Below are 53,604 nucleotides of genomic sequence, written 5' to 3' on the forward strand. Positions count from 1 at the left end.
CGGCATCGCCTGCTATCCCGATCATGGCGACACGCTCGCCGGGCTGCTGCGTTCGGCGGACATCGCCATGTATAATGCCAAGCGGAGCGGACGCGGCCGCGCGGAGGTCTATACCGACGCGCTGGCGCTGGAGGCGCAGGACCGGGCCGAGCTGGAGCGCGACCTGCTGATCGGTCTGCAACGCGACGAATTCCTGCTGGAATTCCAGCCTCAGGTCGACGTCGCCAGCGGCCGCGCCGTGGCGGCCGAAGCGCTGGTGCGCTGGGCGCATCCAGAACGCGATCTCGTCATGCCAGGCGCGTTCGTGCCGATGGCGGAGGAAAGCGGGGCGATCGTCGCGCTGGGCGACTGGGTGATGGGCAAGGTGTGCGAAACGGCGGCGCGCTGGTCGCGATCCGGAATCGATCAGCGCATCGCGATCAACATCTCGACCCGCGAACTGGGCCAGCCCGACTTCTTCCTGCGCCTGCGCCACGCGATGAGCGGCCATGGCGCGCCGCCCGCCATGCTGGAACTGGAGATCACCGAATCGCTGGCGATGGAGATGGAGCCGCGCGTGCTGGAGCAGCTGCGCGCCTTGCGAAAGGACGGCGCATTCGTCGCCATCGACGATTTCGGCACCGGCTATTCCAACCTGTCGCGGCTGAAGGAATTGCCCGTCGACCGGGTGAAGATCGACCGCAGCCTCGTGCGCGACATCGCCATATCGGCGGAGGCGCGGACCATCTGTTCCGCCGTCGTCGGCCTGATCCAGGGCCTGGGCATGGAAGTGGTGGTGGAAGGGATCGAAAGCCAGGCGCAGATGGACGTGCTGCGCGTCATCGGCTGCACCCTGTTTCAGGGCTATCATCTCGCCCGGCCCACCGACGAACAGGATTATCTGGCGCGCTACGCCTTGGTCCCCATGATCACGCGCAACGCCGGCTGATCGCTTGGCGCGCGCCGGTTCAGCGCAGCGCCCGCTCCACGATCCGCGCGTAGATCTCCGTCAGCGCGCGCAGGTCCGCCACCGCCACCGCCTCGTCCAGCTTGTGCATCGTTGCGTTGCAGAGGCCAAACTCCACCACCGGGCACAGCCGCGACAGGAACCGCGCGTCGGACGTGCCTCCGGTCGTCGACAATTCCGTCTCCACCCCCGTCACGTCGCGGATCGCCCCGCGCACCAGGTCGGACAGCGCGCCCGGCTCCGTCAGGAAGGCTTCGCCGCTGATCTTCGCCTCCACCGTGCCGCCTTCGGGAGCGGCGATGGCCCTCACTCGCTCGATCAGCGACGCGCCGCTGTGCCGGTCGTTGAAGCGGATGGAAATGCGCGCCGTCGCGCCCGCCGGGATCACATTATGCGCGGGATTGCCGACCTCCAGATCGGTGATCTCGATATTGCTGGGCTGGAACCAGTCGGTCCCCTCGTCCAGCACTTCCGCCTCGATCGCCGTCAGGATGCGCACCAGCCTGGGGATCGGATTGTCGGCCAGATGCGGGTAGGCGACATGCCCCTGCACGCCGGCCACGCTGATCCACATATTGACCGACCCGCGCCGGCCGATCTTGACTACATCGCCCAGCCGCGCCGACGATGTCGGCTCGCCCACCAGGCACAGGTCCGGGCGCAGCTCGCGCGCCGCCATCCGGTCCATCAGCGCCAGCGTGCCATGGGTGGCCGGCCCTTCCTCGTCGCCGGTGATGATCAGGCTGATCGTCCCGGGCAGGTCGTCGGGCAGCGCGCCGAGCGCCGCGACGAAGGCCGCGATCGCGCCCTTCATGTCCACCGCGCCGCGTCCGTAGAGCAGATCGCCACGGATTTCCGGCGCGAAGGGGTCGCTGGTCCATCCCGCGCCCGGCGGGACCACGTCCAGATGCCCGGCAAAGGCGAAATGCGGCCCCGGCCCGGTCGTCCGCCACGCCAGCAGGTTCTCGACCGGGCCGTCCGGCGATTCGCCCGCCAGAAAGCGATCGACCGTGAAGCCCAGCGGCGTCAGCATCGCTTCCAGCGCGTCGAACACGGCCCCGGTCGCGGGCGTGACGGATGGACAGGCCAGCAGGTGCTGCGCCAGGGCCAGGACGTCGTCATTGGTGCTGGTCATGCTCATCGCGTCGGGTTAGCGAAAGCATCGGCCTTTGGCCAGCGGCAGGAGGAGGCCCCCATGCCCCGTATCGAACTGGACGGCATCGCGCAGACCAACAGCACCAACTATCCGGCGGAACATGCCGCGATGGTTGCGCAGCGATGGGTGCGGCGGCTTGGGCCTGCCAGCGGCCTGTCGGATTTCGGCGTCAGCCATGTGGTACTGAAACCCGGTGGCGGGTCGTCGCACCGCCACTGGCATGAGGATGAGGATGAATTCGTCGTGCTGCTGTCGGGGGAGGCCGTGCTGGTGGAGGATGGCGGCCGCACGCCGATGCGCGCGGGCGACATGGCCGCCTTCCCGAAGGGCGAGCCCGACGGCCATCATCTGCTCAACGAAGGGCAGGAGGACTGCGTCTTCCTCGCCTTTGGCCGCCCGCCCCGGGGCGATTGCCATTATCCCGATATCGACATGTGCTTCTCGCAGGGGCGCTATCGGCGGCGGGACGGGAGCTTCTATTGATGCGTCCTGTCGACCGGAGGACATGGCTGGCGGGCATGGGCGCGATGCTCGCAACACCGGCATGGGGCAGCGCGGCGGAGGCAGCGTCCGCTCCGGTCAAGCCGCCCCGGCTGCGGCCCGGCGACACGGTGGGCCTGATCGAACCGGCGGGCTTCGTCGACGATGCGTTCGACCTCGATCTCGTCCGCGAAACGATCCGCGCCATGGGGCTGAAGCCCAAGGACGCGCCGCACCTTGCGGGCCGCTACGGCTATCTGGCGGGGTCGGACAGGGATCGCGCGGCCGATATCAACGCCCTCTATGCCGATCCCGACGTCCGCGCCGTCTTCGCGGTGCGCGGCGGCTGGGGCTGCGCGCGCATTCTGCCGCTGCTCGATTTCGCGACGATCCGCCGCCATCCCAAGCTGCTGGTCGGTTTTTCCGACATAACTGCGCTGCATCTGGCTTTCGCGGCAAAGGCGGGCTTCACCACGGTCCACGGCCCCAACGCGTCGAGCAGCTGGGGCCAGTTCAGCTGGGACGCGTTCCGCGCCATCGCCTTCGACGGCGCGACCCCGACGCTCAGCACGCCTGCGGGGCATGAGGACCGCCTCGTGCAGCGCGCCGGACGCATCCGCACCTTCCGACCCGGCGTGGCGCGCGGGCGGCTCTTGGGCGGCAATCTCTCCGTCCTCGCCGCGCTGATGGGCACGCCCTGGCTGCCCGATTTCACGGGCGCGATCCTCTTCATCGAGGATGTGAGCGAACAGCCCTATCGCATCGACCGGATGCTCACCCAACTGGCGCTCGCCGGCCTGCTCGGCCGGGTGAAGGGCGTCATCTTCGGCCAGTGCAGCGACTGCGGCCCGGCGGGCGGCAGCTATGGCGGCTTCACCCTGTCCGAAGTGCTCCAGCAACATTTGGAGCCGCTCGGCATCCCCGCCTTTCAGGGCGGCCAGTTCGGTCATGTCGCCAACCAGTATAGCCTGCCGCTCGGCATAGAGGCGGAAATGGACGCGAGCGCGGGCACGATCCGGCTGCTGGAACCCGCCGTCGCCTGACGGCCCTTGCGCCTGCGACCTGAGCGCCTATCCTGCCCCGACATGATGATCGACCCGCTCGTCCTGTTGCAGGCCTATTCCATCGGCGTTTTCCCCATGGCGGACGATCGCGACGCGGAGGAGGTCTATTGGGTCGAGCCCAAGCGCCGCGCGATCCTCCCGCTGAACGGCTTCCATCTGTCCCACTCACTGGCGAAGGTCGTCCGCCGCGATCGCTTCCGTGTCACCGCCAACCGCGCCTTCGCGCAGATCCTCGCGCTCTGCGCCGAAAGCGCGGAGGACCGCCCCGCCACCTGGATCAACCACGCGATCGAGAGCGCCTACCGCCACCTGCACGAACGCGGCTACGCCCATTCTATCGAGGTCTGGGAGGGCGAGGCGCTGGTCGGCGGCCTCTACGGCGTCGCGCTCGGCCGTGCCTTCTTCGGCGAATCGATGGTGTCGCGCCGCACCGACGCGTCGAAGGTCGCGCTCGCCTGGCTGGTCGCGCGGATGCGCTTCGCCGGCTTCACCCTGCTCGACTGCCAGTTCATGACCGACCATCTGCGCTCATTGGGCGCGGTGGAGATCGCCCAGCGCGACTATCTTCAGTTGCTGGGCGCGGCGGTGGAGGGCGTGGCGCTCGGCGCGGGGGTCGCGCTGTCCGGCTCGGGCGCGGCCGCCTCGCTCGCATTCGATCCGCTTGCTCTCGAACCTGCCGAAACCGGCTCGCCCTTGCCGCCCAGCTTCACCGTGTCCGGCCCGCTTTCGGGCCATTCCATCGCACAGCTTCTGACCCACACGTCATAGACCGGGTGCTGCACCACATTGCGGTCCGGCCGGTCGCGGAACAGCCAGCCCGAAAAGGCGCGCCGCCACTTGCCGTCGCTGCTCGACCGCACGTCCAGCTGCACGAAAGCGCCGGTTTCCTGGATATTCTCCCACGGCGCGGTCGTCTCGCACGCCTGCAACCGCACGATCGCATCGCCCACGCGCAGCGCTTCGCCCGGCTTCATCGTCAGGTCGCGGGTCAGCCCGTTGCGCTTGTTGAGCAGGCCGATGACAGCGCTCCGCTGCGCCATGGGCGTACCCGATTCCGCCTGCGCGGCCACGCTGCGGATCGGGCTGCCCTCCACCTTGACCGGGCCGGACTGGTTCGCGCTCGGCATATTGTCGCCGCCGCATGCCGTGATCGCCAGCGTGCAGCAGAGCAGGGGGACCATGTGCAGGATCGGCGGAACCAGCCCCGCCGGACGCCGGATCATGCCGCGTCGGGGCTCCACGCTTCATAATCGCCGGTCGCCTTCTGGCGCAGGCCGCCCTTCTCCAGGGCGCCCGACGGGCGATAGGCGTTGGGCGTGCCCGTGGCGTTGGGCGTATAGTCCTTTTCCCAGATGCGCGGCGGCGGCAGGAAGCTCTCGGGCGCACCCTCGATCGTGTTGTGCAGCCAGCCATGCCATTCGGCGGGCACCCGGCTGGCGTCGTTCGCGCCGTTGTAGATCACCCAGCGGCGGGGATTGCCGTCGATGCCGACGCCGCCTTCATAATAGATATTGCCCTGATGGTCCTCGCCCACCTTCTTGCCCTTGCGGGCGGTGAAGAGCGATGTGCCGATGGTGGCGCCGTTCCACCAGGTGAAGATGCTAGCCAGGATTCCCATGGGGGAAGCGCTTAGCCGCTGCGATCCGCGCGGGCAAGGGGGGTGTCGGACGGACAGAAATTGAGGTCGGTGGCGCGCTTGTCCTGCGGCACGGCGCAACCGCCCCAGGCGACCCGGTCGCCTTCCGCGATGCCCAGCTCCGCCGCGCGCCCGCCGCGCAGTTCCAGCACCGCCGCCACCGGCACTCCCGCCGATACGGGCGTGCGGTCATAGGGCTGGGCCTGCGCCTTGATGAACGCGATTGTGCCGTCGGTGTGGACGAACAGCAGGTCAAGCGGGATCAGCGTGTCCTTCATCCAGAAACTCGCCGTGCGCGGCGGCTCCATCGGAAACAGCATCCCGCCATCCGCCGCCAGTTCCTTGCGGAACATCAGCCCCGTCTGCTGCTCCTGCGGGGTACGCGCCACCTCCACGTCGAACCGGTGGACCCCCTTGGCGCCGCGGATCAGCACCGGCAGCAAGGCAGGCGCGGCCCGCGCTGCCGCCGCATCGTCGGCCACCGGCTTGGATTGTGAACAGGCGGCCAGCAGGCCAAGGGCAAGAAAGGCGGCAAAACGCATCATGCCCGACGCTTAGCGGGATTTGGGGGCGATGGGGAGGGGATCGGAAAGGGGGATTGCAAACGCGCAGCAATCAACGTCGCCCCGGACTTGATCCGGGGCCCCGCTGCCTGTCTGTCGGACGCCTGCTCGCCAAGGAAGCGGGGCCCCGGGCCAAGCCCGGGGCGACGAGAAGGAAATCGCCCGTCCGCAAATCCCCTTTCCTAATAGGATTTCCTCTGCTCCACCCTGTTGGATGGAACCGCAACCCACCAATCCGCCCGCGCCCGGCGCGACCGATCCCACCCGCCGTGCGCGCTGGACGCCGGAGCGGCAGCGCCGCTTCCTCACCGTCCTGCTCGCCACCGGTAATGTCACGCGCGCCGCGCGCTCGGCCGGCATGTCGCCGGCCAGCGCCCATCGCCTGCGCCGCCGCCTTGCCGGCACGCCCTTCGACCGGACCTGGGCCAATGCGCTGGCGCTCCATGCGCAGAGCATGGCCGATCCCTTCGCCGACGCCTCCCGGCCAGCCCGAAAAGCCGTGACCCAACCGGCGCGCGGGTGACGCGCGACCGGTGCAAGGCAATGACCTTTCCGGCGCATCGGCGTGACGAAGGGGAAGCGTCGCGGACGCCTCCCAGCCGCGTCACGCGGAATTTCGGCGGAAACGCGTTGCCTGTAACGGTGTGAACTTCGGGGGCGTGACCCGGCTATGACCTTGAGTCCGGCTCCTCCTCGTCCCCCATCTCCTCGCCCGGCGCGGCATCGACCCAGCGCCTTGCTATGGCATAGTCATGGCCCGCGCGCAGGAAGGCGGCGATGGCCTTCTCCCGCTGCTTCGGGTCCAGCGGGGCAGGGGCGTATGGGCCGATCCGCTTGCGCCGCGCGAAGCGGTCGGCCGCCGCCCAGCGGTCCGCCGCCACCTGCGCGTCCGCCTGTTGCCGGTCGTCCTCCGCGATGCCGGCGGCGCGCAGTTCCTCCGCCACCCGTCGCGCTCCATAGCCGCGCCGGCCGAGCGCCGCGCTCTTCATCGCGGCATAGCCCGCATCGTCGATATAGCGCAGATCGACGAAGCGCTCGACCAGCGCCTGCGGGTCGGCGGGCCGCTCGCCGCCCCATCCGCGCTCGCGCAACTTGCGGTGCAGATAGGCCAGCAGCTTGCCCCGGCTGGTCGCGAAACGCGCGACATGGCGCAGCGCAAGCTCGCGCAGCGCGTCCTCGTCCAGCGGGGCGGGCGGGCGTTTGCCGGTCATGGGACGGGACCATGGCCCAAGCGCCATCTTTATGCCACAGTCGGGCCGGAATTTTACCGCGCCTTGTCGGCTAAAGGTCGATGCTGGAGTGGAATAGGCGGTGCAAGCGGCGGCCAAAGCTGCTAGCGGCCGACTTTTCACCAAACTGCAGAGACATTGGGTCAACCAATATGACGGGTTCGCAAGACATGATGGCTCAGACGCCGACCACCGACGATCTGCCGCGCCGCTTCTCCGATTTCGGGACGCTGGGCGAAGCGCTGGATTATGCGGCGCGTGGGCGGAGGGGCCTGAATTTCCACGACGCCCGCGGCAATCTGGCGCGGCCCTACCCGTTTTCCGAACTGCGCGCCGACGCCGTCGCCTGCGCCCATCGCCTGATCGCCCATGGCGTCAAGCCGCAGGACCGGGTGGCGCTCGTCGCCGAAACCGGCGCGGACTTCGCGCAGCTCTTCTTCGGCATCGTCTATGCCGGCGCCTGGCCGGTGCCGCTGCCGCTGCCGACCAGCTTCGGCGGCAAGGAAAGCTATATCGACCAGTTGAATGTCCAGCTGACGAGCTGCGACCCGATGCTCTTCCTCTTCCCGCAGGAACTGGCGGAAATGGCAGGAGAAGCCGGCCGCCAGCGCGGCGTCGAAAGCATCGCGTTCGAGGATTTCATCGCCCTGAACGCCCCCGCCGCCGACCTGCCCCAGGCGCAGCCGGACGAGATCGCCTATCTCCAATATAGCAGTGGCTCCACCCGCTTCCCGCACGGCGTCGCGGTCACCCACCATGCGCTGCTCAGCAACCTGTCGGCGCACAGCCATGGGATGCAGGTGCAGGACAGCGACCGCTGCATCAGCTGGCTGCCCTGGTATCATGACATGGGCCTGGTCGGCTGCTTCTTGTCGGTCGTCGCGAACCAGGTGTCGACCGATTATATGAAGACGGAGGATTTCGCTCGCCGTCCGCTCGCCTGGCTCGACCTCATCAGCCGGAACGAAGGCACCTCGATCAGCTATTCGCCGACCTTCGGCTACGACATCTGCGCCCGCCGCATGTCCAGCCAGACCAAGGCGGCCGACCGCTTCGACCTGTCGCGCTGGCGGCTCGCGGGCAACGGCGCGGACATGATCCGTCCCGACGTCATGCAGAGCTTCGTCGACGCCTTCGCCGACGCGGGTTTCTCGCCCAAGGCGTTCCTGCCCAGCTACGGCCTGGCCGAAGCGACGCTCGCCGTCACCATCATGCCGCCGGGCGAAGGGATCATCGTCGAACTGGTCGAGGAAACCGACCTGTCGGGCGGCGACGCGCCTGAAGGGCGGCCGCAGCGCTTCCGCTCGATCGTCAATTGCGGCAAGCCCGCCAAGGACATGGTCGTGGAAATCCGGGACGAGGATGGCGCGCCGCTGGGCGAACGGCAGATCGGCAAGGTGTGGACCACCGGCCCGTCCTTGATGGTGGGCTATTTCCGCGACGATGCCGCGACGGCGGCCTGCATGGTCGACGGCTGGCTCGACACGGGCGATATGGGCTACCTGTCCGACGGCTATCTCTACATCGTCGGCCGCGCCAAGGACATGATCATCATCAACGGCAAGAATCACTGGCCGCAGGACATCGAATGGGCGGTGGAACAGCTGCCCGGCTTCAAGCAGGGCGACATCGCCGCCTTCGCGATCACCACGCCGGGCGGCGAGGAAGCGCCCGCCGTCCTCGTCCATTGCCGCACCTCGGACAATGAGGAACGCTCCCGCCTGCGCGACCAGATCCGCGAACGGGTGCGCGCGATCACCGGCATGAACTGCGTCGTGGAACTGGTGCCGCCGCGCACCCTGCCGCGCACCAGTTCGGGCAAGCTGAGCCGGTCGAAGGCGCGCAACCTCTATCTCACTGGCGAGATCCGGCCCTACGATATCGCCGCCTGACGCCGGGGATATTCAGCGCGCGAGGAGGAGCCGCTCCACCTCGGTCCACAGCGCCCCGAACGCCTGCGCGGGCGGGGAGGCAGGAGCGAAGGCGCCCAGCGGCTTGCGCCGCACGGTCATCTGCTCGATCGTGCTCGCCATCGGGATCGCGTGCCAGTCCGGCTGCGCCTCCAGCGCCGACCGATGCAGCGCGCGCCGGCGATCGACCATGGAGTAAACCGGCAGGATCGGCGCATGGCTCCCCCCGCGCTGCACCAGGTAGCGGGCCACTTCGCCCATCGCCCGCTGCGACAAGGGCGAAGGGATGACAGGGATGACGATCAGGTCGGCGGCGCGCAGCACCTGCTCGCTGGTCTCCGTAAGGCCCGGCGGGCAGTCGAGAATGATCCGATCATAATCCTTGCCCAGGCTGTCGATCAGCCTGGCGAGGCGCTTCTTCTTGTCCATTTCGCGGAACAGATGGTCGAGGCCACGAAGCGACGTATCGGCCGCGATCAGGTCGAGCCCCGGCACGGCGGAGGGCTGGATCAGCTTCCTGACCTCCACATCCTTGCTGAAGATCGCCTGCGCGGCGTCCCGCCCCTTGCTGTCGCTGGACAGCAGCCAGCTGGACGCCGCCTGCGGATCGAGATCCCACAGCAGGGTGCGGCGCTTCGATATGGCCGCGGATGCCCAGGCGAGGTTGACGGAGAAGGTCGTCTTTCCGACGCCGCCCTTCAGGCTGTAGACGGCGATGGTCGCCAATGCCGGATCCTTTGCCATGGACGAAAGGCTAGGCCTTCCGCCGATCAAAGCAAGGCTGAAATCACGGCACTGTTACAGAGGTGTGACGACGGGCGAGGCGCACCTGACAACGCTAGAGAATTTCCTGAACCTTGTCCTGCGGGCGGCAGAAGCGGACGCCCTTGTCGGTTTCGACGAAGGGGCGGTTCACATAGGCCGGGTTGGCGGCCATGGCGTCGAGAATGGCGTCGTCGCTCATCTGCGGCAGGCCCTTTTCCTCCGCGTCGGTCCCCATCTTGCGGATCGCCTCCGCCGGGGTCAGCCCCGCGTCGTGGATCAACTGCGCGATTTTTCCGCGAGTGTAGGGCGTCTTCAGATACTCGATCACCTCGACATCGACGCCCGGTGTTTCCTGAAGGATGGCGAGCGTCTTGCGAGAGGTGCCGCAGGCGGGATTATGCCAGATCGTGGCTTTCATGCCTCAGCCTTCCTGCTTGGCCAGTTGGCTTGCGCGTTCGGGGAAAAACATCCCCCGGATGCTTTTCTTACCCCTCACGTTCAAGCCAATCCTCCAGCCATTTGATCGTGTAGTTGCCATCCAGGAAATCGGGATCGGTCAGCAACGCCTGGTGCAAAGGGATGGTGGTCTTCATCCCTTCGATCACATATTCCTCCAGCGCGCGGCGCAGGCGCATGATCGCGCCTTCGCGGGTGCGGCCATAGACGATCAGCTTGCCGATCATGGAGTCGTAATAGGGCGGCACCTTATAGCCCTGATAAAGGCCGCTATCGACGCGCACGTGCATCCCGCCTGGTACATGATAGCTGGTGACGGTGCCCGGCGAAGGCGCGAAGGTGCGCGGGTCTTCGGCGTTGATGCGGCATTCGATAGCGTGGCCGGTGAAGCGTATGTCTTCTTGAATCACGGAAAGCGGCCGCCCTTCGGCGACGCGGATCTGTTCGCGTACCAGGTCGAGCCCGGTGATCATCTCCGTCACCGGATGCTCGACCTGAAGCCGAGTGTTCATTTCGATGAAGTAGAATTCGCCATTTTCCCAAAGGAACTCGATCGTGCCCGCGCCGCGATAGCCCATGTCGGCCATCGCTTTGGCACAGACGCCGCCGATCCGCTCCCGCTCGGCCTGGGAGAGGACAGGCGAGGGCGCTTCCTCCAGCACTTTCTGATGCCGGCGCTGGAGCGAGCAGTCGCGTTCGCCAAGGTGAATCGCGTTGCCGTTGCCGTCGCCGAATACCTGAATTTCGATGTGACGCGGGTTGCCGAGATATTTTTCGATATAGACGGTCGCGTCGCCGAAGGCGGCCTTCGCCTCGCTGCCGGCTTGGCTCATCAGCGTTTCAAGTTGGTCGGGCGAATTGCAGACCTTCATGCCGCGCCCGCCGCCGCCCGATGCGGCCTTGATGATGACGGGGTAGCCGGCCTTCTCCGCGATGGCGCGCGCTTCCTCGACATCGCTGACCGCGCCGTCCGATCCCGGGACCAGCGGCAAGCCGAGCGCGCCAGCCGTGCGCTTCGCCTCGATCTTGTCACCCATGGTGCGGATATGTTCGGGCTTGGGGCCGACGAACTTGATGCCATGCGCTTCGACGATCTCGGCAAACTTGGCGTTTTCGCTGAGGAAGCCATAGCCCGGATGAATCGCATCCGCCCCGCTGATCTCCGCCGCGGAGATGATGGCGGCGACGTTGAGATAGCTGTCGCGAGCGGCGGGCGGGCCAATGCAGATGGCTTCGTCGGCAAGGCGGACGTGCATAGCGTCGGCGTCGGCGGTGGAGTGCACCGCGACGGTCTTGATGCCCATTTCGTGGCAGGCGCGGTGGATGCGGAGCGCGATCTCGCCGCGATTGGCGATCAGCAGCTTTTCGATGGCCATGGGTGCAGCGGCCTTATTCGATGACGATCAGCGGCTGGTCATATTCGACCGGCTGGCCGTTATCGACCAGGATGGCCTTGATCGTGCCGGCGCTCGGGGCGGGAATGGCGTTCATGACCTTCATGGCTTCGACGATCAGGATCGTGTCGCCCGCATTCACCTGCGCGCCGACCCGCGCGAACGGGGCAGCGCCGGGTTCGGCGGCGAGATAGGCGGTGCCGACGATCGGCGACTTGACGACGTTGCCCGAAGGCAGGGCCGGCTCAGCCGCAGGCGCGGCCGGAGCAGCGCTCGTGACCGGGGCAGGCGCGGCGACGGGCGCGGGCGCATAGACGGCGGCAGGGGCAGCGCCGGCCTTGCGCGCGACGCGAATCTTCCTGTCGCCATCCTCTACTTCGATCTCGGTCAGGTTGGTGTCGTCGAGCAGCGCGGCCAGATCCCGCACCAGCTGAACATCCACCTGCATCGCGCCCTTGTCATGCTTTTCGTTCATATGAAGTCCCTGAACGGTGAAACTCGTTTCCGATCGCCGCGCCTATGCGCATTTGCGCCAAAGCGCAACTTTCGTGCGCCGGGCCGACCCAGGCTAAAGTTCCAGCGCCGCTTCCAGCGCCAGCATATAGGACAGGGCGCCAAACCCCGCGATCGTCCCCTTTGCTGCCATGCCGACATAGCTTTTGTGGCGGAATTCGTCGCGCTTGTGCGGGTTGGAGAGATGGACTTCGATCACGGGCACCGCGATGCCCTTGATCGCGTCGTGTATCGCGACGGAGGTGTGGGTGAAGGCGGCGGCGTTCAGGATCACCGCATGCACGCTCTCCGCCTGCGCTTCCTGCAGCCAGTCCACCAGATGCCCTTCATGATTGGATTGGCGGAAGTCCAGTTCCACATGCGCGCGGGCCGCGGCATCCTCCATCCGTTCGGCAATGTCGTCCAGCGTGTCATAGCCGTAAATCTCCGGCTCGCGGGTGCCCAGCATGTTGATGTTGGGACCGTTCAGCACATAGATTTTGCGTGCGTCGGTCAAAGGCTGTCCCCTTCTGCGGTTGCGACCGGGACGGACCCGCCCCTATATGCGCGACGATCCTTAGCCTTTCCTGTCTCGGCTCGTCGAGACTCCTTCGTCATCGGGACACGTATCGTGAGCATAGACGGCACCCTTTCCATCCGCATCAATGGCGAGCATCGCCGCGTCCGCGACGGGCTGACCTTGGCCGATCTGGCGAGCGAACTAGGTTTCGTGCCGGAAAAGGTGGCGGTGGAGCGCAATCTGGAGGTCGTGCCGCGATCGACCCTGGCCCAGGTGAAGGTCGAGGATGGCGACGAGCTGGAGATCGTGCATTTCGTTGGCGGCGGCGACGTTGCGCCCGCTGAAGACGATAGCTGGACCGTGGCGGGCAAGACTTTCCGTTCGCGCCTGATCGTGGGGACGGGCAAGTATAAGAGCTTCGAGCAGAATGCAGCGGCGCTGGCCGCGTCCGGCGCGGAGATCGTCACCGTGGCGGTGCGGCGCGTGAATGTGAGCGACCCCAAGGCACCGATGCTGACCGACTATATCGACCCGAAGAAAGTCACTTACCTCCCCAACACGGCCGGCTGCTTTACCGGAGAGGATGCGATCAGGACGCTGCGACTGGCGCGCGAGGCGGGCGGGTGGGATCTCGTCAAGCTGGAGGTGTTGGGCGAGGCGCGCACCCTCTATCCCGACATGGTCGAGACGCTGCGCGCGACGGAAATACTCGCCAAGGAAGGCTTCAAGCCGATGGTCTATTGCGTCGACGATCCGATCGCCGCGAAGCGGCTGGAGGATGCGGGCGCGGTTGCGATCATGCCGCTGGGCGCGCCGATCGGATCGGGTCTTGGCATCCAGAACCGGGTCACCATCCGCCTGATCGTGGAGGGGACGAAGCTGCCGGTGCTGGTCGATGCAGGCGTGGGCACCGCGTCGGAGGCGGCGCAGGCAATGGAGCTTGGCTGCACCGGCGTCCTCATGAACACGGCGATTGCCGAAGCGAAAGACCCGGTGCTGATGGCCGCGGCGATGAAGGCGGGGGTGGAAGCGGGCCGCATGGCCTATCGCGCGGGGCGGATGAGCAAGCGGATGTATGCCGATCCGTCCAGTCCGCTCGCTGGCCTGATCTAGGCGGTAGCGCGCAGGTCCAAGCGGCTGGCGCGGTCGAAGACGGTCAGGATTAGTGGATCGGCCTCGGCCGCGCGGATCGCGGCATGGAACTCGATCTGCGGCATGGCGGGCGCGTCCGGCAGCGGCGCGAGCCTGCCTTCCGCCACATGATGGCGCACCATCGGCTCCGGGAAGATGCCGATACCGCCGCCCGCCAGCACGATGTCGATCATCGCGCGGACATTGTTGCAGAGGTTGACCGGCCATTCGGCCAGCCGTGACGCGGCAATGGCCTCCTTCATGATGCGGTAGAGCGGCGACAGGTTGGAGAGCGACCAGATCGGCGTGTCGCCGCCGATCCGGTCGAGGATCATGGGCGACGTCAGCCATAGGAGGTCGACACCGCCGATCGCCGCCGTCTGCAGCATCGGATGGGAGACCCTGCCCGCGGCGAAGGCGATGTCCGCATGACCGGACGCAAGCTGCTGGATGAGGTCGGCGGTGAGCGCGACGTCGATCTCCAGCGACACGCGCGGAAGGTCGCGCCCCAGCGCCGCGACGAAGCCCGGCAGGCAACTCGCTGCCGCGATCTCTCCCGCGCCGATGCGCACCACGCCGGTCGCCCCGGAAATGTCGCTGCATCCCATCAAGACGCCCTGGAAGCGCGCCCACAGCGGTTCGCTTTCCCGCACCAGTTCGCGACCCGCCGGGGTGAGCGCCATGGTGCGTCCCTCGCGCCGGAACAGGGCGGTGCCCAGATGTCCTTCCAGTTCGCGGACGCGGGCGGAGATGGCCGGTTGCGTCGTGTTGAGGCGCGCGGCGGCGGCGGCAAAGGTGCCCAGCCGTGCGATCCACAGCAATGTTTCCAGATGGTAGAAGGCGATGCGATTGATAGCCATTGCTTGTGCTTAACTGAAAAAACAAATCATTGGTATTGATCGGTTCGGGGGCATAAACCCTCGCCAGATTGAGGAGGATGTAGGCCGATGGTGAACAAGCTCTACCCCGATGCCGCCGCTGCTCTGGACGGGCTGCTGTTCGACGGCATGCATCTGTGTGCGGGCGGTTTCGGGCTATGCGGCATCCCCGAGCGGCTGATCGACGCGATCCGCGATTCGGGCGTGAAGGATTTGACCATTGCCTCCAACAATGCCGGGATAGACGGCGAGGGATTGGGCAAGCTGCTCCGCACCCGACAGGTGAAGAAGATGATTTCTTCCTACGTCGGCGAGAATAAGGAGTTTGAGCGCCAGTTCCTCGCAGGCGAACTGGAGGTGGAATTCTGCCCCCAGGGGACATTGGCCGAACGCTGCCGCGCTGGCGGGGCCGGCATCCCTGGCTTCTACACCAAGACCGGCGTCGGCACGCAGGTGGCCGAGGGCAAGGAAGTCAAGACTTTCGACGGGCAGGATTACATCCTGGAGCGCGGCATCTTCGCCGACGTGGCGGTCATCAAGGGGTGGAAGGCGGACGAGAGCGGCAACCTCATCTTTCGCAAGACGGCGCGCAACTTCAACCAGCCGATGGCGACCGCCGCGAAAATCTGCGTCGCGGAAGTCGAGGAAGTGGTGCCGACCGGCACCCTCGATCCCGACGCGATCCATCTGCCCGGCATCTATGTGAAGCGCATGATCGTGGGCGCGCCGTACGAGAAGAAGATCGAATTCCGCACGACCCGTCCGCGCGAGGCTGCGTGATGCGCTTTGCAGGCGTGGCGGTGATGGCGCTGGCGAGCCTGTCGGCCTGCGCGCCCACGGCGAACCTGGCGACCTCCGCGCCCGCGCCCGCGAGCGCAGACCCGCCGGCCGGGATGCAATATCTCTATGGATCGGGTGAAGCGGCGGCGATCTCGGCGCAGGCGTGGCAGGCGTTGGCGGCCTATGTCGCGGACAGGATGAAGGTGCGCCCGACAGACAGCGTGGTGCTGGCGGACGGGGCCAGCCTCACCGCACCGCGCTTCGTTGCCTGTGGGGCCAAGCCCTATGCGGCCGTGTTCGATGTGGACGAGACGGTGGTGCTCAATATCGGCTTCGAATATCATGACGCGCGCACCGGCAAGGGCTGGAACGCGGCCGATTGGGACGCATGGGAGAAGACGGGCGAGGGTGCGGTGGCGGCTGTCCCGGGCGCGGCCGAGGGCGTCGCAAAGCTCCGCGCCATGGGCGTGGCGGTCATCTTCAACACCAACCGGGCGGCCGCCAATGCGGACGCCACGGCGCGCGCGATCAAGGCGGCCGGTTTGGGTGATGCCGTGCATGGCGAGACGCTCTACCTTGCCGGTGACGACGCAATGGGCAGCCGCAAGGATGGACGACGCGCAACGATAGCGGCGAAATATTGCGTACTGGCTCTTGGCGGCGACCAGCTGGGCGATTTTTCCGATCTGTTCAACGTAGCCGGGCAGGGCGTGGCGGCGCGGCGCGCGCTGACGACCGAAACACCTGTTTCGACGCTATGGGGTCGCGGCTGGTTCGTGCTGCCCAACCCCGTTTACGGCACAGCCTTGAAGGGCGGCTATGACGATGTGTTTCCAATGGACAAAAGGTGGGAACTGCCCGCTGGTGGAGGGAAGAACTGATGCCCTGGACTCGTGACGAGATGGCCGCGCGGGCGGCGAAGGAACTCAAGGACGGCTTCTACGTGAACCTTGGCATCGGCATTCCGACGCTGGTGGCGAACCATATTCCAGCTGGCGTGGAAGTAACACTCCAGTCGGAAAACGGCATGTTGGGGATCGGTCCCTTTCCGTATGAGGGCGAGGAAGATCCGGACCTTATCAACGCGGGCAAGCAGACGATCAGCGAACTGCCGCAGTCCGCCTATTTTTCCAGCGCCGACAGCTTCGCGATGATCCGGGGCGGGCATATCGACCTCACCGTGCTGGGCGCGATGGAGGTCGCGGAAAATGGCGACATCGCCAACTGGATGATCCCCGGCAAGATGATCAAGGGCATGGGCGGGGCGATGGACCTGGTCGCAGGCGTCAAGAAGATCATCGTCGTAATGGAGCACACGTCCAAAGATGGCAGCCCCAAGTTCATCCCGGCCTGCACCCTGCCGCTGACGGGCAAGAACGTCGTGGACATGATCGTGACGGATCTTTGCGTCTTCCAGCGTCCTGACCATGACAGCCCGTTCAAGCTGGTCGAGCTTGCCCCCGGCGTGACGGCGGAGGAAGTCGCTGCTAAGACGAGCGCCCATTATCTCAGCTAGGTCGCGCACATGAGCCTCGACGGCACTTATGACGAGGGCAATGTGTTTGCCCTCATTCTTGAAAGCAAGATTCCCTGCACCCGGCTATATGAGGACGAACACACTCTGTCTTTCCTCGACATCATGCCGCAGACGAAGGGGCATGCGCTGGTCATTTCCAAATGGTCCAGGGCGCGCAACCTGCTCGACATGGAAGACGAGGCGCTGGCGCAGGTGATGGCGACGGCGAAGAAGGTCGCTACCGCGATCCGCGACGCGCTGAAGCCCGACGGCATCCAGATCGCGCAGTTCAACGGCGCGCCAGCCGGCCAAACCATCTTCCACATGCATGTGCATATCCTGCCCCGCTGGTCCGGCGAGCCGATCGGCTTCGTGCCGCATGGGCAAGGGGCGCAGGCGGATGGCGAGCAGTTGCAGGCGCTGGCGCAAGAGATTCGCGCATATCTCTGATGCGGGATTGCTTCGTGGCAAGTCTGTGCCAAAGCCGCTGACATGGTATTACGCCCTTTCAATGCGCCCGGTGCGCGTCTGGCCCTAAAGAGCAAGCGCCCCGCCACGCTTCCGGCAGCGCAGGCAGGCGAGAGCGAGGTCATCCTGGATGTTTCGCGCCTGCTGTCGCGCGCCTTCCATCCTTCGCCCACGGGCATCGACCGCGTCGAATATGTCTATGCCCGCGAATTGCTGGAAAGGATGCCCGACCGGCTGTCTTTCGCCGCGGTACACCCGGCCGGCGGCTATTATGGCCGCCTGAGCACCGCCGCCGTCCGCCAGTTCCTGGCCTTCACTGCAGCGAAATGGCGCAATGCAGGCGTCGAGGACGATGGAGAGGGCCGGGCGGCTGTGATCCGCCATATGTTCGCCACCCGCCCGCGACCGGTTCCCCGCCCGACGCGTCCGCGCATCTACCTGCAGGTATCGCCGCACCACTTGGACGACCATGATCAGGTCGGCGCGATCCTCCGGGCCGAAGGGGCGAGGCTGGTGACGCTAGTCCATGACGTCATCCCGCTCAGCCACCCGGAATTTGCGCGGCCGCAGGGGGCAACCGAACATCGCAAGCGGGTGCGGACGATCGACAGCTTCGCGGCGGGCATCATCGGCAACAGCCAGGCCACGATCGATGCGCTTGCCCCGCACATGGTGCGCGGAATGGAAGGGCGCGTGGTGCGCGTCGCCCATTTCGGCGCGGATGCACCCGACATTTTCGGTGCGAAGGGCGAGGAACTGCCGGACCGGCCTTATTTCGTCTACATTTCTACCATCGAGCCGCGGAAGAACCATCTGCTGCTGCTCAATGTTTGGCGGCGGCTGATCGAACAGCATGGGGATGCCGCGCCGATGCTGGTGTTGATCGGCCGGCGCGGCTGGGAAAATGAGAATGTCATCGACATATTGGAGCGGGGCGAGGCGCTGCGCGGACATGTGATCGAGGCGGGCGAGGTGTCGGACAACCGCATGCACGCGCTGATGGCCGGCGCGCGGGCGATGTTGATGCCGTCCTTCGTCGAAGGGTTCGGCATGCCGGTGGTGGAAGCGCTGGCTGCGGGCGTTCCCGTGATATGCAGCGACATCTCCGCCCACCGCGAGGTGGGAGGGGACGCGCCCGACTATCTCGATCCGCTCGACGGGCTCGGGTGGCTGCGCGCCGTTAGTGCCTATGCGCAGGCGGTTTCACCCGAGCGCGACGCACAACTGGAGCGGCTCCAGGAGTGGCGCGCCCCGACCTGGCGCCTCTATTTCGACATAGTGGAAGAATTGCTTGAGCAGTTGGACCTTTCCGCGGGTTGACCTTCTTTGATGCCTGGATCATGCAATTAATCATGGAAGTGACGATGCAAAATGGGGCGCTGGCGTCGTCGGTCTCGGTTCGCAGATTCGGACTGCAGCATCCTTCGATGCGAAGCATCTTGCGACGGCCATGAGCCTGCTGCCCTTCTTACGCTCTCCGCCATTTCCGGATGTTGCTGCCTCCGCTGCTGCGATCAGTGAGCCTCTAGCCGGGGGAGCTGAGCTTGAGATCGCGACCAACGCCGTTCTGGCGGCTATCGCAGATGCGCGGGTGGGCGGGGCGTTCTGGGGAGAGCAGCCACGTGCCGTCGCTGTCGTGATAGGGTCCGGCATCCTTGTGCAGGCCGACAGGCTAGAGGGGATCGATCCTGACGATATCGGACTGATGCCCGGCGCGTTATGCGACCGGTCCGGCACTCGCCATCTCTCCGGGACGATCGATCCATGGAGCCTGGTGTCACGATGCGAGCGGGTGCATGCCGATCCCGAGGACGAACTGGCGCTGATCGCCGGCCTTTGCAATGTGCCGGTGTTCGGCCCGGATGGCGCGTTGGTTCCGCCTGACCGCCTTCGTGACGGGTTGCGAACCCGTATCGCCGCAGTGCGCTATCGCGACTGTTTCAGCGGGGAACCCGTTGGCGTGATGCAGGCGATGACCATCCTTGCGGACTGGCGGCGACATATCGACCGGAACAGGGGCATTGCCGCCGCCAGCGGCATGGCCTTCTGGAAACGTAAGGCGATCCGACAGTTCCTGTGGGACGGCGTGCGATCTCCCCCCACTCTGTCTCCCGCGCAGGGCCTTCGCCGTGCCGTGAAGGAGCGGGGGGCACTGGCGGTGTGGCCTTCGCGCATACCCGCCGACCTCCCGGAACAAGCGGCGCGTGCCCATGTTCCGCTGGCGCAGGTGGAGGACGGCTTCATCCGGTCACGCGGCCTTGGCGCTGGCCTGCACCCACCCGGATCGATCGTGATCGACCGGTCGGGCATCTATTATGACGGAGGACGCCCCTCCGATCTGGAGAGCTTGCTGGCGACACACGCCTTCCCGGGGTCGCTGACGGACCGCGCCCGCCGCCTTCGCACGCGACTCTGCGCGACCGGCGTAACCAAATATGGCGCAAGCGGTGGCTCCATGATCGCGCTGCCAACGGGCAGGCGGACGATATTGGCGGTGGGGCAGGTCGATGACGACATGTCGGTCAAGCTGGGCGGCGCAGGGGTGAGCGGCAATCTTGATTTTCTGGAGCGGGTCCGCCGGGCGGAGCCGGACGCCTGGATCATCTATCGGCCGCACCCGGATGTGCAGGCGGGCCATCGCAAGGGGCATTTGCCGGATGCGACCGTGCTGACGCTGGCCGACACGATCGACACCGGCGCGCCCCTGATGGAACTGGTGCAGGCGGTGGACGATGTGCATGTCCTCTCGTCCCTGACCGGGTTCGAAGCGCTGATGCGCGGCTGCGCCGTCACGGTTCACGGTATGCCTTTCTATGCGGGATGGGGGCTGACGCGCGATCTGGCGCCGGTGCCCGCCCGGCGCGGGCGGCGCTTGACCCTGGACCAACTTGTCGCGGGCGCCTTGATTCTCTACCCCAGCTATCTCGACCCGGTGACAAACCTGCCATGTGGACCGGAATTGATGGTCGATCGTTTGGCTGACGGGTTCATGCCACCTGCGACGTCACTTATCAGGTTGCGCGCACTGCAAGGGAAATTAAGAAGATTCATGACCTTGTCCGCCGAGTTTCTCCATGGCTGAGCCAGCACGCAAGACGTTTCTGTTCCTGCAGGGCCCCCACGGACCCTATTTCGCCATGCTGGCGCAGGCGCTGCGCGCGAGGGGCCATGGAGCGCTGCGGATCAACATCAACGGCGGCGACAAGGTCGACTGGCCGGCCGAGGGCGCTACGGATTATCGCGGGACATTCCGCAACTGGCCCATCTTCTTCGATGATTTCATCGTCCGGGAAAATGTCACCGACCTGATCCTCTATGGCGATTGTCGTCCCTATCACACAACCGCGCACAGCATGGCGCGGCTGCGTGGGCTGCGGGTCCATGTTTTCGAAGAAGGCTATATCCGTCCCGACTTTCTGACGCTCCAGAAGGACGGGGTGAACGGCAATTCCACGCTGCCCCTCGATCCCGACTGGTATCGGGAGCAGGCGAGGGGATTGCCCGACATCGACCCGGCGGCACCCGCGATCCCCTCCACCTTCCGCACACGCGCGCGCAACACGATGCGCAACGGCCTGGCGTCCACGATCATGCGGCTGCGCTTCCCCTTTTACCGCACCCATCGGCCGCACAGTTTCCTGCTGGAGTCCGTGTCCTGGTTCATCAAGCTGGTGATGCGGTCGCGCGACAAGCAGGCATCGGCCACTGCGTGGGAAGGCGTCAAGGACAAGCGCTTCTTCACCTTGCCCCTGCAGCTGAATTCCGATTATCAGATCCGCGTCCATTCGCCCTTCGGCAATATGCGCGCGGCGCTACGTTTCGTGATCAAGAGCTTCGCGCAATATGCCCCGGCTGACACCTATCTGCTGGTCAAGCGTCATCCGCTCGATCCCGGCCTCGTCAGCTGGAAACGGTTGACCGGGCGACTGGCGCGGCAATATGGCGTCGGCGACCGGGTGGTCTATCTGGCCGATTGGGACATCGGCGCACTGGTGGAGCGCTCGCTGGGCGTGGTGACCGTCAACAGCACCGTCGGCACCTTGTCGCTGAACGCGGGCAAGCCGGTGATGGTGCTGGGTGACGCGGTATATAAGGTGCCCGGCATCGTCCAATCCACCAATCTCGACGAATTCTGGAGTGCGCCGCAATCGCCGGACATGACGCTCTATTCGGCCTTTCGCAGGGTGCTCATCAATCAGTGCCTGATACGCGGCGGCCTGTTGAGCGAGGAGGGCTTGGCCATGCTGGTCAACAATGCGGTCAAGCGGCTGGCAGGAGAGCCGGTGCGCTCGGTCGTGCCGACGGTCCATCGGCTCGCTTCCTGAAAAGTGGCACGGCCGGTCGGTGCTTGGCCGACATCTCGTCGTGGCAGTCTCAGCCGCTCGACGTCGCGTCCATCCGGACTATCGTGTCGGCAAGCTGATCGACGTCGCCATTGTCATGGCTGACCAACAGGACGGGAAGCGCAAATTCTTGCGCGACCCGGCGAATGATCGCGCGGATCGGGGCGCGACGGGCCTCGTCCAGGGAGGCGAGCGGTTCGTCCAGAAGTAGGAACTGCGGCGAGGACATAAGAGCGCGGCCGATCGCCACGCGCTGCGCTTCTCCACCCGACAAGGTGGCGGGCCATCGATCGAGAAGGGCGGCAATGCCCAGCATGTCGACCATCAGGTCGAAATCCATCAGGCCGTATCCACGCCGCCCATAGCGCAGATTGGCGCCGACGCGCATGTGGGGGAACAGGCGCCGATCCTGAAAGACATAGCCCGACCGGCGATCCGCCGCGGGCAGGTCGATCCGCTGGTCGCTGTCGAACAGCAACGTGCGTCCAACCTCGACATGGCCATGGTCGGGGCGGAGAAGGCCCGCGATCATGTTGAGCACGGACGTCTTCCCGATGCCCGAGGGGCCGACAAGCGCCGTGATACCCGATGGTGCCGAGAAACGAAGGCTGATCCGCTTTGCACCGAGCTTGCGAGTCACATCGATATCAAAGGACATGGTCGATCCGACGCCCGCCGACCCGGCGTGCCAGCAGCCCCGACAGAAGCAGCGCCCCCAGCGACAGGAGGATGGACATAAGTGCGAACCAGGCAGCGCCTCGTTCGCCACCCGGCATCTGAAGCGAGGAATAGATGGCGATCGGCAAGGTTCGGGTTTCGCCCGGAATGTCCGACACGAAGGTGATGGTCGCGCCGAATTCCCCCAGCGATCGTGCAAAGCCAAGGATGAACGCCACAAGGACGCCGGGCGCGGCCAGCGGCAGCGATATCGTCGCGAATATGCGCAACCGGCTAGCGCCCAATGTCTCGGCCGCCTGCTCAAGCCGCCGATCGACTGCCTCGATCGACAGGCGCATGGCGCGGACCATCAGCGGCAGGGCCATGATGGCGGCCGCCAGCGCCGCTCCGGTCCAGCGGAACAGCAAAGTAATTCCGAACTGCGCCGCCAGGAACCGCCCGACAGGGCCGTTCGCGCCGAAGAGGATGAGGAGCAGCCATCCGGTCACTACCGGGGGCACGACCAGCGGCAGGTGCACCAGCGCGTCCAGCAGGATCTTGAGCGGAAAGCGCCATCGCGCCAATATCCATGCCAGCAGGAACGCGACGGGGGTTGTCGCAGTCACTGCGGCCAGGCCCACCTTCAGCGACAGGCCGACCACCGCCCAACTTTCGCTCGGCCAATCGGCTGGCAGCAAGATCATGGCCGGCTCACCGTAGCCGGTGTTGAAAGGCCGTGTTACGGCGCAAGAAGGGCGAGGCTTCGTTCATTGCCCTAGCGGCTTGCAAAGCCGAAGCGCGCGAAAATGGCCCTGCCGGGTGCTGACAGCAGGAAGCGGCGAAAGTCCTCCGCATCCTTGTGCCGCCCGGCTTTGACGCGCGCGACAGGATAGCGGATCGGCGCATGGGTGGAGGGTGGGAAGACGCCCACGACGGTCACGTCGCGGCTCGCTCGCGCGTCCGTCGCATAGACGATGCCAAGCGGCGCTTCGTTCCGTTCGACGAAGACAAGCGCGGCGCGGACGTTGGCGGCGCGGACCAGCCTGTCCGCGACCTGAGGCCAGACGCCGAGCGCGGTCAGCGCCGCCTTTCCATATTTGCCGGCGGGCACGGCATCCGGGTCGGCAAGGGCAAGCCGCCCCGCGCCCAGCGCCTTGCCGATCGGCATGTCGCGCCCGATCCGCAGTCGCGCGGGCCTTGCCCGGGGCGCGATGAGTACCAGCCGATTGGCCGCGAGGTCCGCCCGGCTGCCCGACACCAGCCGACCGTCCTTGTCGACCTCGTCCATCCAGTCTTCATCGGCGCTCACGAAGAGATCGGCCGGCGCACCCGCCCTGATCTGGCGCGCCAGCGCGGAGGAGGCAGCGAAGGACAGAACGGGGCGCGCATGTCCCCGCGCGGCCCAGGCATCGGCTGCGCTGGTCATCGCTTCCTGCATGCTCGCCGCCGCCAGCACGACCGGGCCACGCGCCTGCGCAGCGGCGTGAGACAGCGACATGGACAGCAGCAGCCAGGTTGCGAGCAGGCGGAAATGGGCGATCATGCCGCTTGTGTGCCGGGACACCCAAGGGGTGACAAGGGGATTGTGGCGCTTTCGCCTTCCATCTTGCTGCGATAGGGGATGGGCATGAGCCAGCCGCGACCTGCTTCTTCCTGAAATGGCGATCATCAGGAGCCAGTGTGGCGGGTGCAGTGTCGGGTGTGGCGTCCGCTGCGTGACGGGCGGCGGGCGTTCGTTGATCGTCGAAGGCGACAAGACGCACCCTGCCAATGGCGGGCAATTATGCGCCCGCGCCGAACGGCTACAAGACGATGCCGATCCGCCGGGCCGGCTGCTTTATCCGATCGTCGATGGGCGGCGGCAGAAATGGGAGCGGGCAGTGGCGCAAGTGGCGCAGCGGCTTTCGGCTACGATCGCGCGGTATGGGGCAGGGGCGGTGGCGTTGCATGTCGGCGGGGAACTGCTGACCGAAGATATCTACGTCGCCAACAAGTTGATGAAGGGCTTTTTGGGGTCCGCTCACATCCATGCGCCGGGGGCGGAGACGCCTGCCGCCATGCACACCGCGGCCTATGGCGAAGATGTGTCGCCGGCTGCGGCCGAGGATATCGACCAGGCCCGTTTGATCCTAATCATCGGGGACCATCTTGCGGATCGCCACCCGATCCTGATCAAGCGCATGCTGGCTGCGCGTGAGCGGGGCGCAATTCTGGCTATCGTCGCTGATGAGGAGGGTACGGACGGCCTGCCCTGTGACATCCGGCTCACGGTCGCTCCGGGGAGCGAGCATCGCCTCGTCGCGGGATTGCTGCTGCACTGCCATGACGCAGGCGTTCGGGGTTCCGCCACCGTGGTGGCGGAAGACTATTGGACCAAGCTGCGCGCGGGCCATGATCTCTGGTCGGTGGCGCGGGCGTGCGGGCTTGCCGCAGCCCAGCTGCGCAGCTTCTACGAGACTTGGGTCGGGCAGTCCGAAACCGTGACGATATACGGCGACGATGATGTAGAACTGGCTGCGGCAGTCATCGACCTTCATTTGGCCACAGGGCGGATCGGGAGGCCGGGGGCAGTACCCTATCCGTGCGCCGCGCGGCCGGGCGGGATGAGCATACGCGAAACCGGTTGTCTTCCCGCTCAACTGGCGGCGCATCTTCCCTTTTCCGCGGCGGCGGTTGTGGCCCGCTTCTGGGGCGCGCGCTCCATGGCGCAGCAACCCGGCCTGTCAGGTGCGGCGCTGCTGGCTGCCGCCCAAGAGGGGCAGATAAAGGCGCTGTGGAGCATCGGCAGTGACGCGGCGGATCAGGCCTGGCTGCATGCCATGCGCCGGGTTGTTCCGCTCACCATTCGTTCGACGACCAGGATCGCGGAAGCGCAAGAGATCGGCTGGTCCGTCCTCCTGCCGTCCCCCGTCTGGGCGGAGAAGGACGGGACGCTGACCAGCGCCGATCGGTTGATCAGCCGGCATCGCCGGCTGCTCGACCTGCCGGGTGAGGCGAAGCCGGATTGGTGGGGGCTGACAAAGGTCGCGCAAGCGATGGGGTGGGGTGATGCGTTTCATTATGAACGACCGGCGGACATCTATCGCGAACATGCGCGGCTGACCGCCTATGGCAATGACGGCGGCCGGCTGTTGAACCTGCGGCGGCATGCGTCGATCTCCAACCCGGCCTATGACGAACTGACGCCATGGCGCTGGGGCGAGGCGCCGTTTCGCGACGGTCGTTTTCCGACGCCGGACGGACGCGCGCGCCTGCTGCCGCTTCCGTTTCAGCGGGATGCCACGATGCCCTGAAGATGGGCGACCAGCGCGTCGCCATTTGCGGACCAGGTGAAGCGAAGCGCGGTTTCTCGCACCGCCTGCCGATCCGGCGGGTCGGCAAGCGTGGCGTGTATGGCATCCGCAATGGCCTCAGGCGTGCGCTCCACGATCCTGCCCGCTTCTGGCCGGTCGAGCAGTTCCCGCGCACCCCCCACGTCGGTGATGACGAGAGGCGTTCCGCAGGCAAGCGCTTCGACCCAGGCGTTCGCGAGGCCCTCCGATTCGGACGGCAATGCCATGATGTCGGCGGCCGCGAAGATGCGCGGCAGCTTGTGATGGGGGACAGAGCCGAGAAAGCCGATCCTGCGTTCGACACCCAGTTCCTGCGCCAGATTTTCGAGCGTCCGCCGATAGCTCCCTTGTCCCGCCAGCAGCAGCGTGACGTCGGGAAGGTCGGGCAACGCCCGCACCAGCAGATCCTGCCCCTTGCGCGGGATGAGCGCGCCCACGCACAGGACGACCGGGCCAGAAAAGCCAAGCGCCGCCTTGGCTGCTTCGCGATCGGTCAGTTCGAATGTGTCGAGATCGACTCCGGTATAGTGGACGCGGATCTTTTCAGGATCGATGCCCAAGCGCGCCATGGACCGGCGCATCGCGTCCGACACGGCCAGCAGGCCCGCCGCGTCTTCGGCCGCGCGCCGCACCAGCTTTCGGGTGGATTTGCGCGTACCCCAGTAATGGATGTCCGCGCCGCGCGCCTTGACCGAATAGGGGATGCCGAGCGCCCGGGACAGGCGCTGCGCGACGGGACCATCGGGAAAGAAGAAACTGGCGTCGATGACATCGAACGGCTTTTCCACATGCAGGCGCCTCACCAGAGGAAGGATCGCCCGAGTCATGGCGGCGACATTGGTGCGGCCACCGAATTTGGGGATGATCGGGAAGGTGGGGCGATAGACCGTCAGTTCGCGCCAGCGTTCCTTGGCCGGCAGGGCGCGGAGCCGGGCGTAGCGGCCCGCTAGCGACAGGGGCCAAGGCGGCAGGCCGACAGGCGCGATCACCGTCACGTCCGCCTCGGGCCGGCTGGCCAGTTCGCGCGCTTGCCGTTCCACGAACACGCCGAAATTGGGGCGGCTCATGTCCGGAAAGAGGGTCGAGAGGGTGAGGACGTTGATCGTCATTGCGTCTCTTTTGACCGTGCAGGTCTAAAAGATGGTTAAGGTGCATCAACCGTCTTGGCTAGAGGCGTCGGACGAGTTGCACCGCCACAGCGGCCCAAGGTGGATCGGTAAGCACGAGCTGGCGCGTGCCTGGTCCGAGCGGGAGGATTTGAAGCCGGTCGCCTTCCCGCCCGATCAGGCGGCCGAAGAGGAAGCGTCCGGCCGGACGCGGCACCAGCAGATCGCGGTTGAGAGCGGCCGAAAATTCCGGCGGCGCGATGCGGCGACACCAGATGGCGTCGCCGCTCCGATAGTCGCCGATGCTGGCGCTGACATGCACGCCGACCATGCCTTCCGATCCCACCGGAGCAGGAAAGGCTAGCTGGCGCGTGGGTGCGCGGACGCCTTCAGGACCGAGCAGGGCGGCGATGGGCACGTCCGCCTGGCCCGGCAGCGCGACCAGTTCCGCCGTGGTGACGTCCAGCGCCTGCGCGATGCGGTTCAGCCATTTGATCGATACCGTACGCGTTCCAGTTTCGAGCCGGCCGATCGTCTGCGCCGTAGTGGACGGATCGCAGAGCGCGCCTACCTGCTCCAATGTCAGCCCCTTGGCCTTTCGCACGTCACGGATGCGGGTTATCACACTCTTTCACCTATAACCTATTTGGTTTAGTCTTTCCTACAATTTAGCCGTCATGGCAAGGGGGTAGGCCATAGCGACGAAAGGTGGACAATGCCGGCAAGCCATATCGAGCAAATGATCGAAGATCCCGATGGGCGGTGGCAGAGGATTTTGGTGAACATAGGAGAATCGTCGCTCGGCTGGCTGCATGCGCGGGGTTTGCTCAGCGATCGCCATTATGCCGCGGGCGACATGCTGCGGCAGGATTGGGAACGGGCGGGCCTGGGCATTCGGGTGACAATGCGTTGGGACGCCGCGCCACGCGACGGCGGGCGACGCGGGCCGGGTCGTCGCCCCGATCCTACGTTGGCGCAGATGGCCGCGCGCGAGCGATTCGACGGAGCGATCGCGGCCGCTGGCCCCGGCCTATCCGACATATTGTGGCGTGTCGCCTGCGCTGGAGAGGGGCTGGCGGCGGCCGAAAAGGCGCTTGGCTGGCCCAGTCGGGCGGGCAAGCTGGTGCTGACGCTGGCGCTGGATCGGGTGGCGGGCTGGTATCGGGTGGCCTGACGGGTCAGGCGGGCGCCATCATGCCAGCGCCCAGCAACAGCAGCAGCTTTACGTCCATCGCATATCCTTCCGCGCGCCAGGCGGCGATCCGGTCGGGCAAATCCGCCAGCGGCACACGATGGACGCGGATATCCTCATTGTCGACGCCGCCGCCCTCGCCCCTCTTCTCAAGGCCGTGCGCGCGGAACAGGGAGAAGCTCTCAGACACCATGCCGGGCGAGCTCCAAAATTGTCCGAGCGGTTCAAGACGGGCCGGGCGATAGCCCGTTTCTTCTTCCAGTTCACGGGCGGCGGCGAGGGTCGCATCCTCCCCTTCCTGCTCGTCCCCGACCAGGCCGGCCGGCAATTCGATGCAGCGCCGGCCCAGCGGCACGCGATATTGATCGACCAGCAAGATGTGGCGACCGTCTGCAGCCTCGTCGATCGCGAGGATGACGGCGGCCTGGATGCCCCGCGCGCGGGAGACATATTCCCATTTGCCGCGCGTCTTCGCGGTAATGAAGCGGCCCGTCCACATCACCTGCTCGGGGGCGTCATGATCGGGGTCGTTCATAGCTCGATCAGCCTGTCGGGCAGTTCGTTGATATCGTCGTTTGCCCGCGGGAAGTGCTGCGCTAGAACCGTGCCGATCCGGCGGACCGCCTCAGCCAGGCCGGCGCCCGGCTGACCGGCGCGGATCGCCTGGATCAAGGCTGCCATGGCGTCGCCCCACACTTCCGGAGCGACTTTCTCATTGATGGCGCGGTCGGCGACGATTTCGGCGCGATGTTCGTCCAGCGAGAGATAGAGGAGGACGCCGGTGCGGCCGCGCGTCCGCGCCTCGGCTGCGGTGCGGAACAGCAGGATGGCGCGCCGCCGCACCCGACGGGCCTTGGTGGCGCGGGGTGTCATCAGCATGCGCAGCGGCATGATGGCGAGCAGATAGCGCACCACCAGGAATTTGAGGATGAGAAGGCCCAGCAGTCCCAGGAGCAACTTCCAGTCGGCAAGCTCATGTTCCCAATCGAGCAGCAGCATGGAGAGGAAGGCGCGCAGATGCGCCGGGAAGGCGGCCATCAGCGCCAGCGCGACGAACACAGCCGCCGCCGCCCAGCTGAGGCCCACATCATGATAGCTGTCGGACCGGCGGGCGACGATGGTGACGATTTCGCCCGAAGTCGTCGCTTCGGCCTGCGTCACGGCGGACGTTACGAGTTCGCGGTCGGCTGGGGTCAGGCGCAAGTCCATCACCAATCCCCCGACGCGCCGCCGCCGCCGAAGCTGCCGCCGCCCGAAAAGCCACCGCCGCTATCGCCGCTGCCCCAGCCGAAGCCGCCACCCCATCCGCTGCCACCCGAACCCCAGCCCGAGCCCGTGCCCGGCCCCCAGATGATGATCGGTGGTACGCCCCCGCCGCTGCGATAGCGGCGTCCCCCGCGTGCCCGGGAAAGGAGCGGGAGCGCGACGAAGAAGACGACGAAGAGGATGATCCAGAAAGCGAGAATGCCGCCCCCGCCGTCATTCCCATGTCGCACCTCCTGCTCCGCCTGCGCGGCGCGCTGACGCGCCTCATCCGGCGGCAGGGCAAGGAGGCTGGTGATCGCGTCAACGCCGGCATTAATGCCGCCCGCCATGTCGCCGGCCTTGAAGCGGGGCGCTATGTCGTTACGCACGATTTTGGAAGACAGGGCGTCAGTCAATATGCCTTCGAGCCCGTAGCCGACCTCGATGCGGATCTTGCGTTCGGTGGGCGCGACGATCAGCAAAGCGCCTTGATCCTGTTTGTCGCCGACGCCCCAGGCACGACCCAGCCGATAGCCATAATCGGCAATGTCATAGCCCTGGAGGTCGGGAATGGTGGCCACCACCAGCGACCGGCCGCTCGCCTTCTTCTGCGCGATCAGCTTCTGGCTGAGCGCCTGTTCCTGTGCGGGATCGAGCAGGTTCGCCGCATCCACGACCCCGCTGTCGTCGAACTTGGGGAAGCTCTGCGCCCCGGCTGCTGGCGTCATCGCCAGCAGCAGGAAGGCAAGAAGAAAGCGGCGGAGCACCTAGGTCAGTTGCCGAAGTCGACCTTCGGCGCTTCCTCCGCGCCCGGCGTGGTCGCCTGGAAGGGCGTCATCGGCTTTGCGCCGTGGATCAGCTTCGCGCCGATGGCGTCCGGGAAGGTGCGGATGCGGGTATTATAGGCCTGAACCGCGCCATTATAGTCGCGGATGGCGACCGCGATGCGGTTCTCCGTGCCCTCAAGCTGGGACTGGAGTTGGAGGAAATTTTCGTTGGTCTTGAGGTCGGGATAGGCTTCGACCGAGGCGAGCAGGCGCCCGAGCCCCTGGCTCAGCTGCGCCTGCGCCGCCTGATACTGGGCGACCTTGGCCGGATCGGACAGGTCTTCAGCGTTGATCTGAATGGACGTTGCCTTCGCCCGGGCTTCGGTGACGCGGGTCAGGGTCTCCTGCTCCTGCTTGCCGGCGGCCTTCACCGTCGCAACCAAGTTGCCGGTCAGGTTGGCGCGGCGCTGATATTGCGCCTGAACGTCCGCCCACTTGGCCTTCGCTTCTTCCTCGGCGGTCGGCACACTGTTGATGCCGCAGGCAGACAGGGATAGCGCGCCCATGATGGGCAGAAGCAGGGCGTAAAAGCGGCGCATGCGCGTCATGGAACATCCTCGGCTTTGTTTCGCCATGGAAATAGGACGTTGCTCCTCACGGCGCAACGGGCCATCCTGAAGATTGTCATTGGCTATCGAAAGGGCGTCCCGTGGGGCTTGTTTCCGAATTCAAGACATTCATCAATCGCGGCAATGTGATGGATCTGGCGGTCGGCGTCATCATTGGCGGGGCCTTTGCCACGATCACGAAGTCGCTGACCGACGATCTCATCATGCCGGTCGTGGGTTTCATTTTCGGCGGAGCGGACTTTTCCGGCTACTTCCTGCGGCTGGGTGAAATACCCGCCGGGTTCAAGGGCAACCCCGAGAGCTACGCCGATTTGAAGGCGGCAGGCGTCGCGATGTTCGGCTGGGGTGAGTTCCTGACCGTGCTCGTCAACTTCCTGATTCTCGCCTTCATCATCTTCCTGCTGGTGAAGCTGGTGAACAGGCTGACGCACAAGCCGGAGCCTGAGACGGCGGCGCCCGCGCCCACGCCGGAGGACATCGTCCTGCTGCGAGAAATTCGCGACTCATTGAAAAAATAATCGTTTTTGCGACGAAACGAGCCTGTGATGGGAACCATAGCGCGTGCGGCCGGTTGATCGGCGTCAGGGTTCGGGGTGGCTTGGCGCCGGCCGGACCCGGTGCCGAATGACGTCAGCCCTAGGGGGCATAACAGGAGAAATCGCCGTGAAAACCTTTGTCGCTGTCCTTGGCCTTGCCAGCATGGTTACCTTGGCCGCTTGCGATTCCAAGCAGGAGAACAAGGTCGAGAACGCTTATGAGAACAAGGCGGACGCACTCGACAATCAGGCCGACAATATGGAAGCCATGGCCGACAATCTGACCGGCAACGCCGAAGCCGCGGCGGAAAATGCCGCCGACTCGCTGGAGAACAAGGCGGATGCCACGCGCGAAGAGGGCGATAAGGCCGAGGATGCCGTGGAGAAGAAGCAGTAAGGCTGCTTCCGCCACGAACGATGCGAAAAGGCGCTGCGATCGCTCGCAGCGCCTTTTTCAATGCAGCGCGCCTTTAACGGCCCCTTAACCACGCCGCAGCCATGGTGCCTCCGCGCGCATCCATAAGGCCGGCTGGAATGGACGATCTACTTCAGGAATTCATATCGGAAACGCAGGAGACGCTGGAGGCGCTTGCCGGCGAAGTCGTTGCGTGGGAGGCCGATCCGTCCGACAGCGATCGTCTGGACGCCATCTTCCGCTTCTTCCACACGGTCAAGGGAAGCTGCGGCTTTTTGAACCTGCCGCGCTTCGAACGGCTGAGCCATGCGGCGGAAGACGTGCTGTCCGACATAAGGGCGGGGAAAAGAACCGCGGACCCAGCGACGGTCAGCGCCGTGCTGGGTATCATGGATCGCATCGGCGAACTGGCGGAGGCGGTGGCGGCGGGTGCTGCCCTGCCGAACGAAAACGACGATTTCCTGATCGCCGCGCTGCAGGCGAAGGCGGACGATGAAGGGGATGGCGTATCGACATCGGTGAACGAGCCTCAGGCCGTTGCGGCAGTCACGCCCCGCCAGGGCGGCGCTCAGTCGGGGCCGCGCACCATACGCCTGCCTTTGAGTCTGATCGACCAGTTGATGAACGGCGTATCGGACATGGTGCTGGCGCGCAATGAACTGTCCCGCAAGTTGCGGGAACGCACCGCCGACCCCGAACTGGACAATGTGTTCGAACGGTTGTCGACCTGCGTCGCCGACATGCGCGACGTCATTTCCAAGACCCGCATGCAGCGTGTCGACCGGCTCTTCGCAGCCATTCCGCGCATGGTGCGCGACCTGGGCCGTGAACTGGGCAAGCGCATCGACCTCAGCCTTGAAGGCGGCGATGTCGAGATGGATCGGGAAATGGTGGAGATGGTCGTCGACCCTCTTACCCATATCGTCCGCAACAGCATCGATCATGGCATCGAGACGCCCGAGAAGCGACGCGCGGCGGGCAAGCCTGAGGCGGGCAATCTGCGCTTGGAGGCGCGGCAGTCGGGCAACCAGATCGTCATCGCCATCGCGGACGATGGCGCAGGCATCGACACGAAACGGTTGGTGGACAAGGCGGTCTCAGCGGGACGGCTGACCCCCGAGGCGGCCACCCGCATGTCCGAAACGGAAAAGCTGGACCTCATCTTCCAACCCGGCCTGTCGACCGCAAATCAGGTCACGGCGATTTCCGGTCGCGGCGTTGGCATGGACGTCGTGCGCGCCAATGTGGAGCGGATCGGCGGGGTCATAGCGCTCGACAACCAGCCGGGGCAGGGGCTCATCATCACGCTGCGGGTGCCGTTGACGCTGACCATCATCCCGGGCCTCATCGTCCGCGCGGGGGGGCAGCATTTCGCTATTCCGCGGGCCGCCGTCATCGAAATCCTGCACGACAACAACGACATGCTGACCATCAGCCATGTCGGCGGCGCAAAAATCGCGACCATCCGGTCCGTGCGTCATTCCATGCTGGACCTGGAAGATGTTTTGGGCATGGAAAAGCCTGTCCAATCCGGTCCGCGCGCCATCATGGTGGTGCGATCGGCCACTGGCACGCCCTTCGCCATGGGGGTGTCGGCTGTCGACAATCATGAGGAACTGGTCATTCGACCGGCATCGCCCCTGGTGATGGCGACGGGCGTCTATGCCGGCATGACGCTGCCCGACAATGGCAAACCGATGCTTCTGCTGGACGCCGCTGGGCTGGCAAGCGCGGCGAACCTGCCGGATATGGCCGACGACCGCACGACGCGGCACTCCGAAGAACGAGCCGGTGCGGACGAGAGCGCCGAGATGGTGGCCGCGCTTCGGTTCGAGGAATTGTCCGGTGAGCGGCGACTGTTGAAGCTGTCGTTGATCGAACGGGTCGAGGATATCGATGCCAGCCTTTTCGGCCGGTCCGGCGGGCAGGCATTCGTCCGGCTCGACGGCCGCCTTGTGCCCGTGGCCAACGGCTTACACAGCTTCGATCGCGACAAGGTATGTGCCCTGCGTTTGCGGGACGACCGGAGCGAGGCCTGCTATCCCGTCGCGGCTGTGCTGGACATCGTCCAGATGCCGGCCGTGCCCGACATGGTTGCGATGCAGGGGGTTATAAGCGGCGTTGCGGTGATCGATGGTGAGCATCTTGAAGTGCTCAATCCCTTCGCTCTGTTTGCGGCTTTGCCTGACAGCGCGATCGCCGAGCGCACGCAGGGACGTTGCCTGCTCGCCGACAGCCAGGACGGCTGGACGCGCGAGATATTGGCCCCGCTACTGCGTCAGGCGGGCCATGACGTGATTCTGGGATTGCCCGCAGACGGGGCGGTCGATCCGGCCGACGTGGTTTTATGCACCGATCCCGATGCCGTGCAGGCGGCCGAGATGATCGGATGCCGGGTCGTGCATCTTCGCGCTTCGCCGCGGCCTGCCGGTCCGCAGGAGGATGGCAGCATATATCGTTATGATCAGGCCGCCTTGATGGCGGCCATCGGCGGCCAGCGGGCATAAGGAGGCGGCTCATGAACAATCTTTACCTTCTCGCGACCCTGGCCGGCACCCGCATCGCTGTGGAGGGATGGGAAGTCGAAGCAGTGGTGCGCCTGACCGACGTTTCGCCAGTGCCTGGCATGGGCGCCCATGTGGCGGGCCTCTCCGCACTCCGAAGCCGGGTGTTGACTATCATCGACGTCGCGGCCCTCATCACCGGCACGGCCACGCCTCAAGGCCAGCGGGGGCTGGCGGTGATCGCGAATATCAGCGGCCACAGCTATGGACTGATGGTCGACAGCGTATCCGACATATGTCCGGTGGCGGACGGCGAACTGCCCCTTCGCGGACAGCTGGAGCGGGCGTGGGCACCCTATGCCCGCGCGATCGTGGAACATGAAGGGCATCCCTGGCTGCTCGTGTCGCTTGCGGCCTTCATCGAGGGCGGCGCGATGGCACAGGCCGCCTAGAAAGATCTCCATGCTTGTTTACCAAATACTTGGCTTTGCCGTTTAAAGCCACGAACACGGCCGTAATCTGAAGGACCTGTTATGAAAAACTGCCTTGTCGTCGACGATTCGAAGGTGATCCGCAAAGTCGCCCGACATATCCTCGAATCGCTCGATCTGACGGTCAGCGAGGCCGTGGACGGCCAGGACGCTTTGACGCAGTGTGAAGCATCGGCGCCCGACGTCGTGCTGCTGGACTGGAACATGCCCATCATGAGCGGCATGGAATTTCTCCAGGCGCTGTCCACTGCAAAGATGTCGGCGCGCCCGAAGATCATCTTCTGTACGACGGAAAACGGCATCAGCCACATCAAGGCCGCCGTCGAAGCCGGCGCGGACGAATATGTCATGAAGCCGTTCGACAGGGAAACACTGGAAAGCAAGCTGGCGATCGTCGGGGTAATCTAGGCGCTGCCGCGCGCAGCCCGCAATCATAGATGCCCCCTTGCCCCGCTTCCTCCCCAGAAAGCCGATAAGATGAACGCCATGGCGCCGATCATGACCAGTCGCAAAAGTGGGGACACGCCTGCCCGCACGCTGGTTGTCGACGATTCCGTGGTCGTGCGGACGGTTATCGAGCGTATCCTCAACGCCGATCCGGGCTTTCGCGTCGATCACAAGACGAACAGCGCGGAGCAGGCGCTGCAATATCTTGCGGAACATGATGTCGACCTGGTGCTGCTGGACATAGAATTGCCTGGGCAAAGCGGTCTCGCGGCGTTGCCGCATATCCTGCAGACCCGTCCCAACGCGAAAGTAGCCATCCTCTCGGGCAAGTGCGAGGAAGGCAGCGCCGCCGCGGTCGAGGCGCTGGCGCTGGGCGCCAGCGACATCCTGTCCAAGCCGGGAAGCGGCAGCTTCGGGGAACAGTTCCCGCAGGCACTGATCGGCCGGTTGAACCGCCTGTTCGAAGACGGACCCTTTCCCGCCGCAACGCCGCGTGCCGCCGCGCCCGCGCTGGTTGAGCCGTCGGCCGCTCCTCTGGCCTGCCTTGGCATAGGGGCTTCCACCGGTGGCATCCATGCCTTGGGGCAATTGTTCGATGGGCTGGAAGGCCCGCTGGGCGTCCCAATCCTGCTGACGCAGCATCTGCCCGCCAGTTTCACCGTCTATTTCGTCCAGCAGCTTTCACGGATGACCAGCCTTCGCGTCAAAGTGGCGGAGATTGGCGACATGCTTGCGCCCGACACCGTCTATGTCGCGCCGGGCGACGCCAATCTGCAGATCCGAAAGGGCCTGCACGGCCGGGTGCATGTGACGCTCGACCCCGAAAGGACGCCCGCCGGAAACCTGCCGGGCGTGGACCCGATGCTGACGAGCATGGCGGACGTGTACGGGGCGGGCGCCGCCGGAATCATATTGACCGGCATGGGCCGGGACGGAACCGCAGGTGCGCGAGACATCGTTGCGGCAGGAGGATGGATCGTGGCGCAGGATGAAGCGAGCAGCGTTGTGTGGGGCATGCCGGGTTCGGTGACGGGCGCAGGGCTGACCTGCGGAGTCATGGCGCCGTCCGCCATCATGGGCTTCGTCGCGCGCCGCGCCAAGGCGGCCGCTTGATGTCGGCGTGCGATCAGAGACCGGAGAGTTTGCAAGGCGCAGCGCGGATCCTGTCCGGCCTGTTGGAGGCGAGGACCAGCCAGACCGTGTCGGAAGGCCGGGCGTGGCGAATGGAAACGGCGTTGCGGCCGATCCTGCGCGCGCACGGGTTGCAGGATATCGATGAACTGGCGGCGCGGCTTTTACGCGATCGTTCCGGGCCGTTGGAAACCGATGTGGTGAACGCCCTGCTCAACAATGAGAGCAGCTTCTTCCGCGATCTCCAGATTTTCGACATGATCCACCGGCAGATCCTGCCGCGCATCCAGCAGGAAAAGCAGGATCGGACGCTGCGGATATGGAGCGCGGGCTGCTCGACCGGGCAGGAAGCCTATTCACTCGCCATCCGGTTGCGCAACGAGGCCGCCCGCTGGCAAGGCTGGCGCGTTGAGATATTGGCGACGGACATTTCCACTGCCGCGGTCGACCAGGCGCGATCGGGCATATTCTCCCAGATGGATGTGCAGCGCGGCCTTGCCATCGGCGATCTTCTTAAATGGTTCGAGCCGCATGGCGAAGACTGGCGGGCAAGCGCCGACCTGCGCCGGATGATCGATTTCCGGCACGACAATCTCTTCGATGCGCGCCACCCGAGCGGACAATATGACCTGCTTCTTTGCCGCAACGTCCTGCTCTACTTCACACCAGGTCGGCGGCAGTCGGTGCTCCGGCTGCTGGCGGAGCATAGCCATGCCGGGTCGGTGCTGCTGCTGGGCGCCGGGGAAACCGTGATCGGCCAGGGCGACGACTTTGTGCCGCACCCCGATTTTCGTGGCGGTTATGCGTGCAAGAGCTGCGCGGACGATTCAATGGCGGTGGCGGCGCGACGCATCGGATAGCGACGCTGACTTGCCGATCCGCGACTGGCTTATGTTAACCCTGCTTGATTGCCGCGCATGTCTCGGCCATGGTCTCCCCGCGCGCCGACGCGCGGGCGGACTGGCATGATGATCGAGCTGCAAGTGACTGGCTTTCCCCGATGACCGACATGCCGATGATCGACACGCCGTCGCCCAATCATGACGATCGCAGCCTGCCGATCACCATGCTGGTGCTGCACTATACCGGCATGCCGGACGCGGCGAGCGCCATAAACTGGCTGGCCAACCCGGAATCGAAAGTATCCGCCCATTATGTGGTTACGGAGGACGGGCAGATCATCCGCATGGTGGATGAGGCCAAAAGGGCGTGGCACGCCGGCCGTTCGCACTGGCGCGGCATAGACGACGTCAATTCGGCGAGCATCGGCATAGAGATCGTCAATCCAGGTCATGAATGGGGGTATCGCCCCTTTCCCGAAGCGCAGATGGGATCGCTAATCCCGTTGATCCACGATATCGTGAACCGGCACAGGATCACGCGCGGTAATATCGTGGGGCACAGCGACGTCGCGCCCGCGCGCAAGCAGGACCCGGGCGAGCTTTTCCCCTGGGGGCAGCTTGCCCGGCTGCGGCTGGCCCTGCCGCGCCCGACCAAGAAGCTGATGGATCCGCACTGGACCGACAGCGGCTTCATGCTCGCGCTGGAGCGGTTCGGTTACGACATTGCCGACCCCAAGGCGGCGGTTGTCGCGTTTCAGCGCCGCTTCCGACCCGAACTAATGGACGGGGTGATCGATGGCGAATGCCGCGCGATCCTGCTGGCCTTGCTTCTCCCTAAGCCGCAAGGGGATGACTAAGGCGTCGGGACGCGCTATGGCGCTGCCTGCCAGAGGGCCGGGCGGCCGCGGCGTGGCGGGTAACTTCCACGGCGAGGAAAGTCCGGGCTCCACGAAATGACGGTGCCGGCTAACGGCCGGCTGGAGTGATCCAAGGGACAGTGCAACAGAAAGCAGGTCGCTCAGGTTTCGGCCCAGTGACATTGAAAGGGTGCGGTAAGAGCGCACCGCGCCTGCGGCAACGCGAGGCGGCACGGTAAACCCCACCGGGAGCAAGACCGAATAGGGGCGGCGCGCGGCTTCATGCCGCTAGGCTGATTTCGGCCGAGACCGCCCGGGTTGGTTGCTTGAGGGCCGGAGCAATCCGGCTCCTAGAGGAATGGTCGCCCATCTCCTGCAAGGGAGTGGACAGAACCCGGCTTACAGGCCCTCTGGCATCATCGAACGACTGAAACTGGATGCAGTTGTCGCGGACGGGCAACACGCGCATGATAGACAGGGCTTCCGTACTTTCAGGGGGAGGGCTGACATGCCGCATGATCCGGGGTTCGACGACTATCTGTCGGTGGAAACGGCCAGAGCCAGCTATGACAGGAACGACGCCGGCAAGGACAAGGCCGCCGGCTTTTCCCTGCTGTGGGGTGACGGCGTCCATGTCCTCGAGGGCGACGGGAGCCTGCGCAAAGTCCGCGCGCGCGGCCAGACGGGCTGGATCGACAAGAACCAACTGGGTGGAATGTCGCTGCTGGAAATCTACTTTATCGATGTCGGGCAAGGTGACGGGCTTCTGATCAAGACGCCGGACTTTCGCCATATCATGCTCGATGGCGGTTATTCCCGCAGGTCTCAACCCACCGGCAAAAGCGCAGCCGACTTCATCGACTGGAAATTCTTCAAGGATTATGGCGCGGACACGATCGTCCTCGACGCGATGATCGCGTCGCATATCGATTTCGACCATTATGGCGGTTTGGATGACCTGCTGGATGTCGATCAGGTAGCGGAGCTGGATTGTAGCGGCATCACCATCGACGCCTTCTATCATGGCGGTCTGTCGCACTGGGCGGCGTTCGGCAAGACCCGGGAGGGGCTCGGCCCTTTCGAGAAGACGGCAGATGGCCGCAAATGGTTCACCCGGCTGCTGGACGACCGGGTAAGCGCGGAAGCGGCGACGGGCGGAACGGGACCGCAACTGCGGGGCCGATGGGGCGCCCTGATCGAGAAGGTCGTGGCTGCTCGATCAGCATCGGGCACGCCGACCGCCATCCAGCGCCTCAGCCAGCAAAGCGAGTGGCTGCCCGGCCATGACGCGGGCGATGAGGTGCCGATCCGCGTATTGGGACCAATTGCGGGCGAAAAGAATGGCAGGCCGACCCTGTTGCGCCTCGATACCAGCCAGTCCATCAACACCAACGGCACGAGCGTGCTGCTCCGCGTCGATCACGGCAAGGCGCGCATCCTCCTGACCGGAGACCTCAACGCGAAGGCGCATCAGTCGCTGCTCGCCGAATATGCCGGGCGTGAGGACGAATTTACCTGCGACGTCGGCAAATGCTGCCATCACGGATCGGAAGACGTGTCCTTCACCTTCCTTCAGCATATGCATGCGGCCTGCACCGTCATCAGCTCGGGCGATCATGAAGGGCATGACCATCCCCGGCCGCGCGTCGTGGCGGCATCGGGCCTGACGGGCTTTCGCGAGATCCGCGACGACAAGCTGGTCACGCCCTTGGTGTATTCGACCGAACTGGCGCGATCAGTCGAACTGGGACGGCCCGAAAGCGTGGTTGCGGGCACCGGTGCGGTTGCCGTGGAATATGGCACGGACCGGCTGGACGAGGTCAGCATCGCCTACAAGGTGACTGCGGCAGGCGCGCTCAACCCTGGAGCCGAACGCGGCACGTTGGATCGAATGCGGGTGATGCACAAGCTGATCTATGGCCTCGTCAACATTCGCACGGATGGCAATCGGATCGTCGCTGCCACGATGAATGAGGGCGATCGGACCTTCGCGGTGAAAAGCTTCGACGCGCGGTTCTGAAAAGCCGCGTCCTCGCGCTTTTCATTGCGGGGTCCGATGGTTACATTGCCCCCATGGCACGACAGGGTCGATCGAATGACTGGGGCTTTCCCCGATGGCGCAGCTATGGCGCGGCGCGCGAGGCGCAGAAGGTGCGCTTGTGCGATCGGCACGGCTGCGACCGGCCGGGTGACTGCCCGGCGCCCAAGTCTCCCAACAGCCCGGAGCGCTGGTATTTCTGCGCCGATCATGCCGGCGAATATAACCGCAATTGGGATTATTTTCAGGGGCTGGACGCCGAGGAGCGCGAACAGCGCGCGCGTGACGAGCGGCGCGACGCGGGTGCATACCAGTCGAGCGCCTATCATGGCTGGGGCGGGCCGGGCGACGGCAGCCGGTCACGCGACGAATTGCACGCGCTCAAAGCGCTGGAGCTGGAGGACGACGCTGATTTCGAGGCCGTCAAGAAGAGCTGGCGCCGATTGGCGAAAGAGCATCACCCTGACGTGAAGCCGGGCGATGCACAGGCAGCCGTGCGTTTTCAGGCGATTCAGGCGGCTTATGAGGTGCTGCGGGCTGCGGAGGAACGGCGCAGTTGGAAGCCGGGGGGCGGCACGGCTTGAAAGACCATGTGCGCGCGAACTGGCGCAACGTCGTCCTGGTGTGCCGCAAATGTTCGAAGAAGCTGGACGGCGGTTTCGGTCCGCATGGGGACGAACGGCTGGCGAAGGCGCTCAGGAAGCATCTCGCGTTGAAGAAAGGCCGCAAGGCGGACGCCGGCATTGTCGAGGTGAATTGCCTTGGCGTCTGTCCCAAGGGCGCCGTGACGGTGGTCGATGGTGCGGACAGCCGGGAATGGCTGCTGGTGAAGCCCGGCAGCGACCTGGGCGAGCTGACCAGGATGCTGCACCTTGGGGAAGCTGATCCTTAATCCAATACTTACCACTCCATCCTAGATGGAGGCGATGATTTTTCCTGTTTCCGTGCGGCGGCATCTCGTCCTGCTCGCCCATTGCAGCCTGATGCTGATCGGCCTTTTGGCTCTTTACGCAATACCGCCGGTTCGCGGTCCCATGTTGCTGGTGCCCATGACAAGCAAGGCGCGGCGGTCGGTTGCAGCGCAGGCGGTAAGCGGCGGCGCGCGGCTGATCTCCGCCGGGCCATGGATGGGTTCCCTGCTGGTCGACGGCGAGCGTCGCAGGCTCGGCATGCCTCTGCTGCGCGCGGGCATCGTCCCGCTGGCGGCCCGGGCCGGGGGCTGCGAAGGGCTGATCGGATGAACGCTATGACTACCCTGGACCGTCTGCGCCTGCATGGCCTGCAAATCCTGGTCTTTTCCAGTTGGCTGTGGACCGTTGCGATCGGCGCGGTCGGCATGATGTTGCATGTCGAGCATGTGGAGCGCGCCCTGTTCTTGTCCGCGCTGGTCAATGCGCTGCCAACGGTGCAGATGTTATGCAAGCGTCGCGACCTCGATGTCCGTCTGGCCATGGGTGCGCTGGCGGCGACCCAGCCTGCGATCGGCCTGTTCCTGCTGTCCGGCCATCCTTGGCAGATGGACGGCCATATGTATTTCTTCGTCGCCCTGGCCGGGCTGACGCTGCTCTACGACTGGCGGCCGATCGTGCTGGCGGCGCTATTGACCGCCGCGCACCATCTGCTGTTGGGCCACCTCGCTTCCGGCTGGGTATTCCCGCAGCAGAGCGATCTGGGGCGGGTTGTGCTCCATGCCGTGGCGGTATGCGCCCAAGCGGCGGTGCTCAGTTATGTCACCATCCGGCTAAGGACCATGCTAGAGGCGCTGGACGGCCATGTCGCGCGCTCCGACAAGCTTGCCCAGCAGGCGCATGACGGACGTGTGGCTGCGGAAAAGGCCATGGCCGCGAGCCAGGAAGCGGATGCCCGCGCGAGCAGGCTGCGGGCGCAGCAGGAAGAGGAGAAGGCACGGATGGCGGCGGAGAGGCGCGCCGCCACGCTGGAACTGGCGCGCGCCTTCCGACAATCTGTCGCCGACGCGGTGGGCGCGGTCGGCACGGCGGCGCGGGAACTGGACGAATCGGCGCAGCAGCTTGCTCGATTGGCGCAGCGCGCGAGCGCGGGCACCGGCGAGACGGCGGCCATCGCGGAGCGGTCGTCCATCGACGCGGCCTTGCTGGCGAAGCGGATCGAGACATTGTCGGATTCCATCGTCGCCATCGCTTCGGCCGCGCAGCAGCAGGCCGCGCTGGGTGGGCAGGCTGAAAAAGTATCGAGTAGCGGTCAGGAGGCGGTCAGCGCGCTGCACGGCCGCACGAGGTCCATCACCAGCTTTGCCGACTCGATCGCGGACATCGCGACGCGCACCAACTTGCTGGCGCTCAACGCCACCATCGAGGCGGCACGCGCCGGCGAAGTCGGGCGCGGCTTTGTCGTGGTCGCGGGCGAGGTGAAGCAGCTTGCCGGACAGGCGGCCAACGCCACCAGCGAAATCCATGCGCTTGCCCGTTCGGCGCAAGAAGGGGCGGGAATCGCCCGTGGCGCGCTGTCGGATGTGGCGGCGGCGGTGCAGCAGCTCGCCAAGGCGGCCGACGACATCCAGCGCGCGGTGGCGGACCAGCGGGACGCGACAGCGGCGATTGGCGAGTCCGCCAGGGATACCGCGCAGGGCGCGGCGATGATGACCCGCCAGCTGGAGGAAGTCGCGGATGTCGCGCGGAACAATGAGAGTCTGTCGGCCCGGGTGTCGAGCGCGGCCTCTGGCCTGTCGCTGACCGCGCAGCGGCTGGAACGGGCGACCGACCAGTTCGTCGCACAACTGGAAGCGGCCTGAACGACAATCGGCGGCGCTTGCACGCCGCCGATCGATCAATCGACAAAGGAGCCGGCGGGGACCGGCCCCACCGTCGCCATCAGCCCGGCTGATCGGCGCGGCTGGCGCCCTGGCCATCCAGATTCTGGGCGGCGAAGTCCCAGTTGATCGCGTCCTTCAGCACGCGGTCGGCATAGTTGGGCCGGGCGTTGCGATAGTCGATATAATAGGCATGTTCCCACACATCGAGGATCAGCAGCGGCGCATGACCTTCATGCGCGACCGGCGTGTCGGCGTCGTGATAGCTGGTGACTTCGAGCGCCCCGTCCTTCAGGATCAGCGCGGCCCAGCCGCTGGCGAAATGGCCGACGGCTTCCGCCTTCAGCTTCTCGATCAGGGCGTCCACCGAACCGAACGCTGCGTTGATCTTGTCGAGCAGCTCGCCGCTGGGCGCGGTCTTCGTGGGGGTCAGCGAATTCCAGTAGAAAGTGTGGTTCCAGATCTGACCGACCTGGTTGAACAGCCCGCCCTTGGTCGACTTGATCAGCTCGACCAGTGATTTGCCCTGCTGCGCGGGATCGGCGGCGATCAACTCATTGGCCTTCACGACATAGGCGTTGTGATGCTTGCCGTGGTGGTAGTCGAAGGTTTCGGCGGACAGGATGTCGCCAAAGGCGTCCTTGGCATAGGGCAGGTCAGGCAAAACAAAGGCCATGGCAGAACTCCTCGGGTTCGTGATGGGGCGGCCGCTCAGCGAATGGAGCGGCCGGAAGGATCATGTGTCCGGGCGTGGCTGGAAGCCCGCCGCGCTTCCCATATGCGCCTGCCAGCGCGGATTGGAAGGGGGATACGCTTATTGCGAAACGATCTCACAAAATGGCGGGCTAACCGTCGCTTCCGCGGTTGATCTTCCATGCCGCTTCTGGTGCAGGAAGAGCGTATTTCACCCTTGCGGAGGACTTGTCTCGCCAATGTCCTCGGCCGTGTGTTCTTCACCCAGCCTCAGCCCATGCCGCATCAGCATCGGGATGTTGGCGGCGGCGAAGACCACTGACACGATGGTAACACCCCAGACCTTCACGGCGAGCCAGGTATCAAAGCTCATCGTCCGGCGCATGGCTTCGTTTGCGATCGCCATCGCCACGAAGAACAGCGCCCAGTTGCGCGACAGTTTGAGCCATCCTGTCTCCGTCAGACCGTCATAGGCGGCCTGGAGCAGATATTTGAGCAGCGGCTTGCCGCGCATCAGCCCCGCAAACAACATCAGCGCGAAGAAGGCGTAGATGATCGTGGGTTTGAGCTGAATGAAGCGCTGATCGTGAAAATAGATGGTGAGCCCGCCGAAGAAGAGGATCAGCAGCGCCGACAGCCAGAGCATGGGCGATACCCGGCCCAGCTTCACCTTCGACACGATCACCGCGATGACGATCGCGGCCATGAAGGCAGCGGTGCTGAACGACATGGCGGTGAGCGGATTGCCCGGACCCCAAACCCAGCCGGCCCCCTTGTAGGTCAGGAAGAAGACGAGCAGCGGCCCGAAATCCAGGGCCAGGCTGAGCGCGCCGCCATGGGCGGGCTTGGCAGCGTTAGCGGGCATAGGCGGTCCCTGCGATTGCCTTCGCCATGTCGGCGGGGTCGAAGGGCCGCAAGTCCTCGATCTTCTCGCCCACCCCGATGGCATGGATGGGCAGGCGATATTTCTCCGCCGCTGCGACCAGCACGCCGCCGCGCGCGGTGCCGTCCAGCTTCGTCATGACGAGGCCGGTGACCTGCGCGGTTTCCTTGAAGACTTCGATCTGGTTCAACGCATTCTGTCCCGTGGTGGCATCCAGAACCAGCACAACGTCATGGGGGGCGGCAGGGTTCAATCGGCCGAGTACGCGGCGGACCTTGGCAAGCTCGTCCATCAGCTCCGTCTTGTTCTGGAGGCGGCCTGCCGTATCGACGATGAGAACGTCGATGCCGGTCGCCGTCGCCTGCTTCACCGCGTCGAACACGATGCCGGCCGCGTCGCCGCCTTCCTTGCCGGCTACGATGGGGACGCCCAGCCGATCCGCCCACACCTTGAGCTGGCCTATGGCGGCCGCGCGGAAGGTGTCGCCCGCCGCTAGCATCACGCCATAATCCTGCTCCAGGAAATTATTGGCGAGCTTGGCGATGGTGGTCGTCTTGCCAGAGCCGTTGACGCCGATCACGAGGATTACCTGCGGACGCGGGAAGGCCTCGATCTCCAGCGGCTTGGCGACCGGGGCCAGAACCTTCTCGATCTCCTCCGCGATGATCTCGCGCAGATAGTCCTCGGTGATCTCCCGATTGTAGCGGCCCGCCGCCAGCCGGTCGCGCACGCGCGCGGCCATGGCCGGGCCAAGATCGGTCATGATGAGCGCTTCCTCGATCTCGTCGAGGGTTTGGTCGTCCAGCGCGGCCTTGAACAGGCCGGACAGATTCTCGCCCAGCCGGTCGGATGTGCGCTTGAGGCCGCCGAAGAGACGGTCACGCCAGCTGTTTCCACTAGTGTCGGTCATCGGGCTGCCTCTTGCGCCAACAGGACGCCCTTCTCAAGTCCCGTGATGGTGGCGCGGACGATGGACGATGGCGTCTGCGCCGTCATGAAGCGTGCCGGAGCGAAATTTTCGGCATGGCCTGTCAGGCCGCTGCGCTCGACCAGGATCGATTGCGTCGTGCCGATCAGCGCGCGCAACCAGGCCTCCCGGCGCTCCGCGCAGGCGGCGCGCAGGCGGGCGGCGCGGGCCTTTATGGTGGTGCGATCGACCTGCGGCATCCGCGCGGCGGGGGTGCCGGCGCGCGGCGAGTAGGGGAAGATGTGGCCGTGGACGATGTCGCAATCCTCCACCAGCGCCAGGCTGTTCTCGAACATCGCCTCGTCCTCGGTTGGGAAGCCGGCGATGATGTCCGCGCCGATGCTGATGTCGGGGCGGATGCCTTTCAGGCGCTCGACGATCCGGATGGCATCCGCGCGACTGTGGCGGCGCTTCATGCGCTTCAGGATCAGGTCGTCCCCTGCCTGCAGCGACAGATGGAGGTGCGGCATCATGCGCGGTTCGTGGACGATTAGGTCGAAGAGGCGTTCATCGATTTCCACGCTGTCGATCGAGGACAGGCGCAGCCGGGGAAGATCCGGCACATGCTTCAACAGGCGTTCCACCAGCAGGCCGAGCGAGGGCCTCCCGGGAAGGTCCGGGCCATAGCTGGTCACATCAACGCCGGTCAGGACGATCTCGCGATAGCCCGCATCCACCAGTTCACGCGCCTTGTCCACCACCGCGCCCGCCGGCACGGATCGGCTGTTTCCGCGGCCATAGGGAATGATGCAGAAGGTGCAGCGGTGGTCGCAGCCATTCTGTACTTCCAGGAAGGCGCGGGCATGGTCGGCGAAGGCGCTCGCCATGTGCGGCGCGGTGTCGCGGACGGCCATGATGTCGGCGACTTTCACTCGCTCGGGAGCGGGAAGGAAGGAGGCGGGCTCCATCTTTTCCCGGTTGCCGATCACCGCGTCCACTTCGGCCATGGCGGCGAAGGTCTGGGGTTCGGTCTGGGCGGCGCAGCCAGTGACGAGGATGCGGGCGTCGGGGCGATCGCGGCGGGCGCGGCGGATGGCCTGACCAGTCTGGCGGACGGCTTCGGCAGTGACGGCGCAACTGTTGACGACGATCAGGTCATCCTGTCCTGCCGCCATGTCCCTGATCGCCTCGCTCTCCGCGATATTGAGGCGGCAGCCCATGGTGATGATCTCTGGGCCGCTCATCCTTAAAAACGCGACCAGTCGGCCTCGCCATCGAAGACATGGGTGGCGGGGCCGGTCATTTGGATATGCCCGCCCGGCGTCCATTCGATTAGCAGGTCGCCGCCTGGCAAGGTGACGGTGACAGGGCCGCGCATCAGCGTGCGCCGGATTGCGGCGACGGCTGTGGCGCACGCCCCGGTGCCGCAGGCGCGGGTGAGGCCCGCCCCGCGTTCCCAGACGATCAGGCGGATATGGTTGTCCCCCGCGACCTGCGCGAAATTGACGTTCACGCGCGCGGGGAAGAGCGGATCGTGCTCGATCAACGGGCCGAGCCGGTCGAAGTTCACACTGTCCAGATCGTCTACGAAGAAGACGACATGCGGGTTGCCGACATTGACGGCGGCGGGTGCGGGCAGGTCTTCCCAGCTCGCACCCATGGTCAGCGTGTCCATGGGATAGGCGAGCGGGATCGCGTCCCAATCGAATCGGGGCACGCCCATATCGACGCTGACCCCGCCATCGATCAGGCGCGCGTCGAGCAGACCGGCCTTCGTGCGGATGGTCACATCGCGGCCCACGAACAAGGGCACGCAGCGGGTCGCGTTGCCGCAGGCTTCGACCTCGCTGCCGTCGGCATTAAAAATCTGCATCGACACATCGGCGTCCGCTGCCTCACCGATGATGATGAGCTGATCGCAGCCGATGCCGGCATGGCGATCCGCAATGGCGCGCGCGCGCGCTTCCGTCATGTCCAGCGGCGCGCCGCGGGCATCGATCACGACGAAATCGTTGCCGAGGCCATGCATTTTCGAGAAGCGTCCCATGATGGGCGCGCATGTAGTGCGGATGGGGGGAAAAGGCCAGTGCGTCGCTTATTGAGCGACAGCCGCCCGCCGCTGCCCATAAAGCCAATAGACCGCCAACCCGATCGCGTTCCATGCCGCGCAGGCGAAAATGGTCTTCATCGGCAGGCTGATGAAGAGATAGGCGCAGCCCGCGACCGCGCCGATGCCGACTGCCCATGCGGCGGGCGTGCGGAAGGGGCGGCGGATGTCGGGCGCGCGCTTGCGCAGGACGAGGAGGCAGAGGCCGACGGCGGTGAAGGCGATCAGCGTGCCGGCGTTCGCCAGCGCCGCGATCTCGTCGATGGGCAGGAGGCCAGCGATGATCGCGACGAGGATCGCGGTGACGGCGGTGATGCGCGCCGGCGTGCCGCGCTTTGAAATACGGGCGAGGCTTTGCGGCAGAAATCCGTCCCGCGCCATGACCAGAAAGATGCGGCTCTGGCCATAGAGGAAGCCGAGCAGCACGGTGGGCAGGGCGATGACGGCGGCGATGGCGACGACGCGGGCGATACTGCCTTGGCCCATTTCGCGCAGGATGAGGGCCAGCGGCTCGGGTGAGTCGGCGAAGCGGGTGAAGGGCATCGCACCGATCGCGGCGGCGGCGACGAGGACGTAGATCAGCGTGCAGGCGACCAGCGATCCGACGATGCCGATGGCAAGGTCGCGATCGGGGTTCTTGGCTTCCTCCGCCGCGGTCGAGATGGCGTCGAAGCCGTAGAAGGCGAAGAAGATGATCGCGGCGGCCGCCATGACGCCGCGCTCAACCCCGTCCGGTCCCATATGCTTGGCGAAGCCGAAGGGCATGAACGGCTCCAGGTTGGCGGCATCGAAGGCGGGGAGGGCATAGGCGACGAACAGGCTCAGCGTCACGATCTTGATGAGGACGAGGATGGTGTTGAGGCGCGCGCTTTCCTTCGTGCCGACCATCAGCAGCCCGGCGACCACGGCGATGATGAAGATGGCGGGCAGGTTGACGATGCCGCCCAGCTCCGGCCCCTGCGTCAACGCCAGCGGGAAGCCAAGCGGGGTCAGCAGCGGCCCGGCATAGCCCGACCAGCCGACCGCCACGGTCGAGACGACTAGGCTATATTCGAGGATGAGCGACCAGCCCACGATCCACGCGATCCCTTCGCCCAGCACGACATAGGAGTAGCTGTAGGCGCTGCCGGCCGCCGGCATCATGGTGGAGAGTTCGGCATAAGCGAGCGCCGCGCAGGCGCAGATCGCGCCGGCAATGGCGAAGGAGAGGAGGACGGCAGGACCGGCCCGATCCGCGCCGACGCCGATCAGCGTCAGGATGCCGGTCCCCACGATCGCGCCCACGCCGAGCGCCAGCAGGTGCGGCCAGGAGAGGGTGCGGGCGAGTTGGTGACCGCTCTCCTGCGGCACCATCGCGTCCATCGGTTTGCGGCGTGTCCAGCTCATGATTTGGAAGGCTCCCCTCTATTTTTCCCCTTAACTTCGCATATTTCCCGCAGAATGCGACATAAAATTACGCGGGGTTGATCCTATCGGAAAGTCGGGAGTTGAGCAGGGCATCGTGCCTTGGAGCCTAGCAAACGGGGGCGGAGTAGGAGAGACGGGTCTGCAAACCACTAATTCTGTCATCCCAGCGAAGGCTGGGATCTCATTTCCTTTGGGCGCCGAAATGAACAGAGAGATGCCAGCCTGCGCTGGCATGACGGGTAGGATACCATCCGCAACTCACCTAATTCTGCCATCTCCGCTCTCACACTTGCCATTCCCCCCGCTTTCCCCTAAGGGCCCACCCAGCATCGGGCGGCGCGCCGTTCGACTCTGACGACTCCAGGACGCCCAGGTGGGGCATCGGATGGACGCTGGCCGGCGAGGTTTCGCCCGCCGGCGATTTTGTCGTTTGGAGGTGCGAGGGTTTTTCATGGCGCCGCAAGGCTCCGATTTGAGGTGATGATGTTCGATTCGCTCAGCGATCGTCTAGGCGGGGTCTTCGACAAGCTGCGGGGGCGCGGCGCGCTCACGGAGGACGATGTCCGCGCCGCGATGCGCGAGGTGCGGATCGCGCTGCTGGAGGCCGACGTCGCCCTGCCGGTGGTGCGCCAGTTCGTAGACCAGGCGACCGAGCGCGCGGTGGGCAGCGACGTGCTGCGCTCCGTCACGCCGGGGCAGATGGTCGTCAAGATCGTCTCCGACACGCTGACCGAGACGTTGGGGTCGGACACCAGCGACCTGCTGATCGACGTGACCCCGCCTGCCGTCATCATGATGGTCGGGCTTCAGGGGTCGGGCAAGACGACCACGACCGCCAAGATCGCCAAGCGGCTGAAGGAAAAAGAGCGCAAGAAGGTGCTGATGGCGTCGCTCGACGTCCAGCGCCCGGCAGCGCAGGAACAGCTGGCGGTGCTCGGCACGCAGACTGACGTGGCGACGCTGCCGATCGTGCCGGGGCAGCAGCCGGTCGAGATCGCGAAGCGCGCGCTCCAGTCGGCCAAGCTCCAGGGCTTCGACGTGGTGATGCTCGACACGGCGGGTCGCCTCCATGTCGACCAGGCGCTGATGGACGAGATGAAGGCGGTTGCCGACGCGGCGAACCCGGCCGAAATCCTGCTCGTCGTCGACTCGCTGACGGGGCAGGACGCGGTCAATGTCGCGACCAACTTCACGGCGCAGGTGCCGCTGACTGGCGTGGTGCTGACCCGTATGGATGGCGATGCGCGGGGCGGCGCGGCGCTGTCGATGCGCGCGGTGACGGGTCGGCCGATCAAGTTTGCGGGCACCGGCGAGAAGCTGGACGCGATCGAACCCTTCCACCCCGCGCGCGTCGCGCAGCGCATTCTGGGCATGGGCGATGTCGTCAGCTTGGTCGAGCGCGCGGCCGAGACGATCGATGCCGAGGAGGCCGACAAGCTCGCCAAGAAGATGGCGAAGGGTCAGTTCGACATGAACGACCTGCGCGCCCAGCTCAATCAGATGCGCCGTATGGGCGGGCTTGGCGCGCTTGCGGGCATGCTGCCGGGCCTCAAGAAGGCGCAGGCGGCGATGGCGGCGAGCGGTGCGAACGACAAGACGTTGATCCATCTGGACGCGATGATCGGCTCCATGACGCCCAAGGAGCGGGAGAAGCCCGCGCTCATCAACGCCAAGCGCAAGATCCGCATCGCCAAGGGTTCCGGCCGCACCGTGCAGGACGTCAACCGTCTCCTGAAAATGCATCAGGAGATGGAAACGGCGATGAAGAAGATCCGCAAGATGGGCGGGCTCAAGGGTCTCGCCAAGATGTTCACTGGCGGTGGCGGCATGGGTGGTCTTGGCGGGCCGGAGGGCGGATCGCCGCCCGACCTGTCGGGGCTGGGTGGCCTGGGTGGACTTGGCGGCAACATGCCCAAGCTGCCGCCCGGCTTTCAGAATTTCATGAAGAAGTAATTTGTTTCAACGCATTGAATCGTAAGTAGAAAGGCAAGAAGTTCCATGGCAACCTCCATCCGTCTGTCGCGCGGCGGCTCCAAGAAGCGCCCCTATTACCGCATCGTCGTGGCCGACAGCCGCGCCCCGCGTGACGGCAAGTTCATCGAGCGCATCGGCAGCTACAATCCCGTCCTGCCCAAGGGCGACGAGAAGCGCGTCGTTCTGGACGCCGAGCGGGCCAAGCACTGGATCGAAGCCGGCGCGCAGCCGACCGACCGTGTCGCCCGCTTCCTCGACGCCGCCGGCGTGAAGGAGCGCAAGGCGCGCAACAACCCGAACAAGGCCGAGCCGGGCCAGAAGGCCAAGGAGCGCGCCGAAGATCGTGCCGCCAAGCTGGCCGAAGCCGAAGAAGCCCGCAAGGCTGCGGAAGAAGCCGCCAAGGCGCCGGCGGAAGAGCCCGCCGCCGAGGAAGCTCCCGCTGAGGAAGCTGCCGCCGAGCAGGCCGAGGGCTGAACCCTTTGACCGACAAGCCCGTCACCCTCGCCGTCATCATCGGCGCGCATGGCGTGACGGGCGAAGTTCGCCTGAAGCTCTTCGGCGAAGGGGTGGAAAGCCTCAAAGCCTATAAGGGCTTCGATGCGGCGGGACGCGGCCTGACGTTGAAGTCGGTGCGTCCCGGCCCCAATGGCGCGGTGGCGCGCTTTGCCGAAATCGGCGATCGCAGCGCGGCCGAGGCGTTGCGCGGCACCGAATTGACGGTGCCGCGATCCGCCCTGCCGCCGCTGGGCGAGGGCGAATATTATCATGCCGACCTCATCGGCCTGCCTTGCACGTCGAGCGAGGGCGAGGCGCTGGGCGAGATCGTCGCGGTCGAGAATTTCGGCGCGGGCGATATCGTCGAGGTCGAGCGTCCCGCGGTGGACGGCCAGAAGCCCAGGCGCTTCATGGCGCCGATGCATGTCGTCACGCTGGGCGAGGACGGGGCGGTGATCGACGCCGCCTTCGTGTCCTGACCGGCATGGACATGGCCCGGATCGTCACCGCCGTCTATCTGATCTTCATGCTGGTCGCCGGGTGGCGGCTGCACGGCATCGGCTGGCCGCGGCGGGCGAAGCTGTGGACGGCGGTCGCGCTGGTGCTGCCCATCCCCCTGCTGTTGCTCCTCCCGGCGCTGGCGCATCCCGAACGGCCCTTTGCCGACATGCTCCGCGCGATCGGCATCGCGCTGCTGATATGCGGGATATTGTGCATGGCAGGCGGCTGGTCCGCGGCGCGCCTGCGGGCACGGCGGCGATGAGCTTCACCGCGCAGGTTCTCACCCTCTATCCCGAGATGTTCCCCGGTCCGCTTGGCCTGTCGCTGGCGGGGCGGGCGCTGGCCGAAGGTAAATGGTCCTGCGCGCCGATCCATATCCGCGACTTCGCCACCGACAAGCATCGCACCGTGGACGATACGCCGGCCGGCGGGGGGGCAGGCATGGTGCTGCGCGCCGACATCGTGGCGAGGGCGGTCGACTATGCGCTGGCCGCGCGGCCCGATCTTCCGGTGCTGGCGATGACGCCGCGTGGTGCGCCGATCACGCAGGCGCGGGTAAGGGCGCTGGCGGAGGGGCCGGGCGCGACCATCCTGTGTGGCCGGTTCGAGGGGTTCGACGAGCGGATTTTCGACGCGCGGCCGATCGAACAGGTCAGCATGGGCGACATCATATTGTCGGGCGGAGAGATGGCGGCGCTGCTGCTGCTCGATGCTTGCGTCAGGCTGCTTCCCGGTGTAATGGGCGCGGCTTCAAGCGGAGTCGAGGAGTCCTTCGAAACGGGGCTGCTCGAATATCCGCATTATACCCGCCCGGTAGACTGGGAGGGGCGTACGATCCCTGAAGTGTTGCGATCGGGGGATCATGCGAAGATCGCCGCCTGGCGGAAACAAAGGGCGGAAGATGATACACGGCTAAGGCGGCCGGACCTTTGGGAACGTCATATCGGCGTTCGGGACCAACCGCCCTCTGGTGCGCAACGCAAAGTTGAGGACTGACGTTACATGAACATCATCCAGCAGATCGAGGCGGAAAGCATCGCCGCCCTCGGCAAGGACATCCCCGATTTTCGCCCCGGCGACACGCTGCGCGTCGGCGTGAAGGTCATCGAAGGCGACCGGAGCCGTGTCCAGGCCTATGAGGGCGTGTGCATCGCCCGCTCCAACAAGGGCATGGGTTCCAACTTCACCGTGCGCAAGATTTCGTTCGGCGAAGGCGTGGAGCGCGTGTTCCCGCTCTATTCGCCCAACATCGACAGCATCACCGTGGTCCGCCGCGGCGTCGTGCGTCGCGCCAAGCTCTACTATCTGCGCGGCCGCACCGGCAAGCGCGCCCGCATCGCCGAGCGCCGCGACAACCGCGAAGGTTGATTGGCTGGAGGAAGAAGACGCTGCCAGCACCTTCTTCCCCGCTTCGCAATGGGACTTAAAAAATCGGGCGCCTTTCGGCGCCCGATTTCTTTTTGCGTGAAGCTGGCTGTCAGATCTTCACCTTCAGGCGGGCGTACCAGAAGCCGCCATTGGCGCCGAAAGGCCCGCCGCTGTTCGGATAGACCTGGCCGTTCGACAGGCTGTTGGTCAGCACGTAGATCGGGTTTGCGGCAGTCGCCTTGATCTTGTCCGGGTAGGTATTGAACAGGTTGGTCGCGCCCACCGCCAACGTGTAATGGTCGGCGATCTTGTAGCTGACTTCCAGGTCGGTGGTGAATTTGGACCCGAATTTCTGACCGGGGAACGCGTCTTCCAGAATGAACGAGCCGAAGAAGTTCTCACGCGCCGTGATCGTTAGGTCGCCGATGGCATAGGTTCCAGTCAACGTAGCGCGATGCTTTGGAATGGTGCCTTCGATGTCTTTCTTCTGGGAGGCGCTGATGATAGCCGCATCGAACTTCGTCACCTTCGTTTCATTATAGTTATAGGCCAGCGTCAGGTTGAG

61 protein-coding genes, 1 other RNA gene and 1 pseudogene (2 of these 63 running past the window's edge) are annotated in these 53,604 nt (G+C 65.5%); 36 read left to right on the forward strand and 27 right to left on the reverse strand.

Annotation, left to right across the window (positions count from 1 at the left end):
- Positions 1–928, forward strand: the 3' portion of a protein-coding gene (locus ACFQ24_RS17355) for a putative bifunctional diguanylate cyclase/phosphodiesterase (RefSeq protein WP_380913494.1). 758 nt of this gene lie to the left of the window's left edge; the window shows 928 of its 1,686 coding nt (coding positions 759–1,686); the start codon falls outside the window, past its left edge; the stop codon is at positions 926–928.
- A gap of 19 nt (positions 929–947) precedes the next feature.
- On the opposite strand, the gene dapE is transcribed toward ACFQ24_RS17355, so the two are convergent.
- Positions 948–2,087, reverse strand: coding sequence for a succinyl-diaminopimelate desuccinylase (dapE, locus tag ACFQ24_RS17360; protein ID WP_380913496.1), 1,140 nt, complete (start codon positions 2,085–2,087; stop codon positions 948–950).
- 54 nt (positions 2,088–2,141) lie between these two features.
- Between dapE and ACFQ24_RS17365 the strand changes: the two genes are divergently transcribed.
- The 3 genes from ACFQ24_RS17365 to aat are packed head-to-tail and all read left to right on the forward strand — an operon-like array spanning position 2,142 to position 4,414.
- Complete coding sequence (locus tag ACFQ24_RS17365) at positions 2,142–2,585, forward strand: cupin domain-containing protein (RefSeq protein ID WP_380913498.1); 444 nt, start codon at positions 2,142–2,144, stop codon at positions 2,583–2,585.
- Complete coding sequence (locus ACFQ24_RS17370) at positions 2,585–3,625, forward strand: S66 peptidase family protein (RefSeq protein ID WP_380913500.1); 1,041 nt, start codon at positions 2,585–2,587, stop codon at positions 3,623–3,625. Before ACFQ24_RS17365 ends, ACFQ24_RS17370 begins: the two co-directional genes overlap by 1 nt.
- Before the next feature lie 42 nt (positions 3,626–3,667).
- Complete coding sequence (aat, locus tag ACFQ24_RS17375) at positions 3,668–4,414, forward strand: leucyl/phenylalanyl-tRNA--protein transferase (protein ID WP_380913502.1); 747 nt, start codon at positions 3,668–3,670, stop codon at positions 4,412–4,414.
- A gap of 35 nt (positions 4,415–4,449) precedes the next feature.
- Here aat and ACFQ24_RS17380 read toward each other — a convergent pair.
- The 3 genes and pseudogenes from ACFQ24_RS17380 to ACFQ24_RS17390 form a co-directional block, all read right to left on the reverse strand.
- Positions 4,450–4,869, reverse strand: a pseudogene (locus tag ACFQ24_RS17380) (DUF2155 domain-containing protein); the annotation flags it as partial.
- The gene (locus ACFQ24_RS17385; protein ID WP_380913504.1) at positions 4,866–5,264 is read right to left on the reverse strand and encodes an NADH:ubiquinone oxidoreductase subunit NDUFA12; all 399 of its coding nucleotides are present in this window, start codon (positions 5,262–5,264) and stop codon (positions 4,866–4,868) included. The pseudogene ACFQ24_RS17380 and the gene ACFQ24_RS17385, both read right to left, overlap by 4 nt.
- Positions 5,265–5,275: 11 nt before the next feature.
- The gene (locus ACFQ24_RS17390; protein WP_380913506.1) at positions 5,276–5,827 is read right to left on the reverse strand and encodes a DUF192 domain-containing protein; all 552 of its coding nucleotides are present in this window, start codon (positions 5,825–5,827) and stop codon (positions 5,276–5,278) included.
- Positions 5,828–6,059: 232 nt separating this feature from the next.
- On the opposite strand from ACFQ24_RS17390, the gene ACFQ24_RS17395 reads away from it, so the two are divergent.
- Complete coding sequence (locus ACFQ24_RS17395) at positions 6,060–6,368, forward strand: LysR family transcriptional regulator (RefSeq protein WP_380913508.1); 309 nt, start codon at positions 6,060–6,062, stop codon at positions 6,366–6,368.
- A 145-nt stretch (positions 6,369–6,513) separates the two neighbouring features.
- Here the strand turns inward: ACFQ24_RS17395 and ACFQ24_RS17400 are convergent, their stop codons facing one another.
- On the reverse strand, positions 6,514–7,056 hold the full coding sequence (locus ACFQ24_RS17400; RefSeq protein WP_380913510.1) for a regulatory protein RecX: 543 nt from the start codon (positions 7,054–7,056) through the stop codon (positions 6,514–6,516).
- Between the two features lie 188 nt (positions 7,057–7,244).
- On the opposite strand from ACFQ24_RS17400, the gene ACFQ24_RS17405 reads away from it, so the two are divergent.
- The gene (locus ACFQ24_RS17405; protein ID WP_380913512.1) at positions 7,245–8,966 is read left to right on the forward strand and encodes a fatty acyl-AMP ligase; all 1,722 of its coding nucleotides are present in this window, start codon (positions 7,245–7,247) and stop codon (positions 8,964–8,966) included.
- A 12-nt stretch (positions 8,967–8,978) separates the two neighbouring features.
- Here ACFQ24_RS17405 and ACFQ24_RS17410 read toward each other — a convergent pair whose 3' ends face one another.
- The 5 genes from ACFQ24_RS17410 to aroQ all read right to left on the reverse strand — a co-directional run bounded on the left by ACFQ24_RS17410 (position 8,979) and on the right by aroQ (position 12,608).
- Complete coding sequence (locus tag ACFQ24_RS17410) at positions 8,979–9,728, reverse strand: ParA family protein (protein WP_380913514.1); 750 nt, start codon at positions 9,726–9,728, stop codon at positions 8,979–8,981.
- 94 nt (positions 9,729–9,822) lie between these two features.
- Complete coding sequence (locus tag ACFQ24_RS17415; RefSeq protein WP_380913516.1) at positions 9,823–10,167, reverse strand: arsenate reductase family protein; 345 nt, start codon at positions 10,165–10,167, stop codon at positions 9,823–9,825.
- 67 nt (positions 10,168–10,234) lie between these two features.
- On the reverse strand, positions 10,235–11,581 hold the full coding sequence (accC, locus tag ACFQ24_RS17420) for an acetyl-CoA carboxylase biotin carboxylase subunit (protein ID WP_380913518.1): 1,347 nt from the start codon (positions 11,579–11,581) through the stop codon (positions 10,235–10,237).
- A 13-nt stretch (positions 11,582–11,594) separates the two neighbouring features.
- Positions 11,595–12,074: an acetyl-CoA carboxylase biotin carboxyl carrier protein gene (accB, locus tag ACFQ24_RS17425; RefSeq protein ID WP_380913520.1), complete on the reverse strand. Its 480-nt coding sequence runs from the start codon at positions 12,072–12,074 to the stop codon at positions 11,595–11,597.
- A gap of 93 nt (positions 12,075–12,167) precedes the next feature.
- Positions 12,168–12,608, reverse strand: coding sequence for a type II 3-dehydroquinate dehydratase (gene aroQ, locus ACFQ24_RS17430; RefSeq protein WP_380913522.1), 441 nt, complete (start codon positions 12,606–12,608; stop codon positions 12,168–12,170).
- A 114-nt stretch (positions 12,609–12,722) separates the two neighbouring features.
- Here aroQ and thiS point away from each other — a divergent pair, with 114 nt between their 5' ends.
- Positions 12,723–13,724, forward strand: coding sequence for a sulfur carrier protein ThiS (gene thiS / locus ACFQ24_RS17435; RefSeq protein ID WP_380913524.1), 1,002 nt, complete (start codon positions 12,723–12,725; stop codon positions 13,722–13,724).
- On the opposite strand, the gene ACFQ24_RS17440 is transcribed toward thiS, so the two are convergent.
- The gene (locus ACFQ24_RS17440; protein WP_380913526.1) at positions 13,721–14,602 is read right to left on the reverse strand and encodes a LysR family transcriptional regulator; all 882 of its coding nucleotides are present in this window, start codon (positions 14,600–14,602) and stop codon (positions 13,721–13,723) included. The genes thiS and ACFQ24_RS17440 overlap by 4 nt on opposite strands.
- Positions 14,603–14,689: 87 nt before the next feature.
- On the opposite strand from ACFQ24_RS17440, the gene ACFQ24_RS17445 reads away from it, so the two are divergent.
- From ACFQ24_RS17445 to ACFQ24_RS17475, 7 genes are all read left to right on the forward strand, one after another.
- Entirely contained in the window at positions 14,690–15,400 is a 711-nt protein-coding gene (locus ACFQ24_RS17445; protein ID WP_380913528.1) for a CoA transferase subunit A, read from the forward strand.
- On the forward strand, positions 15,400–16,281 hold the full coding sequence (locus tag ACFQ24_RS17450) for an HAD family acid phosphatase (protein ID WP_380913529.1): 882 nt from the start codon (positions 15,400–15,402) through the stop codon (positions 16,279–16,281). The genes ACFQ24_RS17445 and ACFQ24_RS17450 overlap by 1 nt, the downstream gene beginning before the upstream one ends.
- The gene (locus ACFQ24_RS17455; RefSeq protein ID WP_380913531.1) at positions 16,281–16,916 is read left to right on the forward strand and encodes a CoA transferase subunit B; all 636 of its coding nucleotides are present in this window, start codon (positions 16,281–16,283) and stop codon (positions 16,914–16,916) included. Before ACFQ24_RS17450 ends, ACFQ24_RS17455 begins: the two co-directional genes overlap by 1 nt.
- A gap of 9 nt (positions 16,917–16,925) precedes the next feature.
- Positions 16,926–17,366 (forward strand): HIT family protein, encoded by a 441-nt coding sequence (locus tag ACFQ24_RS17460; protein WP_380913533.1) that lies wholly within the window; start codon positions 16,926–16,928, stop codon positions 17,364–17,366.
- Between the two features lie 42 nt (positions 17,367–17,408).
- The gene (locus ACFQ24_RS17465; RefSeq protein ID WP_380913535.1) at positions 17,409–18,704 is read left to right on the forward strand and encodes a glycosyltransferase family 4 protein; all 1,296 of its coding nucleotides are present in this window, start codon (positions 17,409–17,411) and stop codon (positions 18,702–18,704) included.
- Positions 18,705–18,834: 130 nt separating this feature from the next.
- Positions 18,835–20,466, forward strand: a complete 1,632-nt coding sequence (locus ACFQ24_RS17470; RefSeq protein WP_380913537.1) for a capsular polysaccharide export protein, LipB/KpsS family — start codon at positions 18,835–18,837, stop codon at positions 20,464–20,466.
- Positions 20,459–21,709, forward strand: a complete 1,251-nt coding sequence (locus ACFQ24_RS17475) for a capsule biosynthesis protein (RefSeq protein ID WP_380913539.1) — start codon at positions 20,459–20,461, stop codon at positions 21,707–21,709. Before ACFQ24_RS17470 ends, ACFQ24_RS17475 begins: the two co-directional genes overlap by 8 nt.
- A gap of 49 nt (positions 21,710–21,758) precedes the next feature.
- Here the strand turns inward: ACFQ24_RS17475 and ACFQ24_RS17480 are convergent, their stop codons facing one another.
- The 3 genes from ACFQ24_RS17480 to modA all read right to left on the reverse strand — a co-directional run bounded on the left by ACFQ24_RS17480 (position 21,759) and on the right by modA (position 23,927).
- A complete protein-coding gene (locus ACFQ24_RS17480; protein ID WP_380913541.1) occupies positions 21,759–22,385 on the reverse strand; it encodes an ATP-binding cassette domain-containing protein in 627 nt (208 codons plus the stop codon).
- Positions 22,375–23,088: a molybdate ABC transporter permease subunit gene (modB, locus tag ACFQ24_RS17485; RefSeq protein WP_380913543.1), complete on the reverse strand. Its 714-nt coding sequence runs from the start codon at positions 23,086–23,088 to the stop codon at positions 22,375–22,377. Before modB ends, ACFQ24_RS17480 begins: the two co-directional genes overlap by 11 nt.
- Positions 23,089–23,159: 71 nt before the next feature.
- On the reverse strand, positions 23,160–23,927 hold the full coding sequence (modA, locus tag ACFQ24_RS17490) for a molybdate ABC transporter substrate-binding protein (protein ID WP_380913545.1): 768 nt from the start codon (positions 23,925–23,927) through the stop codon (positions 23,160–23,162).
- 115 nt (positions 23,928–24,042) lie between these two features.
- Between modA and ACFQ24_RS17495 the strand changes: the two genes are divergently transcribed.
- Complete coding sequence (locus ACFQ24_RS17495) at positions 24,043–25,677, forward strand: molybdopterin oxidoreductase family protein (RefSeq protein ID WP_380913547.1); 1,635 nt, start codon at positions 24,043–24,045, stop codon at positions 25,675–25,677.
- Here the strand turns inward: ACFQ24_RS17495 and ACFQ24_RS17500 are convergent.
- Complete coding sequence (locus tag ACFQ24_RS17500) at positions 25,653–26,825, reverse strand: glycosyltransferase (RefSeq protein ID WP_380913549.1); 1,173 nt, start codon at positions 26,823–26,825, stop codon at positions 25,653–25,655. The genes ACFQ24_RS17495 and ACFQ24_RS17500 overlap by 25 nt on opposite strands.
- Before the next feature lie 58 nt (positions 26,826–26,883).
- Positions 26,884–27,447 (reverse strand): helix-turn-helix domain-containing protein, encoded by a 564-nt coding sequence (locus tag ACFQ24_RS17505; RefSeq protein ID WP_380913551.1) that lies wholly within the window; start codon positions 27,445–27,447, stop codon positions 26,884–26,886.
- A gap of 90 nt (positions 27,448–27,537) precedes the next feature.
- Between ACFQ24_RS17505 and ACFQ24_RS17510 the strand changes: the two genes are divergently transcribed.
- Positions 27,538–27,996: a DUF6456 domain-containing protein gene (locus ACFQ24_RS17510; protein WP_380913553.1), complete on the forward strand. Its 459-nt coding sequence runs from the start codon at positions 27,538–27,540 to the stop codon at positions 27,994–27,996.
- 4 nt (positions 27,997–28,000) lie between these two features.
- Here the strand turns inward: ACFQ24_RS17510 and ACFQ24_RS17515 are convergent, their stop codons facing one another.
- From ACFQ24_RS17515 to ACFQ24_RS17530, 4 genes are read right to left on the reverse strand one after another with little or no spacing between them, the layout of a single operon-like run.
- Positions 28,001–28,549, reverse strand: coding sequence for an NUDIX hydrolase (locus tag ACFQ24_RS17515; RefSeq protein WP_380913555.1), 549 nt, complete (start codon positions 28,547–28,549; stop codon positions 28,001–28,003).
- Positions 28,546–29,223, reverse strand: a complete 678-nt coding sequence (locus ACFQ24_RS17520) for a TPM domain-containing protein (RefSeq protein WP_380913557.1) — start codon at positions 29,221–29,223, stop codon at positions 28,546–28,548. Before ACFQ24_RS17520 ends, ACFQ24_RS17515 begins: the two co-directional genes overlap by 4 nt.
- Positions 29,223–30,026: a TPM domain-containing protein gene (locus ACFQ24_RS17525; RefSeq protein WP_380913559.1), complete on the reverse strand. Its 804-nt coding sequence runs from the start codon at positions 30,024–30,026 to the stop codon at positions 29,223–29,225. Before ACFQ24_RS17525 ends, ACFQ24_RS17520 begins: the two co-directional genes overlap by 1 nt.
- 5 nt (positions 30,027–30,031) lie before the next feature.
- Positions 30,032–30,634 (reverse strand): LemA family protein, encoded by a 603-nt coding sequence (locus ACFQ24_RS17530; protein ID WP_380913561.1) that lies wholly within the window; start codon positions 30,632–30,634, stop codon positions 30,032–30,034.
- 101 nt (positions 30,635–30,735) lie between these two features.
- On the opposite strand from ACFQ24_RS17530, the gene mscL reads away from it, so the two are divergent.
- From mscL to ACFQ24_RS17600, 14 genes are all read left to right on the forward strand, one after another.
- Complete coding sequence (gene mscL, locus ACFQ24_RS17535; RefSeq protein ID WP_380913563.1) at positions 30,736–31,173, forward strand: large conductance mechanosensitive channel protein MscL; 438 nt, start codon at positions 30,736–30,738, stop codon at positions 31,171–31,173.
- Positions 31,174–31,318: 145 nt separating this feature from the next.
- Positions 31,319–31,588 (forward strand): hypothetical protein, encoded by a 270-nt coding sequence (locus ACFQ24_RS17540; RefSeq protein WP_380913565.1) that lies wholly within the window; start codon positions 31,319–31,321, stop codon positions 31,586–31,588.
- 137 nt (positions 31,589–31,725) lie between these two features.
- Positions 31,726–34,113: a chemotaxis protein CheA gene (locus ACFQ24_RS17545; RefSeq protein ID WP_380913567.1), complete on the forward strand. Its 2,388-nt coding sequence runs from the start codon at positions 31,726–31,728 to the stop codon at positions 34,111–34,113.
- Between the two features lie 11 nt (positions 34,114–34,124).
- Positions 34,125–34,562, forward strand: coding sequence for a chemotaxis protein CheW (locus ACFQ24_RS17550; RefSeq protein ID WP_380913569.1), 438 nt, complete (start codon positions 34,125–34,127; stop codon positions 34,560–34,562).
- Positions 34,563–34,643: 81 nt separating this feature from the next.
- Positions 34,644–35,009: a response regulator gene (locus ACFQ24_RS17555; protein ID WP_380913571.1), complete on the forward strand. Its 366-nt coding sequence runs from the start codon at positions 34,644–34,646 to the stop codon at positions 35,007–35,009.
- A gap of 69 nt (positions 35,010–35,078) precedes the next feature.
- Complete coding sequence (locus ACFQ24_RS17560; RefSeq protein ID WP_380913573.1) at positions 35,079–36,161, forward strand: chemotaxis protein CheB; 1,083 nt, start codon at positions 35,079–35,081, stop codon at positions 36,159–36,161.
- The gene (locus tag ACFQ24_RS17565; protein ID WP_380913575.1) at positions 36,161–37,039 is read left to right on the forward strand and encodes a CheR family methyltransferase; all 879 of its coding nucleotides are present in this window, start codon (positions 36,161–36,163) and stop codon (positions 37,037–37,039) included. The genes ACFQ24_RS17560 and ACFQ24_RS17565 overlap by 1 nt, the downstream gene beginning before the upstream one ends.
- Positions 37,040–37,179: 140 nt before the next feature.
- Positions 37,180–37,878 carry an N-acetylmuramoyl-L-alanine amidase gene (locus tag ACFQ24_RS17570; RefSeq protein WP_380913577.1) on the forward strand — a complete coding sequence of 233 codons (699 nt, stop codon included), beginning with the start codon at positions 37,180–37,182 and terminating at the stop codon, positions 37,876–37,878.
- Positions 37,879–37,907: 29 nt separating this feature from the next.
- Positions 37,908–38,296: RNase P RNA component class A (gene rnpB, locus ACFQ24_RS17575), an RNA gene on the forward strand.
- A gap of 90 nt (positions 38,297–38,386) precedes the next feature.
- Positions 38,387–39,898, forward strand: a complete 1,512-nt coding sequence (locus ACFQ24_RS17580) for a ComEC/Rec2 family competence protein (protein WP_380913578.1) — start codon at positions 38,387–38,389, stop codon at positions 39,896–39,898.
- Positions 39,899–39,951: 53 nt separating this feature from the next.
- A complete protein-coding gene (locus tag ACFQ24_RS17585) occupies positions 39,952–40,500 on the forward strand; it encodes a J domain-containing protein (RefSeq protein WP_380913580.1) in 549 nt (182 codons plus the stop codon).
- Complete coding sequence (locus ACFQ24_RS17590) at positions 40,497–40,808, forward strand: (2Fe-2S) ferredoxin domain-containing protein (RefSeq protein ID WP_380913582.1); 312 nt, start codon at positions 40,497–40,499, stop codon at positions 40,806–40,808. Before ACFQ24_RS17585 ends, ACFQ24_RS17590 begins: the two co-directional genes overlap by 4 nt.
- A 34-nt stretch (positions 40,809–40,842) precedes the next feature.
- Positions 40,843–41,157 (forward strand): hypothetical protein, encoded by a 315-nt coding sequence (locus tag ACFQ24_RS17595; protein ID WP_380913584.1) that lies wholly within the window; start codon positions 40,843–40,845, stop codon positions 41,155–41,157.
- Positions 41,158–41,162: 5 nt separating this feature from the next.
- Positions 41,163–42,686 carry a methyl-accepting chemotaxis protein gene (locus ACFQ24_RS17600; RefSeq protein WP_380913586.1) on the forward strand — a complete coding sequence of 508 codons (1,524 nt, stop codon included), beginning with the start codon at positions 41,163–41,165 and terminating at the stop codon, positions 42,684–42,686.
- 79 nt (positions 42,687–42,765) lie between these two features.
- Here ACFQ24_RS17600 and ACFQ24_RS17605 read toward each other — a convergent pair whose 3' ends face one another.
- The 6 genes from ACFQ24_RS17605 to ACFQ24_RS17630 form a co-directional block, all read right to left on the reverse strand.
- Positions 42,766–43,380, reverse strand: a complete 615-nt coding sequence (locus ACFQ24_RS17605; RefSeq protein ID WP_380913588.1) for a superoxide dismutase — start codon at positions 43,378–43,380, stop codon at positions 42,766–42,768.
- Between the two features lie 228 nt (positions 43,381–43,608).
- A complete protein-coding gene (ispZ, locus tag ACFQ24_RS17610; protein ID WP_380913590.1) occupies positions 43,609–44,262 on the reverse strand; it encodes a septation protein IspZ in 654 nt (217 codons plus the stop codon).
- Positions 44,252–45,190 (reverse strand): signal recognition particle-docking protein FtsY, encoded by a 939-nt coding sequence (ftsY, locus tag ACFQ24_RS17615; RefSeq protein WP_380913592.1) that lies wholly within the window; start codon positions 45,188–45,190, stop codon positions 44,252–44,254. Before ftsY ends, ispZ begins: the two co-directional genes overlap by 11 nt.
- Entirely contained in the window at positions 45,187–46,431 is a 1,245-nt protein-coding gene (gene mtaB, locus ACFQ24_RS17620) for a tRNA (N(6)-L-threonylcarbamoyladenosine(37)-C(2))-methylthiotransferase MtaB (protein WP_380913594.1), read from the reverse strand. The genes ftsY and mtaB overlap by 4 nt, the downstream gene beginning before the upstream one ends.
- A gap of 2 nt (positions 46,432–46,433) precedes the next feature.
- Positions 46,434–47,234 (reverse strand): diaminopimelate epimerase, encoded by an 801-nt coding sequence (gene dapF, locus ACFQ24_RS17625; protein ID WP_380913596.1) that lies wholly within the window; start codon positions 47,232–47,234, stop codon positions 46,434–46,436.
- Positions 47,235–47,282: 48 nt separating this feature from the next.
- Positions 47,283–48,680 (reverse strand): amino acid permease, encoded by a 1,398-nt coding sequence (locus ACFQ24_RS17630; RefSeq protein WP_380913598.1) that lies wholly within the window; start codon positions 48,678–48,680, stop codon positions 47,283–47,285.
- A gap of 501 nt (positions 48,681–49,181) precedes the next feature.
- On the opposite strand from ACFQ24_RS17630, the gene ffh reads away from it, so the two are divergent.
- Genes ffh through rplS form a run of 6 tightly spaced genes read left to right on the forward strand, consistent with a single transcriptional unit; the run spans position 49,182 to position 53,039 of the window.
- Positions 49,182–50,654: a signal recognition particle protein gene (gene ffh, locus ACFQ24_RS17635; protein ID WP_380913708.1), complete on the forward strand. Its 1,473-nt coding sequence runs from the start codon at positions 49,182–49,184 to the stop codon at positions 50,652–50,654.
- A 45-nt stretch (positions 50,655–50,699) separates the two neighbouring features.
- A complete protein-coding gene (rpsP, locus tag ACFQ24_RS17640; protein WP_380913600.1) occupies positions 50,700–51,149 on the forward strand; it encodes a 30S ribosomal protein S16 in 450 nt (149 codons plus the stop codon).
- A 5-nt stretch (positions 51,150–51,154) separates the two neighbouring features.
- Positions 51,155–51,649 (forward strand): ribosome maturation factor RimM, encoded by a 495-nt coding sequence (rimM, locus tag ACFQ24_RS17645; protein WP_380913602.1) that lies wholly within the window; start codon positions 51,155–51,157, stop codon positions 51,647–51,649.
- A gap of 11 nt (positions 51,650–51,660) precedes the next feature.
- Entirely contained in the window at positions 51,661–51,933 is a 273-nt protein-coding gene (locus tag ACFQ24_RS17650; RefSeq protein ID WP_380913604.1) for a hypothetical protein, read from the forward strand.
- Entirely contained in the window at positions 51,930–52,667 is a 738-nt protein-coding gene (gene trmD, locus ACFQ24_RS17655) for a tRNA (guanosine(37)-N1)-methyltransferase TrmD (protein WP_380913710.1), read from the forward strand. The genes ACFQ24_RS17650 and trmD overlap by 4 nt, the downstream gene beginning before the upstream one ends.
- A 6-nt stretch (positions 52,668–52,673) precedes the next feature.
- Positions 52,674–53,039 (forward strand): 50S ribosomal protein L19, encoded by a 366-nt coding sequence (gene rplS / locus ACFQ24_RS17660; protein ID WP_380913606.1) that lies wholly within the window; start codon positions 52,674–52,676, stop codon positions 53,037–53,039.
- A 109-nt stretch (positions 53,040–53,148) separates the two neighbouring features.
- Here the strand turns inward: rplS and ACFQ24_RS17665 are convergent, their stop codons facing one another.
- Positions 53,149–53,604, reverse strand: the end of a protein-coding gene (locus ACFQ24_RS17665) for a TonB-dependent receptor plug domain-containing protein (RefSeq protein ID WP_380913608.1). 2,169 nt of this gene lie beyond the right edge of the window; only the last 456 of its 2,625 coding nucleotides appear in the window; the start codon falls outside the window, past its right edge; the stop codon is at positions 53,149–53,151.

Source organism: Sphingobium olei (assembly GCF_042678845.1).
In the GTDB taxonomy this organism is placed as follows: Bacteria; Pseudomonadota; Alphaproteobacteria; order Sphingomonadales; family Sphingomonadaceae; genus Sphingobium; species Sphingobium olei.

What these genes read in the sequence shown, in the direction of transcription:
- ACFQ24_RS17365 (WP_380913498.1), top strand. Translation starts at nt 2,142, where the DNA reads ATGCCCCGTATCGAACTGGACGGCATCGCGCAGACCAACAGCACCAAC.
- ACFQ24_RS17650 (WP_380913604.1), top strand. Translation starts at nt 51,661, where the DNA reads ATGGCCCGGATCGTCACCGCCGTCTATCTGATCTTCATGCTGGTCGCC.
- ACFQ24_RS17495 (WP_380913547.1), top strand. Translation starts at nt 24,043, where the DNA reads ATGGCGATCATCAGGAGCCAGTGTGGCGGGTGCAGTGTCGGGTGTGGC.
- ACFQ24_RS17470 (WP_380913537.1), top strand. Translation starts at nt 18,835, where the DNA reads ATGAGCCTGCTGCCCTTCTTACGCTCTCCGCCATTTCCGGATGTTGCT.
- ACFQ24_RS17585 (WP_380913580.1), top strand. Translation starts at nt 39,952, where the DNA reads ATGGCACGACAGGGTCGATCGAATGACTGGGGCTTTCCCCGATGGCGC.
- rplS (WP_380913606.1), top strand. Translation starts at nt 52,674, where the DNA reads ATGAACATCATCCAGCAGATCGAGGCGGAAAGCATCGCCGCCCTCGGC.
- modB (WP_380913543.1), bottom strand. Translation starts at nt 23,088, where the DNA reads ATGATCTTGCTGCCAGCCGATTGGCCGAGCGAAAGTTGGGCGGTGGTC.
- ACFQ24_RS17580 (WP_380913578.1), top strand. Translation starts at nt 38,387, where the DNA reads ATGCCGCATGATCCGGGGTTCGACGACTATCTGTCGGTGGAAACGGCC.
- ACFQ24_RS17405 (WP_380913512.1), top strand. Translation starts at nt 7,245, where the DNA reads ATGATGGCTCAGACGCCGACCACCGACGATCTGCCGCGCCGCTTCTCC.
- ACFQ24_RS17385 (WP_380913504.1), bottom strand. Translation starts at nt 5,264, where the DNA reads ATGGGAATCCTGGCTAGCATCTTCACCTGGTGGAACGGCGCCACCATC.
- ACFQ24_RS17465 (WP_380913535.1), top strand. Translation starts at nt 17,409, where the DNA reads ATGGTATTACGCCCTTTCAATGCGCCCGGTGCGCGTCTGGCCCTAAAG.
- ACFQ24_RS17605 (WP_380913588.1), bottom strand. Translation starts at nt 43,380, where the DNA reads ATGGCCTTTGTTTTGCCTGACCTGCCCTATGCCAAGGACGCCTTTGGC.
- ACFQ24_RS17500 (WP_380913549.1), bottom strand. Translation starts at nt 26,825, where the DNA reads ATGACGATCAACGTCCTCACCCTCTCGACCCTCTTTCCGGACATGAGC.
- ACFQ24_RS17600 (WP_380913586.1), top strand. Translation starts at nt 41,163, where the DNA reads ATGACTACCCTGGACCGTCTGCGCCTGCATGGCCTGCAAATCCTGGTC.
- ispZ (WP_380913590.1), bottom strand. Translation starts at nt 44,262, where the DNA reads ATGCCCGCTAACGCTGCCAAGCCCGCCCATGGCGGCGCGCTCAGCCTG.
- ACFQ24_RS17545 (WP_380913567.1), top strand. Translation starts at nt 31,726, where the DNA reads ATGGACGATCTACTTCAGGAATTCATATCGGAAACGCAGGAGACGCTG.
- accB (WP_380913520.1), bottom strand. Translation starts at nt 12,074, where the DNA reads ATGAACGAAAAGCATGACAAGGGCGCGATGCAGGTGGATGTTCAGCTG.
- aat (WP_380913502.1), top strand. Translation starts at nt 3,668, where the DNA reads ATGATGATCGACCCGCTCGTCCTGTTGCAGGCCTATTCCATCGGCGTT.
- accC (WP_380913518.1), bottom strand. Translation starts at nt 11,581, where the DNA reads ATGGCCATCGAAAAGCTGCTGATCGCCAATCGCGGCGAGATCGCGCTC.
- ftsY (WP_380913592.1), bottom strand. Translation starts at nt 45,190, where the DNA reads ATGACCGACACTAGTGGAAACAGCTGGCGTGACCGTCTCTTCGGCGGC.
- mtaB (WP_380913594.1), bottom strand. Translation starts at nt 46,431, where the DNA reads ATGAGCGGCCCAGAGATCATCACCATGGGCTGCCGCCTCAATATCGCG.
- modA (WP_380913545.1), bottom strand. Translation starts at nt 23,927, where the DNA reads ATGATCGCCCATTTCCGCCTGCTCGCAACCTGGCTGCTGCTGTCCATG.
- ACFQ24_RS17550 (WP_380913569.1), top strand. Translation starts at nt 34,125, where the DNA reads ATGAACAATCTTTACCTTCTCGCGACCCTGGCCGGCACCCGCATCGCT.
- ACFQ24_RS17630 (WP_380913598.1), bottom strand. Translation starts at nt 48,680, where the DNA reads ATGAGCTGGACACGCCGCAAACCGATGGACGCGATGGTGCCGCAGGAG.
- dapE (WP_380913496.1), bottom strand. Translation starts at nt 2,087, where the DNA reads ATGAGCATGACCAGCACCAATGACGACGTCCTGGCCCTGGCGCAGCAC.
- ACFQ24_RS17475 (WP_380913539.1), top strand. Translation starts at nt 20,459, where the DNA reads ATGGCTGAGCCAGCACGCAAGACGTTTCTGTTCCTGCAGGGCCCCCAC.
- ACFQ24_RS17410 (WP_380913514.1), bottom strand. Translation starts at nt 9,728, where the DNA reads ATGGCAAAGGATCCGGCATTGGCGACCATCGCCGTCTACAGCCTGAAG.
- ACFQ24_RS17595 (WP_380913584.1), top strand. Translation starts at nt 40,843, where the DNA reads ATGATTTTTCCTGTTTCCGTGCGGCGGCATCTCGTCCTGCTCGCCCAT.
- ACFQ24_RS17570 (WP_380913577.1), top strand. Translation starts at nt 37,180, where the DNA reads ATGACCGACATGCCGATGATCGACACGCCGTCGCCCAATCATGACGAT.
- rpsP (WP_380913600.1), top strand. Translation starts at nt 50,700, where the DNA reads ATGGCAACCTCCATCCGTCTGTCGCGCGGCGGCTCCAAGAAGCGCCCC.
- ffh (WP_380913708.1), top strand. Translation starts at nt 49,182, where the DNA reads ATGATGTTCGATTCGCTCAGCGATCGTCTAGGCGGGGTCTTCGACAAG.
- ACFQ24_RS17415 (WP_380913516.1), bottom strand. Translation starts at nt 10,167, where the DNA reads ATGAAAGCCACGATCTGGCATAATCCCGCCTGCGGCACCTCTCGCAAG.
- ACFQ24_RS17445 (WP_380913528.1), top strand. Translation starts at nt 14,690, where the DNA reads ATGGTGAACAAGCTCTACCCCGATGCCGCCGCTGCTCTGGACGGGCTG.
- ACFQ24_RS17400 (WP_380913510.1), bottom strand. Translation starts at nt 7,056, where the DNA reads ATGACCGGCAAACGCCCGCCCGCCCCGCTGGACGAGGACGCGCTGCGC.
- ACFQ24_RS17565 (WP_380913575.1), top strand. Translation starts at nt 36,161, where the DNA reads ATGTCGGCGTGCGATCAGAGACCGGAGAGTTTGCAAGGCGCAGCGCGG.
- ACFQ24_RS17440 (WP_380913526.1), bottom strand. Translation starts at nt 14,602, where the DNA reads ATGGCTATCAATCGCATCGCCTTCTACCATCTGGAAACATTGCTGTGG.
- ACFQ24_RS17530 (WP_380913561.1), bottom strand. Translation starts at nt 30,634, where the DNA reads ATGACGCGCATGCGCCGCTTTTACGCCCTGCTTCTGCCCATCATGGGC.
- ACFQ24_RS17390 (WP_380913506.1), bottom strand. Translation starts at nt 5,827, where the DNA reads ATGATGCGTTTTGCCGCCTTTCTTGCCCTTGGCCTGCTGGCCGCCTGT.
- ACFQ24_RS17370 (WP_380913500.1), top strand. Translation starts at nt 2,585, where the DNA reads ATGCGTCCTGTCGACCGGAGGACATGGCTGGCGGGCATGGGCGCGATG.
- ACFQ24_RS17395 (WP_380913508.1), top strand. Translation starts at nt 6,060, where the DNA reads ATGGAACCGCAACCCACCAATCCGCCCGCGCCCGGCGCGACCGATCCC.
- ACFQ24_RS17480 (WP_380913541.1), bottom strand. Translation starts at nt 22,385, where the DNA reads ATGTCCTTTGATATCGATGTGACTCGCAAGCTCGGTGCAAAGCGGATC.
- ACFQ24_RS17515 (WP_380913555.1), bottom strand. Translation starts at nt 28,549, where the DNA reads ATGAACGACCCCGATCATGACGCCCCCGAGCAGGTGATGTGGACGGGC.
- ACFQ24_RS17520 (WP_380913557.1), bottom strand. Translation starts at nt 29,223, where the DNA reads ATGGACTTGCGCCTGACCCCAGCCGACCGCGAACTCGTAACGTCCGCC.
- ACFQ24_RS17560 (WP_380913573.1), top strand. Translation starts at nt 35,079, where the DNA reads ATGAACGCCATGGCGCCGATCATGACCAGTCGCAAAAGTGGGGACACG.
- dapF (WP_380913596.1), bottom strand. Translation starts at nt 47,234, where the DNA reads ATGGGACGCTTCTCGAAAATGCATGGCCTCGGCAACGATTTCGTCGTG.
- ACFQ24_RS17460 (WP_380913533.1), top strand. Translation starts at nt 16,926, where the DNA reads ATGAGCCTCGACGGCACTTATGACGAGGGCAATGTGTTTGCCCTCATT.
- trmD (WP_380913710.1), top strand. Translation starts at nt 51,930, where the DNA reads ATGAGCTTCACCGCGCAGGTTCTCACCCTCTATCCCGAGATGTTCCCC.
- ACFQ24_RS17555 (WP_380913571.1), top strand. Translation starts at nt 34,644, where the DNA reads ATGAAAAACTGCCTTGTCGTCGACGATTCGAAGGTGATCCGCAAAGTC.
- ACFQ24_RS17450 (WP_380913529.1), top strand. Translation starts at nt 15,400, where the DNA reads ATGCGCTTTGCAGGCGTGGCGGTGATGGCGCTGGCGAGCCTGTCGGCC.
- ACFQ24_RS17510 (WP_380913553.1), top strand. Translation starts at nt 27,538, where the DNA reads ATGCCGGCAAGCCATATCGAGCAAATGATCGAAGATCCCGATGGGCGG.
- ACFQ24_RS17455 (WP_380913531.1), top strand. Translation starts at nt 16,281, where the DNA reads ATGCCCTGGACTCGTGACGAGATGGCCGCGCGGGCGGCGAAGGAACTC.